Annotated in this window: 57 protein-coding genes and 3 pseudogenes (1 of these 60 cut by a window edge); 26 read left to right on the top strand and 34 right to left on the bottom strand. The window is 68.9% G+C overall.

Annotated features, from left to right (window positions below; all coding sequences use genetic code 11):
* On the bottom strand, positions 1-584 hold the 5' portion of the coding sequence (locus D456_RS0116935) for a C15 family peptidase (protein ID WP_017577370.1). The gene continues 466 nt to the left of window position 1, outside the view; only the first 584 of its 1050 coding nucleotides appear in the window; the start codon lies at positions 582-584; its stop codon lies beyond the left edge, outside the window.
* A 235-nt stretch (positions 585-819) separates the two neighbouring features.
* Here D456_RS0116935 and amaB point away from each other — a divergent pair, with 235 nt between their 5' ends.
* The 3 genes and pseudogenes from amaB (at position 820) to D456_RS0116920 (ending at position 3441) form a co-directional block, all read left to right on the top strand.
* A complete protein-coding gene (gene amaB / locus D456_RS0116930) occupies positions 820-2367 on the top strand; it encodes an L-piperidine-6-carboxylate dehydrogenase (RefSeq protein ID WP_017577369.1) in 1548 nt (515 codons plus the stop codon).
* Positions 2368-2634: 267 nt separating this feature from the next.
* Positions 2635-2757, top strand: a pseudogene (locus tag D456_RS28060) (MarR family transcriptional regulator); the annotation flags it as partial.
* A gap of 258 nt (positions 2758-3015) precedes the next feature.
* On the top strand, positions 3016-3441 hold the full coding sequence (locus tag D456_RS0116920) for an organic hydroperoxide resistance protein (RefSeq protein WP_026115956.1): 426 nt from the start codon (positions 3016-3018) through the stop codon (positions 3439-3441).
* A gap of 191 nt (positions 3442-3632) precedes the next feature.
* On the opposite strand, the gene D456_RS0116915 is transcribed toward D456_RS0116920, so the two are convergent.
* The 4 genes from D456_RS0116915 to D456_RS0116900 form a co-directional block, all read right to left on the bottom strand.
* Positions 3633-4649 (bottom strand): hemolysin family protein, encoded by a 1017-nt coding sequence (locus D456_RS0116915; RefSeq protein WP_017577367.1) that lies wholly within the window; start codon positions 4647-4649, stop codon positions 3633-3635.
* Complete coding sequence (locus D456_RS0116910) at positions 4646-6025, bottom strand: hemolysin family protein (RefSeq protein WP_017577366.1); 1380 nt, start codon at positions 6023-6025, stop codon at positions 4646-4648. The genes D456_RS0116915 and D456_RS0116910 overlap by 4 nt, the downstream gene beginning before the upstream one ends.
* A 244-nt stretch (positions 6026-6269) precedes the next feature.
* Positions 6270-6830 (bottom strand): TrmH family RNA methyltransferase, encoded by a 561-nt coding sequence (locus tag D456_RS0116905; RefSeq protein ID WP_017577365.1) that lies wholly within the window; start codon positions 6828-6830, stop codon positions 6270-6272.
* Positions 6831-6949: 119 nt separating this feature from the next.
* Positions 6950-7612 carry a class I SAM-dependent methyltransferase gene (locus D456_RS0116900; protein ID WP_017577364.1) on the bottom strand — a complete coding sequence of 221 codons (663 nt, stop codon included), beginning with the start codon at positions 7610-7612 and terminating at the stop codon, positions 6950-6952.
* 150 nt (positions 7613-7762) lie between these two features.
* Here D456_RS0116900 and D456_RS0116895 point away from each other — a divergent pair, with 150 nt between their 5' ends.
* Both D456_RS0116895 and D456_RS0116890 read left to right on the top strand, forming a co-directional pair.
* A complete protein-coding gene (locus tag D456_RS0116895) occupies positions 7763-8041 on the top strand; it encodes a DUF1876 domain-containing protein (RefSeq protein ID WP_017577363.1) in 279 nt (92 codons plus the stop codon).
* A 301-nt stretch (positions 8042-8342) separates the two neighbouring features.
* Positions 8343-9614, top strand: a complete 1272-nt coding sequence (locus tag D456_RS0116890) for an APC family permease (protein ID WP_017577362.1) — start codon at positions 8343-8345, stop codon at positions 9612-9614.
* A gap of 16 nt (positions 9615-9630) precedes the next feature.
* Here the strand turns inward: D456_RS0116890 and D456_RS0116885 are convergent, their stop codons facing one another.
* The 6 genes from D456_RS0116885 to D456_RS0116860 form a co-directional block, all read right to left on the bottom strand.
* Positions 9631-10374, bottom strand: a complete 744-nt coding sequence (locus D456_RS0116885; RefSeq protein ID WP_017577361.1) for an NUDIX hydrolase — start codon at positions 10372-10374, stop codon at positions 9631-9633.
* Positions 10375-10408: 34 nt separating this feature from the next.
* Positions 10409-11140: an HAD family hydrolase gene (locus tag D456_RS0116880; protein ID WP_017577360.1), complete on the bottom strand. Its 732-nt coding sequence runs from the start codon at positions 11138-11140 to the stop codon at positions 10409-10411.
* Between the two features lie 267 nt (positions 11141-11407).
* Positions 11408-12217: a thioesterase family protein gene (locus D456_RS0116875; protein WP_017577359.1), complete on the bottom strand. Its 810-nt coding sequence runs from the start codon at positions 12215-12217 to the stop codon at positions 11408-11410.
* Between the two features lie 193 nt (positions 12218-12410).
* Complete coding sequence (locus tag D456_RS0116870) at positions 12411-13358, bottom strand: VWA domain-containing protein (protein WP_017577358.1); 948 nt, start codon at positions 13356-13358, stop codon at positions 12411-12413.
* A 49-nt stretch (positions 13359-13407) separates the two neighbouring features.
* Positions 13408-14376, bottom strand: a complete 969-nt coding sequence (locus tag D456_RS0116865) for a DUF58 domain-containing protein (RefSeq protein WP_017577357.1) — start codon at positions 14374-14376, stop codon at positions 13408-13410.
* 5 nt (positions 14377-14381) lie between these two features.
* On the bottom strand, positions 14382-15443 hold the full coding sequence (locus D456_RS0116860) for an AAA family ATPase (protein ID WP_017577356.1): 1062 nt from the start codon (positions 15441-15443) through the stop codon (positions 14382-14384).
* A gap of 156 nt (positions 15444-15599) precedes the next feature.
* Here D456_RS0116860 and D456_RS26915 point away from each other — a divergent pair, with 156 nt between their 5' ends.
* The 4 genes from D456_RS26915 to D456_RS0116840 all read left to right on the top strand — a co-directional run bounded on the left by D456_RS26915 (position 15600) and on the right by D456_RS0116840 (position 19510).
* The gene (locus D456_RS26915) at positions 15600-16274 is read left to right on the top strand and encodes a hypothetical protein (RefSeq protein ID WP_017577355.1); all 675 of its coding nucleotides are present in this window, start codon (positions 15600-15602) and stop codon (positions 16272-16274) included.
* A 530-nt stretch (positions 16275-16804) separates the two neighbouring features.
* The gene (locus tag D456_RS0116850) at positions 16805-17560 is read left to right on the top strand and encodes a HipA family kinase (RefSeq protein WP_017577354.1); all 756 of its coding nucleotides are present in this window, start codon (positions 16805-16807) and stop codon (positions 17558-17560) included.
* Positions 17557-17994, top strand: a complete 438-nt coding sequence (locus tag D456_RS0116845; protein WP_026115955.1) for a DUF3037 domain-containing protein — start codon at positions 17557-17559, stop codon at positions 17992-17994. The genes D456_RS0116850 and D456_RS0116845 overlap by 4 nt, the downstream gene beginning before the upstream one ends.
* A gap of 235 nt (positions 17995-18229) precedes the next feature.
* Entirely contained in the window at positions 18230-19510 is a 1281-nt protein-coding gene (locus D456_RS0116840) for a multidrug effflux MFS transporter (protein WP_051049484.1), read from the top strand.
* 56 nt (positions 19511-19566) lie between these two features.
* Here D456_RS0116840 and D456_RS0116835 read toward each other — a convergent pair.
* Positions 19567-19999, bottom strand: a pseudogene (locus D456_RS0116835) (MFS transporter); the annotation flags it as partial.
* A gap of 101 nt (positions 20000-20100) precedes the next feature.
* Entirely contained in the window at positions 20101-20658 is a 558-nt protein-coding gene (locus D456_RS0116830) for a TetR/AcrR family transcriptional regulator (protein ID WP_017577351.1), read from the bottom strand.
* A 42-nt stretch (positions 20659-20700) separates the two neighbouring features.
* Here D456_RS0116830 and D456_RS24395 point away from each other — a divergent pair, with 42 nt between their 5' ends.
* From D456_RS24395 to D456_RS0116815, 3 genes are all read left to right on the top strand, one after another.
* Positions 20701-21096, top strand: a complete 396-nt coding sequence (locus D456_RS24395; protein ID WP_239643874.1) for a recombinase family protein — start codon at positions 20701-20703, stop codon at positions 21094-21096.
* Positions 21057-21770, top strand: coding sequence for a helix-turn-helix domain-containing protein (locus tag D456_RS27565; protein ID WP_051049483.1), 714 nt, complete (start codon positions 21057-21059; stop codon positions 21768-21770). The genes D456_RS24395 and D456_RS27565 overlap by 40 nt, the downstream gene beginning before the upstream one ends.
* 254 nt (positions 21771-22024) lie before the next feature.
* Entirely contained in the window at positions 22025-24043 is a 2019-nt protein-coding gene (locus tag D456_RS0116815) for an AMP-binding protein (protein ID WP_026115953.1), read from the top strand.
* Between the two features lie 63 nt (positions 24044-24106).
* On the opposite strand, the gene D456_RS0116810 is transcribed toward D456_RS0116815, so the two are convergent.
* On the bottom strand, positions 24107-24769 hold the full coding sequence (locus D456_RS0116810) for a LuxR C-terminal-related transcriptional regulator (protein ID WP_017577348.1): 663 nt from the start codon (positions 24767-24769) through the stop codon (positions 24107-24109).
* Complete coding sequence (locus tag D456_RS0116805) at positions 24721-25983, bottom strand: sensor histidine kinase (protein ID WP_017577347.1); 1263 nt, start codon at positions 25981-25983, stop codon at positions 24721-24723. The genes D456_RS0116810 and D456_RS0116805 overlap by 49 nt, the downstream gene beginning before the upstream one ends.
* A gap of 319 nt (positions 25984-26302) precedes the next feature.
* Between D456_RS0116805 and D456_RS0116800 the strand changes: the two genes are divergently transcribed.
* The 3 genes from D456_RS0116800 to rnhA all read left to right on the top strand — a co-directional run bounded on the left by D456_RS0116800 (position 26303) and on the right by rnhA (position 28180).
* Positions 26303-26734: an SMI1/KNR4 family protein gene (locus D456_RS0116800; RefSeq protein WP_017577346.1), complete on the top strand. Its 432-nt coding sequence runs from the start codon at positions 26303-26305 to the stop codon at positions 26732-26734.
* A 75-nt stretch (positions 26735-26809) separates the two neighbouring features.
* Positions 26810-27490, top strand: coding sequence for a peptide deformylase (gene def, locus D456_RS0116795; RefSeq protein WP_017577345.1), 681 nt, complete (start codon positions 26810-26812; stop codon positions 27488-27490).
* A 216-nt stretch (positions 27491-27706) separates the two neighbouring features.
* Positions 27707-28180 (top strand): ribonuclease HI, encoded by a 474-nt coding sequence (gene rnhA / locus D456_RS0116790; RefSeq protein WP_017577344.1) that lies wholly within the window; start codon positions 27707-27709, stop codon positions 28178-28180.
* A gap of 81 nt (positions 28181-28261) precedes the next feature.
* Here rnhA and soxR read toward each other — a convergent pair whose 3' ends face one another.
* Positions 28262-28744: a redox-sensitive transcriptional activator SoxR gene (gene soxR / locus D456_RS0116785; protein WP_017577343.1), complete on the bottom strand. Its 483-nt coding sequence runs from the start codon at positions 28742-28744 to the stop codon at positions 28262-28264.
* Between the two features lie 10 nt (positions 28745-28754).
* Positions 28755-29180, bottom strand: a complete 426-nt coding sequence (locus D456_RS27215) for a hypothetical protein (RefSeq protein ID WP_017577342.1) — start codon at positions 29178-29180, stop codon at positions 28755-28757.
* A gap of 217 nt (positions 29181-29397) precedes the next feature.
* Here D456_RS27215 and D456_RS0116775 point away from each other — a divergent pair, with 217 nt between their 5' ends.
* Both D456_RS0116775 and D456_RS0116770 read left to right on the top strand, forming a co-directional pair.
* A complete protein-coding gene (locus tag D456_RS0116775; RefSeq protein ID WP_026115952.1) occupies positions 29398-30381 on the top strand; it encodes a DUF2332 domain-containing protein in 984 nt (327 codons plus the stop codon).
* A gap of 139 nt (positions 30382-30520) precedes the next feature.
* The gene (locus D456_RS0116770) at positions 30521-31705 is read left to right on the top strand and encodes an aminotransferase class V-fold PLP-dependent enzyme (protein ID WP_239643872.1); all 1185 of its coding nucleotides are present in this window, start codon (positions 30521-30523) and stop codon (positions 31703-31705) included.
* A gap of 58 nt (positions 31706-31763) precedes the next feature.
* Here D456_RS0116770 and pip read toward each other — a convergent pair whose 3' ends face one another.
* Positions 31764-32699 (bottom strand): prolyl aminopeptidase, encoded by a 936-nt coding sequence (gene pip / locus D456_RS0116765; RefSeq protein WP_017577339.1) that lies wholly within the window; start codon positions 32697-32699, stop codon positions 31764-31766.
* 59 nt (positions 32700-32758) lie between these two features.
* Entirely contained in the window at positions 32759-32995 is a 237-nt protein-coding gene (locus tag D456_RS25145; protein ID WP_017577338.1) for a hypothetical protein, read from the bottom strand.
* Positions 32996-33028: 33 nt separating this feature from the next.
* Between D456_RS25145 and D456_RS25140 the strand changes: the two genes are divergently transcribed.
* Positions 33029-33316, top strand: a complete 288-nt coding sequence (locus tag D456_RS25140; protein ID WP_152442599.1) for a hypothetical protein — start codon at positions 33029-33031, stop codon at positions 33314-33316.
* Between the two features lie 424 nt (positions 33317-33740).
* Here D456_RS25140 and D456_RS0116750 read toward each other — a convergent pair whose 3' ends face one another.
* Positions 33741-34226, bottom strand: coding sequence for a MarR family winged helix-turn-helix transcriptional regulator (locus tag D456_RS0116750; RefSeq protein ID WP_017577336.1), 486 nt, complete (start codon positions 34224-34226; stop codon positions 33741-33743).
* A gap of 89 nt (positions 34227-34315) precedes the next feature.
* On the opposite strand from D456_RS0116750, the gene D456_RS0116745 reads away from it, so the two are divergent.
* Positions 34316-35917 carry an FUSC family protein gene (locus tag D456_RS0116745; protein WP_152442598.1) on the top strand — a complete coding sequence of 534 codons (1602 nt, stop codon included), beginning with the start codon at positions 34316-34318 and terminating at the stop codon, positions 35915-35917.
* An 18-nt stretch (positions 35918-35935) separates the two neighbouring features.
* On the opposite strand, the gene D456_RS0116740 is transcribed toward D456_RS0116745, so the two are convergent.
* The 4 genes from D456_RS0116740 to D456_RS0116725 all read right to left on the bottom strand — a co-directional run bounded on the left by D456_RS0116740 (position 35936) and on the right by D456_RS0116725 (position 39979).
* Positions 35936-37228, bottom strand: a complete 1293-nt coding sequence (locus tag D456_RS0116740; RefSeq protein WP_017577334.1) for a purple acid phosphatase family protein — start codon at positions 37226-37228, stop codon at positions 35936-35938.
* A gap of 245 nt (positions 37229-37473) precedes the next feature.
* Positions 37474-38115 (bottom strand): DUF1275 family protein, encoded by a 642-nt coding sequence (locus tag D456_RS0116735; RefSeq protein WP_017577333.1) that lies wholly within the window; start codon positions 38113-38115, stop codon positions 37474-37476.
* A gap of 171 nt (positions 38116-38286) precedes the next feature.
* Positions 38287-39213: a ribonuclease Z gene (locus tag D456_RS0116730; protein ID WP_017577332.1), complete on the bottom strand. Its 927-nt coding sequence runs from the start codon at positions 39211-39213 to the stop codon at positions 38287-38289.
* 124 nt (positions 39214-39337) lie between these two features.
* Entirely contained in the window at positions 39338-39979 is a 642-nt protein-coding gene (locus tag D456_RS0116725) for a class I SAM-dependent methyltransferase (RefSeq protein WP_026115951.1), read from the bottom strand.
* Positions 39980-40111: 132 nt separating this feature from the next.
* Between D456_RS0116725 and D456_RS0116720 the strand changes: the two genes are divergently transcribed.
* Complete coding sequence (locus tag D456_RS0116720; protein ID WP_394297283.1) at positions 40112-40486, top strand: DUF2267 domain-containing protein; 375 nt, start codon at positions 40112-40114, stop codon at positions 40484-40486.
* Between the two features lie 57 nt (positions 40487-40543).
* Entirely contained in the window at positions 40544-41788 is a 1245-nt protein-coding gene (locus D456_RS0116715; protein ID WP_040699523.1) for an amidohydrolase, read from the top strand.
* Positions 41789-41877: 89 nt separating this feature from the next.
* On the opposite strand, the gene cynS is transcribed toward D456_RS0116715, so the two are convergent.
* On the bottom strand, positions 41878-42318 hold the full coding sequence (gene cynS / locus D456_RS0116710; protein ID WP_026115950.1) for a cyanase: 441 nt from the start codon (positions 42316-42318) through the stop codon (positions 41878-41880).
* Between the two features lie 394 nt (positions 42319-42712).
* Here cynS and D456_RS0116705 point away from each other — a divergent pair, with 394 nt between their 5' ends.
* Both D456_RS0116705 and D456_RS0116700 read left to right on the top strand, forming a co-directional pair.
* Positions 42713-43549, top strand: coding sequence for an MBL fold metallo-hydrolase (locus tag D456_RS0116705; RefSeq protein WP_051049482.1), 837 nt, complete (start codon positions 42713-42715; stop codon positions 43547-43549).
* A 146-nt stretch (positions 43550-43695) separates the two neighbouring features.
* Complete coding sequence (locus tag D456_RS0116700) at positions 43696-44499, top strand: SGNH/GDSL hydrolase family protein (protein ID WP_051049485.1); 804 nt, start codon at positions 43696-43698, stop codon at positions 44497-44499.
* Between the two features lie 450 nt (positions 44500-44949).
* Here the strand turns inward: D456_RS0116700 and D456_RS28140 are convergent.
* Positions 44950-45450, bottom strand: a pseudogene (locus D456_RS28140) (DUF7691 family protein); the annotation flags it as partial.
* A 208-nt stretch (positions 45451-45658) separates the two neighbouring features.
* Here D456_RS28140 and D456_RS0116690 point away from each other — a divergent pair.
* Complete coding sequence (locus D456_RS0116690; RefSeq protein ID WP_017577324.1) at positions 45659-46147, top strand: pyridoxamine 5'-phosphate oxidase family protein; 489 nt, start codon at positions 45659-45661, stop codon at positions 46145-46147.
* A gap of 6 nt (positions 46148-46153) precedes the next feature.
* On the opposite strand, the gene D456_RS0116685 is transcribed toward D456_RS0116690, so the two are convergent.
* On the bottom strand, positions 46154-46777 hold the full coding sequence (locus tag D456_RS0116685) for a recombinase family protein (RefSeq protein WP_230480111.1): 624 nt from the start codon (positions 46775-46777) through the stop codon (positions 46154-46156).
* A gap of 243 nt (positions 46778-47020) precedes the next feature.
* On the opposite strand from D456_RS0116685, the gene D456_RS0116680 reads away from it, so the two are divergent.
* Positions 47021-47596, top strand: a complete 576-nt coding sequence (locus D456_RS0116680; protein ID WP_017577322.1) for a hypothetical protein — start codon at positions 47021-47023, stop codon at positions 47594-47596.
* Here D456_RS0116680 and D456_RS24375 read toward each other — a convergent pair.
* Both D456_RS24375 and D456_RS24370 read right to left on the bottom strand, forming a co-directional pair.
* Positions 47593-48171 carry a VanZ family protein gene (locus tag D456_RS24375; protein ID WP_017577321.1) on the bottom strand — a complete coding sequence of 193 codons (579 nt, stop codon included), beginning with the start codon at positions 48169-48171 and terminating at the stop codon, positions 47593-47595. The genes D456_RS0116680 and D456_RS24375 overlap by 4 nt on opposite strands.
* Before the next feature lie 111 nt (positions 48172-48282).
* Positions 48283-50472 carry a Tn3 family transposase gene (locus D456_RS24370; RefSeq protein ID WP_160166735.1) on the bottom strand — a complete coding sequence of 730 codons (2190 nt, stop codon included), beginning with the start codon at positions 50470-50472 and terminating at the stop codon, positions 48283-48285.
* Positions 50473-50510: 38 nt separating this feature from the next.
* Between D456_RS24370 and D456_RS26905 the strand changes: the two genes are divergently transcribed.
* Entirely contained in the window at positions 50511-50723 is a 213-nt protein-coding gene (locus tag D456_RS26905) for a hypothetical protein (protein WP_017577319.1), read from the top strand.
* A gap of 271 nt (positions 50724-50994) precedes the next feature.
* Here D456_RS26905 and D456_RS0116655 read toward each other — a convergent pair whose 3' ends face one another.
* From D456_RS0116655 to D456_RS26900, 5 genes are all read right to left on the bottom strand, one after another.
* Complete coding sequence (locus tag D456_RS0116655) at positions 50995-51702, bottom strand: type 1 glutamine amidotransferase domain-containing protein (protein ID WP_017577318.1); 708 nt, start codon at positions 51700-51702, stop codon at positions 50995-50997.
* Positions 51692-52753 (bottom strand): cupin domain-containing protein, encoded by a 1062-nt coding sequence (locus D456_RS0116650; RefSeq protein ID WP_017577317.1) that lies wholly within the window; start codon positions 52751-52753, stop codon positions 51692-51694. Before D456_RS0116650 ends, D456_RS0116655 begins: the two co-directional genes overlap by 11 nt.
* 8 nt (positions 52754-52761) lie before the next feature.
* On the bottom strand, positions 52762-54222 hold the full coding sequence (locus tag D456_RS0116645) for a pyridoxal phosphate-dependent decarboxylase family protein (RefSeq protein ID WP_017577316.1): 1461 nt from the start codon (positions 54220-54222) through the stop codon (positions 52762-52764).
* Positions 54215-54526, bottom strand: a complete 312-nt coding sequence (locus tag D456_RS0116640) for a hypothetical protein (protein ID WP_017577315.1) — start codon at positions 54524-54526, stop codon at positions 54215-54217. The genes D456_RS0116645 and D456_RS0116640 overlap by 8 nt, the downstream gene beginning before the upstream one ends.
* A partial coding sequence (locus D456_RS26900) for a hypothetical protein (protein ID WP_204366784.1) occupies positions 54526-54934 on the bottom strand: 409 nt, incomplete at its 5' end. The genes D456_RS0116640 and D456_RS26900, both read right to left, overlap by 1 nt.

Genomic DNA, 54934 nt, shown 5'->3' with positions numbered 1-54934 from the left:
CGCCCGTACCGGGGGGCCAGGGCCTGCTCCACCAGACCCTCGTCGAAGTCGTCCCAGCGCACCGGGAAGATCGCCGTGCGTACCACAGCGGTACGGCGTCCCACGGGAAAGGTCCATCCGTTCAGGTCCAGGGCCGCGACCCCGGAAGGGTTGGAGCCGGCCGGGTCCTCGTCCAACCGGAAGGGGTCGAAGCCGGTCACGACCACGCGCACCCACCGCTCCCCGGGCGGGAAGTCCAGGTCGGTGATCCCGCGCGACTCCACCTCCAGGACCCGCATGAGCTCAGCGCGCCGGCCGGCCTCCAGGGGGAAGGAGGGCCGCCAGGCGCGTAGCCGCGAGGCCAGAACCAGCCGGGCCCAGTACAGGGGACGGTCGTCGAGTTCGTCCACTCCGGTCCGGGTGGCCTCGGTCCACAGGCGCGACCCGTGCGCAGCCACCACCTCGCGGGCCTGGTTCAAGTCCCGGGCGTCCCCCAGGTCGGCGGTGAACAGGGGCTCGGCCGCGGCGAAACCGGAACGGGCCAACAGCCGACGGGGCTCGGGAAGGCCGGCGCGGGCCTCTTCGGGCGTGGTGTCGTGGTACACGGGTCACAGACTGGTGTCGGGAGCGGGGTCGAGGGGGGGGGTCGGTCGGGGCACGGGCGGCCCTGCATGTCCGGGTAACCAGCCTAACGCCGCCGGGGTCCCGGCGCGCGGCCGGACGCGGCTCCGGGCGGGGCAGAGGGGAGATCCAGGTGTGCGGGCCCAGGTCTGGACCGGCGGCCCCGGACTTGGCAGGGTGTGGTGTGACCGCCGTCCCTCTCAACGGAGAGAGAAACACATGCAGACTGCTGCCCTCCCCGAGACCGAAGTCCTGGCGCAGCGGGCGCGTACTGCCCTGGAGCGGTGCGGCCTGGCCCGGTTGCCCGAACCGGTCGGAGCGGCCGGCACGGCCCGCACCCCCATCACCGGGCAGAACCTGTTCCCCCTCGAGCACGACACCCCCGAGTCCGTCGGTCGCGTCGTGGGCACGGCCCAGGACACCTTCGCCTCCACCTGGCGCGACACCCCCGCACCCGAGCGCGGACAGCTCGTGCGCCGCTTCGGTGAGCTGCTGCGCGAGCACAAGGCCGACCTGGCCGAGCTGGTGACGATCGAGGTCGGCAAGATCCGTTCCGAGGCCCTGGGCGAGGTCCAGGAGATGATCGACATCTGCGAGTTCGCTCTGGGGCTGTCCCGACAGCTGTACGGGCGCACCATGCCTTCGGAACGGCCCGGCCACCGGCTCATGGAGACCTGGCACCCGCTGGGCGTGGTCGGTGTGATCAGCGCCTTCAACTTCCCTGTGGCGGTGTGGTCGTGGAACACCTGTGTGGCGCTGGTGTGCGGCAACACGGTGGTGTGGAAACCCTCGGAACTGACCCCGTTGACGGCGCTGGGCTGCCACGCCCTGCTCCAGCGCGCCGCCGAGGACGTGGGCGCCCCCGCCGACGTGCACCGGCTGGTACTGGGTGATGCACACGTCGGCCAGGCCCTGGTCGAGGACGAGCGGGTGGAGCTGCTGTCCGCGACCGGTTCCACCGCCATGGGCCGCACGGTGGCGCCGAAGGTGGCCGCGCGTATGGGCCGCTGTCTGTTGGAGCTGGGTGGCAACAACGCGGCGGTGGTCACACCCTCGGCCGACCTGGACCTGGCAGCGCGCGGCAGTGTGTTCGCCGCGGCCGGTACGGCAGGACAGCGCTGCACCACGCTCCGGCGGCTCATCGTGCACGAGGACGTCGTCGACCAGTTGGTCGAGCGTGTCGTGGACGCCTACGGGCAACTGCGCGAACGCATCGGAGACCCCTACCAGGAGGAGACGCTGGTGGGGCCGCTGGTGGCCGAGCGCGCACACAGCGCGATGCGGTCGGCCCTGGAGCAGGCCGAGGCCGAGGGCGGCCGGATCCTGGTGGGTGGTGCGCGGTGCCTGGAGAAGGAGGCCGCCGACGCCTACTACGTCGAGCCGGCCGTGGTGCGCATGCCCGAGCAGACCGACGTCGTGCGCCAGGAGACCTTCGCGCCGATCCTGTACGTGCTGACCTACCGCACGTTCGACGAGGCGGTGCGGTTGCACAACGACGTGCCCCAGGGGTTGTCCTCGGCGGTCTTCACCCAGGACCAGGCCGAGGCCGAGCGTTTCCTGGCGGCCTCGGGCTCGGACTGCGGCATCGTCAACGTCAACATCGGCACCTCGGGCGCCGAGATCGGTGGTGCCTTCGGGGGCGAGAAGGACACCGGCGGCGGGCGCGAATCGGGTTCGGACGCCTGGAGGTCCTACATGCGCCGAGCCACCAACACCGTCAACTACGGGGGCGAGCTGCCACTGGCCCAGGGGGTGCGCTTCCTCTGACCGGACCACCGGGCCCTCCGCCGTGGAGGCGGGGGGCCGCCGCGCCCAACAAGGTTGCCCACAACCTTGTTGGGCGCGATCGGGTTTTGTTAACGTGGGAGAGGATCCAGGGAGAGGGGGTAGGCCGTGACCGAGGACACCGGGACCGACCAGCTCGCGCTCGACAACCAGCTGTGCTTCTCCCTCTACACCGCCTCCCGGGCCCTGACCGGGCTCTACCGGGAGCTTCTGGAGGATCTGGGGCTGACCTACCCCCAGTACCTGGTCATGCTCGTGCTCTGGGAACGCGGCTCCCTGACCGTCAAGGAGCTCGGCCGCGCCCTGCACCTGGACTCGGGCACACTCTCGCCCCTGCTGCGCCGCCTGCAGGGGGCCGGGTTGCTCACCCGTGAGCGCGCCGCCGAGGACGAACGGGTGGTCGTGGTCGCCGTGACCGAGGACGGAGCCCGTCTGCGCGAGCACGCACACAGTGTCCCCGACGCCCTGCTGTGCGCCACCGAACTGTCCACCGAACGGGCCCGTGTCCTGAGGGAGAGCCTGGACGCGGTCACCCGCGCGGTGGAGGGCCGGGAAGAACGTACCCGGCCCGGGCAGGATCCCGAACACACCGACGAGACAAGGCCCCGTCGAGGGCCGAGAGAGGCACTGATGGCACAGACCCTGTACACCGCGAACGCCACCGTCACCGGCGAGGGCCGCAAGGGCCACGGCAAGACCGACGACGGCCGTCTCGAGGTCGACCTGTCCGTGCCCCAGGGGCTGGGCGGCGACGACGGTCCCGGCACCAACCCGGAGCAGCTCTTCGCCGTGGGCTACGGCGCCTGCTTCCACGGGGCCCTGCGCAAGGTCGCCCGTGAGTCCAAGACCGAGATCGGTGAGTCCACCGTCGACGCACAGGTCGGCCTGGGCAAGTCCGATGACGGGCTGGACATCGCCGTGGACCTGACCGTGACCATCGGCGGCGTCGACCAGGCCACCGCCGAGAAGCTGGTGGAGGACGCACACCAGAACTGCCCGTACTCCCGCGCCACGCGCGGCAACATCGAGGTGAACCTGACGGCCAAGGCCGCCTAGGAACCCGCACCGGTCGAAGGGCCGGGCACGCCCAGGCGTGCCCGGCCCTTCGCTGTGCTCGGGAGAGCCGGGGCGGAGCCCGCCCGGAGGAACGCTCTCCCCGGCCGACACGGCCCCGACAGGAAGAAGGGGCGGAGGCGGACCACACGGATCCCCTCCACCCCTTCTGCCGGCAACGGGCCGCTCCTACCTCAGACCGCTGTCTCCAGCAGCAACAGGCGGTCGAGGACGTCCTGCAGGGTGACCAGGCCGATGAGGTCGCCGTCGCGCTCCACCAACGACAGGTGGCTGCGGCTGTCACGCATGATGCTCATCGCCGAGTACATCGGTGTGGTCGCCGGCAGCGTCAGCACCGGGCGCATCAGGTCCGCGGCGGTGGTGCCGGCAGGGCTGGTCAGCGCCTCCCGTACGTGCAACACCCCCACCGCCACGTCCTCGTCCTGCTCGGCCACCACCAGACGCAGGTGCGTGGACTCGCGAGAGACCTGCTTGATGCGCTCCACGCCGTCCTCGGGGTGTACCCAGGCGATCTCCTCGCGCGGGGTGACGATCTCGCTCAGTGGCCGGGAGTTGACCTCCAGCGCCGTGGCCAGCTGGTCGCGGCGCTCGGGCTCCAACGCCCCGGCCTTGGCCGAGTGGTCGACCAGCTCGCGCACGTCCTCGGGGTTGTGGCCGCTGGAGAGCTCGTCCACCGCCTGGACCCCGAACCGGTGCAGGCACCAGTTGGCCATGCCGTTCAGCATCACCAGGGCCGGGCGGGTCACCCACATGAAGGCCCGCATCGGGATCGCCAGCAGCGTCGCCGACTTCTCCGGATGCGAGATCGCCCAGGACTTGGGCGCCATCTCACCCACCACCAGGTGCAGGAACGTCACGATGATCAGCGAGAACGTGAACGAGAGCACGTAGCCGACCGCACCGGGCAGCCCGCCGAACAGCGGCTCCAACAGGTTCTGGAAGGCCGGTTTGGAGACCGCGCCCAGGGCCAGCGTGGCCAGGGTGATGCCCAACTGCGAACCGGCCAGCAGCAACGACAGGTCACGGGCGCTCTTGAGCGCCGCCCGGGCCGAGGCGCTGGTGTGCGCGGCCTGTTCCAGCCGGTAGCGGCGGGCCGCCACCAGAGCGAACTCGATCGCCACGAAATAGCCGCTCAGCGCGATGAACAGGACGGTCAGCCCCAGGGCCAGCCAGATGTTCATGTCACTCATGCCCGCACCTCCTGGGAACCGTTCTCGATCTCGTGCAACTGCAGTTCCACAGTGTGGGGGACGTGGCGCTGGACGGTGTTGACCACCATCGTCAGAGCCATGTCCGGGTCGCCCTCGTGGGCGCCGGCCGGACGCGGCAGAACCAGGTCGACACCGTCACCCGGACGGGGCAGCCGGTGCAGCTCGTGGATGACCAGCCCGCCTATGGTCTCGTAGTCGCCCTCGGGCAGGTCGTGGCCGATGAGACGCTCGACCTCGTCGATGTGCAGCGCCCCAGGGATGAGGTAGCTGCCGTCCCCGTCCAGGGGAGCGGGGGACTCCTCCTCAGGGGTGTGCTCGTCGGCGATCTCGCCGACCAGTTCCTCGGCCAGGTCCTCCGTGGTCACGACCCCGGCCAGACCGCCGTACTCGTCCACCACGCAGGCGAACTCCTCACCGGCCTCGCGCAAGCGGTCCAGGAGCGAGGGCAGGGGCAGCGAGGTCGGGACCATGATGGTCTCGCGGGCCACCTCCTGGACCTCGATGCCCGACAGGTCGCGCTCCTCCAGGGTCAGTACGTCGCGCAGGCAGATCACGCCCACGATGTCGTCGACGCCCTCGCCCAGGACCGGGAAACGCGAGTGGTCGGAGGCCATGAGTTCCACGACCCGGCTGACCGGCTCGTTGACCTCGACCGTGGTGACCTCCGGGCGCGGGATCATGGCGTGCCCGGCGGTGGACTCGTGGAAGTCCAGGGTGCGGTCCAGCAGGGTGGACAGCTCGGCGGGCAGGTCGCCGCTCTGGCGGGACTCGGCGATGATGCTCTCCAGGTCACGCGGGGTCGCCGCGTGCTGGACGTCCTCGACCGGGGTGATGCCCACGAGCTTGAGCAACCGGATCGAGGCCTGGTCGAACAGCCAGATGACCGGTCCGAAGGCCTTGAGGTAGAGCTGCGTGGACAGCGACAGCCAGCGTGCGACCGGCTCGGGCCGGGCGATGGCCAGGTTCTTGGCGAAGAGCTCGCCGAAGACCATCTGGATGACGGTGGAGAACAGCATGGCGAGGGCGATACCGATCGCCAGGCCGGTTCCTGGGGGGACCCCGGCCACGCCGAGGAGCTCTCCCACGCCCTCACCGATCATCGGTTCGGCGACGTAACCCACCAGCAGGGTGGTCACGGTGATGCCCAGCTGGGCACCGGAGAGCATGAACGAAGTGCGCTTGGTGATGTTCAGTACACGTCGGGCGCCGGTGTCACCGGCCGAGGCACGGGCGCGGACCCGCGAACGGTCCACGGCCACGTAGCCGAACTCCTGCGCGACGAAGTAGCCGGTCAGGACGGTGATCAGGAAGACCACCAGGGCGCCGAGGACGGTACCCAGGACAGTGCTCGTCATCGGGCACGCACCGCCATGCGGGGGAGGACCCCGTGTCCGGCGGGGTCAGGGTCTCGGTGCGTGCCCTTCCAAGAAGGGGGCTCGTCGGACTCGGGGTCACAGCATCCCGCAGGGATGCTGCTGGTACTTCGAGACGGATCCACTGTTCCTCTCTCTGCGCCGTAGCGCGTCGGGTGTGCGACCGGAGTGGGTCATGTGAAGACAAGGACGCCAGAGACGAACGAAAAGTTCCCGTACGTCCCCTTCAGCTGCCGACGGGGGCGTCGGCGTCGTCGCCGAAGCCGGACCATTCGCGGCGGCGGATCTCGGCGAGGGCGATCGCGGTGGCCACGGCCACGTTGAGCGATCCGACCCGACCGATCTGAGGAATGTAGGTGATGGCGTCGGCCCCCGACAACAGGGCGGGGGAACAGCCGTGGTCCTCAGCGCCCACCGCCAGGCACACATCGCCCTCGAGCGGGGCCGCGTGCAGGGGCACGGCGTTCTTGGCCAGTTCCAGGGCCACGACCTCGAACCCGTCGGCGCGGGCGGCCTCGAGCGCCTGACCGGTGGTGGCCAGGCGGGTGTGGTCGACCTTGGCGGCGGTGCCCAGCGCGGTCTTGCCGACCTTGGGGTCCTCGGGGTCGGCGCTGTTGCCGGTGAGCCAGAGGTGGTCCACGCCCAAAGTGGCACAGGTACGAAGGATGGACCCCAGATTGAAGGGCTGGGTGACGGACTCGACCAGAAGGGCGAGCCGCCCCTCGGTGCGCCTGCGCCATTGGCGGTTCAGGCGTTTGACGTCCGTGGGACGCAGCTGCGAGCTCAACGCTTCCTCGATGGATCAGGTTGTCGGCAGTACCGACGACGAAAATGTGTGGAACAGGTTACCGGGCAGGTGGGCGGCGTGCATCTGTGAAGGCGGACACCAGCACGGCGCCTCCCTGATCAGTGCTTGCCGTGTCGCACGGCCAGTACGCGGTAACCGGCACGGGAGGCGGTGCGCTCCACGCGCCAGCCCTGGCCGGTGAGCCACTTGTGCAAGGAGTCCGCCCCCAGGTGGCGTTGGACGACCAGATGTGCGGTGCCCTCCTCGGACAGGCGGCCCAGCCAGGTGCGCAGCATTCCGTGCAGCACGGCCTTGCCCACGCGGATGGGCGGGTTGGACCACAGGGCTTCGAAAGGACCCCGGAGCTCCTCGGCGGTGGGCTCGGGCACGGACTCGGGCAGCGGGCCCTGGTCGAGGGCGAGCCCTGCCTCGGGGGCCACGACGGCGAAACGGGAGTGGTCCAGGCCGTGCTCGGCGGCGTTGTGGCGGGCCAGTGCCACGGCGCGGGCGTTGACGTCCACACCCAGGACCCGGGCCTGCGGTGCTCGGGAAGCCATGGTCAGGGCGATGGGGCCGTATCCGCATCCCAGGTCGAGCAGGCGCCCGTCCGCGGGAGGGGCGGGCACGCTCTCCAGCAGGACGCGAGTGCCGAGGTCGACCTTGTCGGGGGAGAAGACCCCGCGGTCGGTGTACAGACGCAGGTGCACATCGGGCAGGACCAGGTCGGCGGTCGCGGGCCGGCTGGCGCTGTCGGGATCGGGGTCGAAGTAGTGCTGGGCCACGCAGCGACGCTACCAGCACCTCCACGGTGGCCCACCCGGACAAAAACCTCACAGCGGTGCGGAAACGAACTGCCAACACGGATGGAATGTCCGTGATTATGAGGAAGATGGAGACAGGAGTATTCCGCCACTCGTGAGGGGGCCGATGCCATGCAGACGATGAAGCGCTGGGACGTCGACGTCGTCGTCGCCGAGGAGAGCGAGGGCGAGAGCGCACACACCTGGGCCGAGGTCGGCCTCATCGCCGACGACGGCACCGCACTGCGCGGGCACGGGATGGCACGCAAGCACCCGTACGACTTCGACGCACCCGAGATCGGCGAGGAACTGGCCGTCTCACGTGCGCTGTCCGACCTCTCACGACAACTCAGGCAGGTCGCAGCCGAGGACATCAACGACAACACAGGCAACCCCTGGCGCCCCACCTGAGCGCGCCGGGCGTTCACACAGCACCGGGAGGGTGCCCGCCCCGGAGGGCCGGGCACCCTCCCACCGATGTCCACGGCCCCGACCCGCGCCGTCGGCACCGGCGTCGAACCCCCGACACCTGCAGGACGCGGTGTCCGCACCTGCCGGTCACCCGCATCGGGCACACTCGGAAAGACGGACCCGCCACACCCACCCACGGGCACGAGGCACCACACAGGCCCCGACCGGCCCGGCCGGAACGGGACGAGTGCGGTGCCGCCCCGGAGGAACGCCCCGGGGTTGACCACACAAGGAGACCCCGTTGACCACCTCTTCCGGATCGCAGGCCAGGCCGCACCGGAGCCTGGGCACCATCGACGCCGCCGCCATCGGCACGGGCGCGATGCTCGGTGCCGGGGTGTTCTCGGTGTTCGCCCCGGCAGCGCTCGGGGCCGGGGCCTGGCTCCCGGTCGCCATCGCCATCGCCGGACTCATCGCCTACTGCAACGCCGTCTCCTCGGCACGGCTCGCCGCCCGCCACCCCGAGTGGGGCGGAGCCTACGTCTACGGCACCGAACGCCTGGGCGAACTGTGGGGGTTCCTGGCCGGATGGGCGTTCGTGGTGGGCAAGATCGCCTCCTGCGCCGCCATGGCCCTGACCTTCGCCCACTACGTGCTGCCCGGCTGGGAGAAACCCGCCGCGGCGGCCGCGGTCGTGGCCATGGCCGCGCTCAACTACCGCGGCATCCGGCGCTCCACACTGGTGGTCAAGACCCTGGTGCTGGCAGTACTGGCGACCCTGACGGCGGCCGTGGTCGCCATGCTGCTCAGCGGACGCCTCGCCGCCGTGGCCGAGGTCGAGGGCCTGGGCCCTTGGCCCGGCTCCTTCGGACTGCTGGGCTCGGCCGCGCTCATCTTCTTCGCCTTCGCCGGCTACGCACGCGTGGCCACCCTGGGCGCCGAGGTCCGCGAACCGCGCACCACCATCCCCCGCGCCATCAACATCTCCCTGGCCACCGTGCTCGCGGTCTACATGGTCGTGGGCACCGGACTGCTCATCGTGCTCGGCCGGGAGCGCCTCATCACCAGCGAGGCCCCCCTGGTCGACGCAGTCCTGGTGTCGGACCTGCCCATGCTGGTACCGGTCATGGCCGCCGGCGCCGCCGTGGCCAGCCTGGGCGCGCTGCTGTCCCTGCTGTTGGGCGTCTCGCGCACCACCGCAGCCATGGCGGCCGACGGGCACCTGCCCCGCGCCCTGGGCAGCGTGCACGAACGCTTCGGGGTACCCCACCGCGCCGAGTTCGCCGTGGCAGGGGTGGTCATCGTCCTGATCCTGGTCGGTGACCTGACCTCGGCCATCGCCTTCTCGGCCTTCGGAGTGCTGGTCTACTACGCCATCACCAACGCCTCGGCGTTGCGCCTGGGCCCGGACGAGAACCGGCCGCCCCTACTGGCGCCCCTGGGCGGACTCGTGGGCTGCGTGGTGCTGGTCTGCAGCCTGCCCCTGCCCGTGGTCGGGCTGGGGGCGGTGGTCCTGGGTGCCGGTATGTGCCTGTGGTGGGTGCGCGACCGCCTCGACCACCGCCCGAACTGAAGCTGCACGGCCCCGATCAGGGGTGGTGGCCGACCAAGAACTCCAGCCCGCGCCGAGCGGTCGTGGACAGGTGCAGCCCCGAGACCTCCTCGGGGGTGAACCACCCGCACTCGCAGGTGGAACCGTCGGTCTCCAGCACCTGCGCGGGAACCGGCTCGGGCACGAACACGTGCGAGAACACCCAGACGGCATAGACGTCGGTACCGGTCTGCACGGCCCGCCGGTGGCTCGCCACGGTGATCAGCTCACCGACCACACCCTGTTGACCGGTCTCCTCCAGCACCTCGCGGTGAAGCGCCGTGCGGGCGTCCTCCCCGTCGTCGACCCCCCCGCCGGGCAGGTGCCAGGTGCCGGCTGCGGGAAACCCCTCGGCGATCCGGCTGAGCATGAGGCGCCCGGCCGGGTCGGTGACGATGCCGTAGGAGGCGAACCGGCGCAGACGCGGGCGCTCGCTCCCGTCCGCCTCCACCTCCTCCTCAGCGATCAACTCCGCCGGCCCGGGCAACAGGTCCGCCGACCCGGCCAACTCGGCCCAGGCGTGGCGGTGAGCGGGCTCGGCGAAGACGACCCGGTCGATGTGCAGCCGATGGCCGCCCGGACGCGGCACCACTTCGGTGATCACGTCCACGACGGCCAACGGGGTCCGGGACGCCAGACCGTTGCGCTCACGCAGCAACGCGGCCGGGTCCTGGCCGAACAGCACCCGCTCACCACGCAGCTCGGGCCCGTGCGCGCCCGAGGTGACCAGGTGAGCGGTCACCCGCCGCGTCGTCCCCCCCCAAGGGGACGGGACGTCACAGTGTCCCCGCGGGGGCGGGGCCGACGACCCCGAGCATGGAGGGCAGCTCGTCGAGCGACCCGATGGTGGTCAGCCCCTCGGGCACGGGACGGCGCTGGCGGTCGATGATGACCGGGCGCATCCTCGAGGCCACGGCACCCACGGCGTCGGCCGAGACCTGATCGCCCACGTGCCAGCAGTCGGCGGGGTCCACACCCAGACGCTGGGCGGCGACCTCGAAGATGCGGGGATCGGGCTTCCCGGCGCCCGCGGTGTCGGCACACACCACGGTGTGGAAGTAACCGATCAGTTCCATGCTCTGCAGCTTGGGGTACTGCAGCTGCTCCGGCCCGTTGGTCACCACGCCCAGGCGGAAACCGGATGCTCCCAGGGCCTGCAGAGCGGTGTGGGCGTCGCTGAAGGCCTGCCAGGAGCTCTGGTGTGCCTCCAGGTAGAGACGGTAGAGCTCGTCGCAGTGGTGGTCGGAGATCTCCGAGTGCCCGGCCTGCACGGCCAGGGCCCGGATCCGTTCGCGGCGTTGTTGGTCCAGGCTCAGCTCTCCGCGCAGAAAAGCACCGAAGGAGACCTCGGTCTGGACGTCCCACAGGCTGCGTGCGGCACCGAAGTCGGGGTGACCGATCCGCTCCATGACCGCGCGCAAACCCGCCGAGGACGCGCCTGCGTCATCGATGAGAGTGTCGTCCAGATCGAAGCAGATCGCTGCCGGGGGTGCGGGGTTGTTCGGCATCGTTCCTCTATGGATGGGCAGGACAAAACATTGCAACGCTAGTACACAACGTGTGCCGGGCGCTTTTCGGGTGCCCGCCGGATCAGATGAAAGCCCAGCTCACCGGTGCCCGGACCGCCCTGTTCCCAGAGGTGGCCGGGACGATGGGGGACATGTCCGGGCGGGGCCGGGGTGAGAATCCTCTCCTTGGGCCTTCTCCCTGTTCAGGGCCGGGTCCGGAGCCGCTCCGAGCAGGAGCACCGGAGCCGGTCCGCGTCCGTGCGGTGCTCAGTGCGCCGACGGCATGGGACGGACGGTGAGGATCTGCTCGGCCCGCCCGACCGGACCGAGCACGTCGTGCAGGACACTGCTGGTCAGGCCCTGCCCCTCGGGGCCGAAAGTGGCGGTGGTGTCCAGGCCGGTCCACTCACCCTCGGGACGGCGGTGCAGATGCACGGTCAGGTCCAGGTTGGGAAACATCCATTCGGCGGGTTCCTGCTGCACGGCGATGCCGTTGGCGGTGTCCACCAGAGCCAGGAAGGAAGCCGTAGGGCTGACGGGCTCGCCGGTCAGCAACGGCACGCGGGCCGAGATCCAAGCAGTGGCGCGCCCCGCCTGCGCGGACGCGTTCCTGCGCACGTCGATGGACGAGATGTACCCGCCCGGCCACAGCTCGTGCATCGGCCACCTGGGAAACGACTCGGGAGGGTCGAGCGGCGGCTCGGGGGCGGCGGCCACCGCGCTGGTGTTTGCGGTGGCCAGGAGCCAGGCACGGGCCCTGACCACCGGACGCTCGGCGATGGTGACCACGGCCTCCAGGAGCTCGATGGTGCGGCCCGGACGCAGGGTCCGTACGCTGACCTCGCACTCCTCCAAGGCCAGGCGCCCGAGGATGTCATAGCTGATACGGCCCAGGGTCAGGCCGTGGCCCGGACGCTGGTCCAGGTGGCGGTCGATGGCGTGGGCGATGAGACCGGCCAGTGGACTGAAGTGGTGGTCCTCGGCCTGCCACGCGCCTTGCGCATGGTGGGTGGGCTTGAAGCGGTGCTCGTCGACGCGCTCGAAGAAGCCGGCGGGGGCGGTGGTGTCGGTGCTCACGGATCTTTCCCTGTTTCGGATGCGCACACGTGGGAGGGGGACGGCAACGGCGCCCGAGGCGCGTTCGGCCCGCGTCACGTTCCGCGGGGCAGCTTATCCACGCCGCGGCCGTGGCAGGAAAGCCGACGCCGCACGCGGACACGGACCCCGTTCCGGCCCTGCGGACCGCGCCGGGCCGGGGCACGCCGACCGGTCAGGGTATGCGCTGGAACCACAACAGTGAGGTCACCGCGGTACTCAGGAACAACAGGATCGCGGCCACCACGAAACGTGTGACGACCTCCTCGTGCACGACCTCGGTGCCCAGCGACGAGCCGATGTCCTCATAGACCTGGTCGAGCTCTTTCTCGCTCTCGGCCTCGTAGAAGTGCCCACCGGTGTCATCGGCCAGCCCCTGCAGCGCCTCCTTGTCGATGTCGGCCGGCACCTGGTAGCCGTCGATCTCGATCATCGCCGCCCCCGAACCGAAGGCGATCGTGGAGACCGGAACCTCCTCCTCGGCCGCCACCGTCGAGGCCTGGGCGATGTCGCGGCCGCTGGTGTTCTCACCGTCCGAGAGCAGCACGACCGCCGCCGGCGGAGGGTTCTCCTCCGACTCCTCGTCGAAGCCCCGGATCGACCCCAAGGACGCGAACACCCCCTCACCGATGGCTGTACCCGGCCCCAACTGCAGGTTCTCGATCGAGGACAGCACCGCCTGGTGGTCGTGGGTGGGGGAGGAGACCACCGTCGCTGTGGAGGAGAAGGACACCAGCCCCACGTTGAACCGTTCGGGCAGCGTCTCCACGAACCCCTGTGCCGACTTCTTGGCCGCCGCCAACCGGTCCGGTTCGATGTCGTCGGCCGCCATCGACAACGACACGTCCACAGCCACCATGATCGTGGCCCGCTCCCGCGGCTGTTCCACCGGCATCGCCGGCTGGGCCAGCGCCGTCACCAACACCCCCAGCGCTGCCGCGAACAGCGCCGGTGGAACATGGCGCCGCACGTCGGGCCGCTTCGGTATCACCTGGTCGAGCAGTTCCAGGTTGGTGAAACGCACCGTGTACTGACGCCGTCGGCGCTGGACCAGCACGTAGGCGGCCACCACCGCGACCACGATCAACAGCCACCACAGCCGTTGCGGTTCGAGAAAGGTCATGGCCGGAGCCCCCCGTGCTTCGTTCGGGCCGTGCTCGTTCCACCAGCGCTCACCGCGGCGTCCCCGGGGTGTGCCGGGCCAAGTGGTGGGCGGTGCGTCGCTGGTGGAGAACAAAACGTGCGATGTCCAGGACCCAGTCCTGGTCGGTACGCAACTGCATGTGGTGCACTCCGCAACGCCGCAGCGCACCGCTGACGGCCTCGCGCTGGGCCGCGGCCGCCTCCTGGTAACGCCGACGCACCGTTCGGGTCAGCCGTACGTCGCGCACACGCCCTGTGCGGGGATCGCGCAGCGGTACGTCCCCCACCTCGGGCAGATCCAACTCCCGAGGGTCCAGGACCTCCACGACCAGCACCTGGTGGCGGGAGGACAACTGCCGCAACGGGCGCTCCCACGCCACCTCGCCCCCGAAGGCCGGAGTGTCCAGGAAATCGGAGACCACCACCCGTAGTCCCCGCCGGCGCCGCGTACGCGCCAGGTCGGTGAGCGCGTCGGCCAGCGTGGCCCGATCCGGGTCGGGCTCGTACACGTCACCGGTGGGTGCGGCGGCCACCGTCGCCAACAGCGACAGCAGCGCCTCCTTGCCCGAACGGGCCGGCCAGCGCCGGATCGTGCCCCGGTGCAGAAAATGGGCCCCGAACCGGTCCCCCACACGCTGGGTCAACAGGTTGGCGGCCACCATCGCCCCCACGGCCACTTCGTGCTTGGAACGGGCGCCCGTGCCGAAGTCCATGCTCGGCGACAGGTCCAGCAGGGTCCAGCTCTCCAGCTCCCGATCGGCAACCATGTCGCGTACGTGCGGGACGTCGGTGCGTGCGGTCACCGCCCAGTCCATGTGCCGGACGTCGTCCTCGCCGGGCTGGTACAGGCGTGCCTCGGCCGTCTCCGAACCCGGACCGAGCCGCAACCCCAGGTGTTCACCGTGCAGCAGCCCGTCCAGCCGGTGCACGATCTTCAGGTCCAGGCGGCGCAGCGCCGCGCGCAGCCTGGGGTCGGTACCGATCGCCGGTGGGTTCATGCCGCTCACCTCGAGGGGGCGAAGGAGGCGCTCTCCCCGCTGGGTGGCTCGTCCCAGATCACCCGCGGTGCCAACACGGTCGACAGGATCCGTTCGACCACCTGAGCGGCGGTGATGCCGTCGGCCAGGGCGTCGAAGGTCAGTACCAGACGGTGGGCGATCACATCGCGCGCGAGCGTGCGCACGTCGTCGGGAAGGACGTAGTCGCGCCCGCGCAGCAGTGCCAGCGCCCGTGCGGCGGCCACCAGGCCCAGGCTGGCACGCGGACTGGCACCCACCTCCAGTACTTGGCGCAGGTCCGGCATCTGGTAGTTCTCCGGTTCCCGTGTGGCCATGACCAGGCGGACCACGTAGTCGGAGATGAGCTGGTGCACGTGGACCCTCTGGGCGTCGGCCTGCAGCTCACTCAGGGTCACCGGGTCCAGGACCTGGTGCGCGGTGGGCGGGGTGGCCGACATCCGCCGCAGGATCTCCATCTCCTCGTGTGCGCGCGGGTGGCCCACGTCGACCTTCATGAGGAAGCGGTCGCGCTGTGCCTCGGGCAGGGGGTAGACACCCTCGGACTCCACCGGGTTCTGGGTGGCGATGACGATGAAGGGCGAGGGCAGGGTGTAGGTGGTGCCGCCCAGGGAGACCTGGCGTTCGGCCATGACCTCCAGCAGCGCCGACTGGACCTTGGCCGGGGCCCGGTTGATCTCGTCGGCCAGGACGAAGTTGGCGAAGACGGGCCCCAGCTCCACGTCGAAACGCTCGGTGGAGGGGTGGTAGATGCGGGTCCCCACGATGTCGGAGGGAACCAGGTCCGGGGTGAACTGCACCCGGGCGAAGGAACCTCCGGTGACTTTGGCCAAGGTCGACACGGCCAGAGTCTTGGCGATGCCCGGAACCCCTTCGATGAGACAGTGCCCCTGGGCGACGAGAGCGATCAGTGACCGCTCCACCATGGACTCCTGGCCCACGATGACCGTCGAGACCTCCTGCAGGGCCGCTCGCAGCAGTCTGGTCGGCTCTCCCGGTGCGCTCTCGGCACCCGAGGAGGAAGCGGAGCCGTTGCCGGTATCTGCCATGTTCCACCTTCCCGACTGGGTATCCCATTTGAGGAGGGACACGAATAGGGTGTGGATCACCACCTGTGGTGGCGACACTACCCGTTCGACCCGATGTGCGAAGGGTGGACAACGCCGGGGCGAGAGTGGACGGGTGAGCGCGAGAGGGGGCGCGAGATGACCGGTCCCACGTCGGATCTGCAGGAGACCGACCCGACCCAGTTGGGTGGTTACCGTCTGCACGGGCGTCTGCAGACCTCTTCGCTCGGGGTGGTCTATCTGGGCCGTGACAGCACGGGTGCAGAGGTCGAGGTGGCAGTGCTCAACGCCGGGGCCGGCATCGACCCGGGGGCACGGCAGCGGTTCGTGGACACGGTCGAGGAGGGTGCTGACGTGCTCTCGGCCCGCACGCGCGGGCGCGCGCCCCTGTGGGTGGCGGTGGAGCGCCGGGAGGAGGGCCCGGGGGCGGGGGATTACCTGCGCAGGGCCGGCCAGGGCGGCCCGGTGGTGGATTCGGGCCCGGTGGTGATGCCGCACTGGTCGGGGGAGTCGGTCGGAGCGGTGCGCTGGCCCTTCTGGGGCGGGGGCCGGGGCAGCGGGGCTGGGGCGGGTCCGGGCAACTGGTGGCTCGTCCTCGCACTGGCCGTGCTGCTGTTGGTGCTCCTGCTGAGTATCACCCTGCTCTTCTGGTGGATGCTGCAGTTTCCTCCGCCCGAGGAGATGGGCGGGGCCGACGCGGAGTCGAGCCCGTCACCGGGGGAGGGGCAGTCGCAGGAGCCGGAGACGCCCTCGCACTCGCCCACGCCCGGTGAGGGAGAGGGGTGGGGGGACCGTCCGGAGGACAACCTCTGATGTTTTTCGGGGGCGGCCGGACAGGGGAACAGGGTGCCCCTCGAGCTCGTGGTCCTGGCGACGTGAGCGCGTTGCCCCTGGTCACAGGCTTTTTTGTGCTCTCTTGAAAGGTGGATTGCATCCCCTTGACAGAGTGACCTTCCTGTTGCAGAATTTTGCGCATTCCGGACTGTAGATCTACAGCATAAAGGTGGCCGAACTTTTCTTTCGAAAAGCATCACAGCATCATTCGCGTGCGGCTACGCCGCACACTTCCCTCCTCCCGCTCCGCTGTGTACTACCCGGGGTCTTGAGCCTGTGGGGCTGGAACGCGTTCAGGATTCTCTTGCGGCCCCTGTGGTGGGTCGGGTGGCAGGAACCCAGCCTGCGGTCATGCATTCCGTTCCTGGGGAGAAGAGGAGAGCAGCGCATCGACAGCAAGAACCTGCGGCCGTTCCGGCTCGTGCCGGACCTCCCAGGCCGTTCGCAACCCCGACCTGGGGCGGCCGCGGCCGACAACAGCAGAGGCGGGAGTGCTTAAGCTGGTCGGCGTGCTGAAAAAGGTGATCGCCACGCGGTACGTGTTGCCGCTGCGCGAAGGAGGATCGCTCCCGGGGTTGGTGGAGGCCGACGACCTCGGGATGTACGTGGTCAAGTTCGTCGGCGCCGGCCAGGGACGTAAGACACTCGTCGCCGAGGTCGTCACCGGTGAGTTGGGCCGTGCCCTGGGGCTGCCGGTACCCGAACTGGCGCAGGTGGAGTTCGATGCCGTCATCGCGCGCAGTGAGCCCGACGAGGAGGTCCAGGCTCTGCTCAGGTCCAGTGGGGGGCTGAACCTGGGGATGGACTTCCTGCCCGGTGCTCTGGCTTTCGACCCTCTCCATTTCGACGTCGGTCCGGACCTGGCCGGCCGCATCCTGTGGTTCGACGCCCTGGTCGGCAACGTCGACCGGTCCTGGCGCAACCCGAACATGCTCGTCTGGCACGGGAAGCCCTATCTGATCGACCACGGGGCGACGCTGATCTTCCACCACAGTTGGGCCAACGCCGATCGGTTCGTCACCCGTCCTTATGAGGCCGAGGACCATGTGCTGATCGATTCCTCGCCGGACCTGGCCGCTGCCGACGCCGCCTTGGCTCCGTTGCTGACCGAGGATCTGCTGCGTGATGTGGTGGGGCTGGTGCCTGAGGAGTGGTTGGTGGACGAACCCGGGTTCGACTCCGCGGACCAGGTGCGTGAGGCCTATGTGCGGCATCTGCTCGCGCGGGTCTTCGACCGCCGTTGGTTGCCGGAGGTGGCGCAGTGAGTCGGGTGCAGCGTTACAGCGATGCGGTGGTGACCGGCCGGGTCGGGGAGGACCGTGACCGGGTGGTGTACGAGTACGCCCTGTTGCGTGTGGTGCCCTGCCTGGAGCGGGGTGAGTGTGTCAACGCGGGGGTCATCGTCTATGCGCAGGAGCAGGCGTTCCTGGCGGCTCGGTGGGATCTGGACGAGGCCCGTTTGTCGGCTCTGGCTCCTGGGCTGGACGTGGAGGGTGTACGCCGGTCCCTGGAGTCGGTGGCTGTGATGTGCCGTGGTGGTGTCGAGGCGGGGGCTGCCGGGCGTGAGAAGCCGGGGCAGCGGTTCCGGTGGCTGACGGCTCCGCGGAGCACGATCGTGCAGCCGGGGCCGATCCATGGTGGGTTGACCGAGGATCCGGAGGCCGAGGTGGGTCGGTTGTTGGAGCGGTTGGTGCGCTGAGGCCTTCGTGCGGGTGTTCGTGGCGGCGGGTGTGGCCCGCCGCCACTGTTGTGTCGGGGTGGGGCGTGCGGTCATGGTGTGTTTCGTCCGAGTAATGGAGTTCACACTCTTTCCGTTCGGTATGGGGCAGTCATTCTGGTGTGAGGGTGTTGGTATGGAGTGGTCCCCCGTCGGTGGATGCGCTCCCAGAGGGTGTGTGCCGGCCTTGTCTCATCACATGTGAACTGGAGTGCCTGTGCGGTCCCCGAACTCCCCCGGCTCGGTTGCTGAAGAGCAGGAGGGGCCTGAGTCCTCTGTCGTCCGTCCGAGGTCGCGTCGGTCGGTCGTGCTTCTGGTGTTGGTGCTGGGTCTGCTGACTGCGACCGGTCCGCTGGCCACTGACATGTATCTTCCTGCGTTCCCGCAGATCACCGAGGATCTGGGGACGGTTGAGGCGCAGGTGCAGCTGACGTTGACCTCGATGATGTTGGGGTTGTCGTTGGGGCAGTTGATCATCGGACCGATGAGCGATGCGTTGGGGCGGCGGCGTCCGTTGTTGGTGGGGATCGCCGTGTTCACAGTGGCTTCAGTGCTGTGTGTGTTCGTGCCCAACGTGACGGTGTTCGTGGTATTGCGGTTCGTCCAGGGGATGGCGGGTGCTGCCGGTGCGGTCGTCGCTCGTGCGGTGGTGCGTGACTTGTTCCGTGGGGACGAGGCGGTGCGTTTCTTCTCGCGGTTGGCGTTGGTGATGATGTTGGCGCCGTTGTTGGCTCCGCTGTTGGGTGCGCAGTTGTTGTTGGTGGGGCCCTGGCAGTTGAGTTTTTGGGTGCTGGCGGGCATGGCGTCGCTGAGTTTTGTGGTGACGTTGCTGTGGTTGCCGGAGTCGTTGCCTGTGGTTGAGCGGGTGCGGCGTGGGCCGGGTGAGTTGGCTGTGACGGTGGGGCGGTTGGTGCGTCAGCCGCGGTTCCTGAGTCCGGTGCTGACGTTGGGGTTGAGCTTCGGGATGCTGTTCACGTATGTGTCGGTGTTCTCGTTCGTTTCCCAGCAGGAGTTCGGTGCTTCGCCGCAGACGTATGCGTGGCTGTTCGCGGTGAACTCGTTGGCGATGATGGCGGGTACGCAGCTCAACGGGTTTTTGGTGGGTCGGGTGGAGACCTTGCGGCGGTTGGGTTCGGGGTTGTCTTCGGCGTTGTCGGCGGTGGTGGTGCTGACGGTGTTGTCGTTGGCGGGGGTGTCGACGTTGTGGATGACCGTGGGGTTGTTGGCGGTGATGATGTTCAGCGTCGGTTTCATCATGCCGAATGCGACGGTGACGGCTCTGGACGGTCAGCCGGTTGCGGTGGCGGGTACGGCTTCGGCGTTGATGGGGTCGTTGCAGTTCGCGATGGGTGGTGGTGTGGCCGCGTTGGCCGGTCTGACGTCGACGGGGGAGGCGTCGTTGGTGAGTATGTCCGTGGTGATGGCTGGTGCGGCGATGCTGTCGGCGGCGGCGTTCTTGTGGTTGTTGCGTGCCAAGCGGGTAGCGGTGGCCGGCTGACCTGGGGTGGTTCTCCCGGTGCTACGGCGAGGGGCAAAGTAACCGTGAGGGCGGTCCGCCGAGTGCCAGGAGAAGTAATCCAGCAGCAACCCGCCCACGATCGGGCCCACCACCGCACCCAGAGCCGCGACCGCCGACCACACCCCCAGGGCGCGGGCGCGCTCGCCGGGGTCGGTGAACATGCTGCGGATCATGGACAGGGTCGAGGGGCATGATCATCGCCCCGCCCACACCCAGCAGGGCGCGCACGGCGATCACCGCCTCCGCGGATTCGGCGACCAGGATCAGCAGGGAGGCCCCGCCGAAGATCGCGAAGCCCGCGAGAAGGGTCCTCTTGCGGCCCCATCGGTCGCCGAGCGTGCTCATGGTGACCAGCAGCCCGGCCAGGACCAGGGCGTAGACGTCCACGATCCACAACTGCTGGGCGGAGTTCGGCGCCAGCGCCGCGGTCATCTCGGGCAGGGCCACGTTGAGGATGGTCATGTCCATGACCACCACCAGGAGGCTGGCCGAGAGCACGGCCAGCGCGCTCCAGCGGCGTCGTGCGGACAGGTGGCCCGTGGTGGCGGTGGGGCCCGGGTCCAGAGTGCTCACGTGGCGTCCTTCGGGTCGGTGTTCATCAGCGCGGTGATCGCCGCAGTCAGCTCTGCCCGGTCCAGGGGGGTGTCGTTGAGCAGGGCGTACAGGACAGCGCCGTCCATGTACACCGCCGTTGCCCGGGCCGCTGCCGGTGAGGTGTGGTTCGACAGGATCGTGGTCATGCCGTGGACCCACCGCCGCGACAGCGGCCTCAGGTCGGGCTGGTGCACTCCCGCGAAGTACAGGACGTTCTCCGCCAGCACCCGGTCCCGGTCGGCCAGGTAGAGGCACAACTGCTCGGCGATGCCTTCTGGAGATCCCCCGCAGGCGGTGATGGCCGCCGCGATCTCTTCGAGGTCCTCCTCGTTCTGCGCGGCGATGGACTCCAAGGCGGCCCTTCGCAGGTCGTCCAGGGTGGCGAAGTAGTAGGTGGTGGCCCCCAGCGGAACCTGCGCGCGCTCAGCGACCCGCCGGTGGGTCAAGGTGGCCGGGCCGTGCTCGGTCATCTCCTGCACAGCGGCTCCAACGATCGACCGGCGGCGGCCCTCGGGGTCCTTGCGCGCGCTCATCCGCTGTTCCGGCGTGGCGGGGAGGCTGTGGTCAGGAGCGGCATGATGCGATCACCCTTCATTCAGTACAGATGTACAAGTACAAATGTACACAATGGAGGGGAGCTTCTTCTGTGCAGTGCGCCACGAGGGCGACGGGCTTCCGGGGTCGTCCCGGCCCTGGACCGGCTCGCCCGCTCACTCCAGGACCTCATCACCCTGGTCGGGGACCTGCGCCGTGCAGGGATCGGCTTCCGCTCCCTGCACGAGGCCCTGGACACCACCATCCCGGGCGGGCGCCTGGTCTTCCACGTCTTCGCCGCACTGGCCGAGTTCATCCGCGAACTCATCGTCGAGGGCACCCACGAAGGACTCGACGCCGCCCGCGCCGCCGGGAAACGCTTGGGCCGGCCCCGGCCATGCCCCCCGAGCAGGTCCGTCACGCCCGCGACCTGCTGAGCCGCCCCGACAACTCGGTGTCCTCGATCGCCCGTCTGCTCGGGGTGTCCCGCTCGACCCTGTACAAGCACGTGCCGGAACTGTCTGGCCGCCGCACTGCCACGTCGATCCCGACCTCTGAGGAGACCCCGGTGACGGTCATCCCTCCGCGCTTGGCCGACGCCACCACCACACTGGCCGAGGCAGATCAGTGGTGCGGCTCAGTGCTTAGCGGCGCCACGACACGGATCCTGCTCCTGGGGCCGGTCCGGAGCGGTAAGACCCACCACGCCTACGCCATGCTCAAGCGAATCCTGGACGCCGGATACCCGCCCAACGGCATCAGCGTGCACGAGTCCCACGACCTCGTCCACGGGAACGACTACAAGCCGAGGGACTTCGAGGTCGGCACTCGGGTCACCTTCATGGACGACCTCACCGACCGGGTCGACAACAGGGTCGGAGTCACCACGGAACGCGTCGTGGAGGAGCCCATGATCCAGTCGGTGATGGCCGCGGGCCGGGGCGCGCTGATCGACGCTGTCGACCGGCTCGTCTCTCGGGCCGACGCTTCCTGGATCGCCTGTGCGTCGGGAAAGGAGGTACTGGCCACCTGCCTGGGTGGGGGCATCGCGGAGAAGCTGATCACCAGCGCGCACATGGTGGTCCGACTCCCACCCCGTCCGCTGCCCTGAACCGGTCGCGGCTCTACCGCCACATCCTGTAGCGGTCCTCCAGCTACTCGCTGGTTACTTTGCCCCTGGCCGTAGCTCCGGGAGAACCGGGCCGATCTGTGCGCCTGGGCGGGTTGTGCCTGTATGTGGGCGTTGTGGGCGTTGGGGTCCGGGTTGCCGTGGTGTGGTGGTTGCGGGCACAGTAGGGCCGACTTCCCCGATGCGGGCGGGTTCGGTCCGGGCCCGTCCTCCGACGTGGCAGAGGAATGAGTGGTATGGGCGAGGCTAGGGTCACCCCCGGGACTGGGGCTCGGCGGCTGTCCGGGTTGGGCGAGCTGGTCTATGAGGTGGCGACCGCTGATGCTCATGCGCAGACGTGGTCGGTTCCTTCCGGTGAGGGCGGCGACTGGGAGCGTGTGAGCGCTGGTGCCTTTGCCACGGATGTGAGTGGTGTGGCCAAGGGGTTGGTGGCCGCTGGTGTGGGTGAGGGCGACCGGGTGCTGTTGGTGGCTGACAACCATCACGACTGGGTGCGCTTGGCCTTTGCGGTGTGGACGGTGCGTGCAGTGCTGGTGCCGTTGCCCTCGGTGGCTTCGGTCGAGCGGGTGGCGCACGTGGTGCGTAGTACTCGTCCGGCGGCTGCGGTGGTCGAGGGTGAGCGTGCCCACCGTGCGGTGAGCGGTTTGCAGCGTGAGTTGCCGGATCTGGGGCGTGTGTGGCGGCTGAGTCCGGGGTTGCCGGAGTTGGTGTCGTTGGGGGCGTACATGGACGCTTCTGCGGTGCGGTTCCGGCGTGAGGCGGCCTTGCCGGAGGATGCGGCGGTGATCGCTTTTCCGATGAGTACGGTCTCCAGGAGTATGCGTGGTGTGGTGCTCACGCATGGTGCGTTGTTGGCGGCCGGTGCTGATGTGGTGGACCGGATGTGGCCGCGGTTGTCGGAGTTGGAGCCGGGTGCGGCGAGCACGCTGCTGGACGAGCCTTTGTCGCAGATGTCGGGTCTGGCTTCGTTGGTGGCGTGTGTGGTGGGCCGTGTGCGGGTGGGGTTGGCTGCTCCGGGGTCGTTGCAGGCTTCGTTGGGGGCGTTCCGGCCCACGGTGGTGGTGTGTGGTGCCTCGTTGTTGTGGTCGGTGTACGAGGGACAGCGCAGTGCGGCCAGGGCGACGGGTTGGGACTCCTTGGGGACCTTCAACGCTTCGGTGGATGCGGCGGTGCAGTTCGACCGTTCACCGAAGAAGGGTGCTTGGCGCCGGTTGTCGCGGTCGATGTATGACTGGTCGTTCTCGAAGGTGCGTGAGGTCTTCGGGGGCCGGGTGCATCTGGTGGTGTGCTGGGGTGGTGGCCTGTCGGAGAAGTTGGATGCGTTCTTCTCCGGTGTGGGGATCCCGGTGATGCAGGTGTTGGGGTGTGCGGAGACGGCGGGGGTCTTTGCGGCGAACGGTCCGGGGGACCGGGTGGCCGGTTCGGTGGGTCGTGCTCTGCCCGGGCGTGATGTGTGGGTCTCGCAGGAGGGTGAGGCCTTCGTGCGTGGTGGTGTGGCCTTTTCCGGGTATTGGGGTGACGCTGAGGGGTCGCAGTCGGCTTTCCGTGAGGGTTGGTTGGCCACGGGGGAGTCGGTCGAGGTGGATGCCGAGGGGGTCGTGTGGGCCCGTGGCCGGGTGCGGGCGCAGTCGGCGGTGGCTGAGGTGCCGGGGCGGTTCGTGGCGGGTGCGGGTGTGCGTGGGGCGGCGCAGTTGGGCCCTGTTCCTGCGGGGGGTGAGCAGGGGGGTGGTTCCGATGTTGCGGTGGAGCGTGACCGGGTGGCTCCTGTGCGGGATGGTTCCGAGGGTGATGGTGCGGCGACGTTGGAGTTGCCTGTAGTGGAGGGGCCCCAGGGTGGTGGGGGTCCGGTGGGGCCTTCGGATGCGGAGCTGGTAGCGGGGTTGGAGGCGCGTTTGCGTGCGCATCCGTTGGTCAGTCAGGTGATGGTGATTGTGGAGGGGCGGCCGTTCGCGAGTGCGTTGGTGACGTTGGTGCGTGATCAGTTGGAGTACTGGCGTTTGGTGAATGGGCGTCCGTTGTCGATGTCTGCGGAGGAGATCGCGGGGGACCGGGACCTGTTGCGTGAGGTGCAGGGGTTGGTTTATGAGGCCAATCGGAATGTGCCTCGGCGGTTGGCGGTGCGGTCCTTCCATGTGTTGGCGGAGGAGTTCACGGTGCAGTCGGGGTTGGTGTTGGCTTCGGGTGAGGTGCGGCGTGAGGCGGTGTTGAGGGCTTTCTCGGAGGAGATCGAGGGGTTGTATCGTTCGCGGCCGTAGGGCTGTTGGCGGGTTTTCGGGGTGTCGTCGTCCGGTGGGGCGGCGGCATCTTTTTTGTGGGTTTCAGGTGGGGGTGTTGTCGGTTCCGTTGAGGTAGGCGAGGACGGCCAGGACGCGTCGGCTGTCGTCGGTGGAGGGGGCAAGGTCGAGTTTGGTGAAGATGTTGTTGATGTGTTTGCTGACGGCTTTGTCGGTGATGTAGAGGCGTTGGGCGATGGCGGTGTTGGAGCGGCCCTCGGCCATTTCGGCGAGGACTTCGCGTTCGCGGGGGGTGAGTTGGGCCAGGGGGTCGCTCTGGTCCTGGGGGGCGAGGAGTTGGGAGATGACGGCGGGGTCCATGGCGGTGCCGCCGGCGGCGACGCGGCGGACGGATTCGATGAATTGGCCGATGTCGAAGAGGCGGTCCTTGAGGAGGTAGCCGACGGCGCCTGCGTCGTCGGAGAGGAGTTCGCGGGCGTAGAGCGGTTCGACGTGTTGGGAGAGCACGAGGATGGGCAGGCCGGGGATCTGGGTGCGGGCGGCTATGGCGGCTTGGAGTCCTTCGTCGGTGAAGGTGGGGGGGAGGCGTACGTCGACGACGGCGACGTCGGGGTGGTGGTGCAGGAGGGCTGTGTGGAGGTCGGGGCCGTTGTCGACGGCTGCTACGACGGTGCAGTCGTGGGCTTGGAGGAGGCGGATCAGGCCGTCTTTGAGGAGGGCCAGGTCTTCTGCGATGACAACGCGCACGGGATCTCCAGGGTGATGATGGTGGGTCCGCCGGGTGGGCTGGTGATGTTCATCGTGCCATCGAAGGCGTCGATGCGTCGGGCGATGCCGGTGAGGCCGTTGGCGGGGGTGGTGGCTCCGCCGTGGCCGTTGTCGGTGACGGTGATGACCAGGCGGTTGCGGCCGTGGTTGATGTGGACCCAGGCGTGGGTGGCGTCGGCGTGTTTGGCGGTGTTGGTGAGGAGTTCGGCGATGGCGAAGTAGGCGGCGGATTCGACGGGGTCGGTGGGGCGGCCGTCGAGGTCGATGGTGACGGTGATGGGGAGTTGGTGGGTCAGGGCGAGGGCGTGGACGGCTCCGTGGAGTCCGCGTTCGACGAGGACGGGTGGGTGGATGCCGCGGACGAGGTCGCGGAGTTCGGTGAGGGCTTGGCGGGTGGTTTCGCGTGCTTCGGTGAGCATGGTGCGGGCGGTGTGGGGGTCGTGGGTGATGATTTGTTCGGCCATGCCCAGGTTCATGCCGAGGGCGACGAGGCGGGCTTGGGCGCCGTCGTGGAGGTCGCGTTCGATGCGGCGGATTTCGGCGGCTTGGGTGTCGATGGTGTTGGCGCGGCTGGTGGCCAGGTGTTGGACGCGTGCGGTGAGTCGGGTTTTGGCGGTGGGGATGAGGAGGAGGTGGTTGAGGCGTGTGTAGAGGGTGAGGGTGGGTGGGGTGAGGCGGTAGGTGAGGTAGAGGAGGGTGGTGGCGAGGGTGAGGAGGAGGAGTCGGGTGGGGAGTGTGTGGGGGGTGGTGAGGTCGTAGATGTGGTGGGGGTTGGGGGTGAGGGCGGTGGTGGCTTGGTAGAGGGCGTGGGTGGCGAGGGTGGGTGGGAGGGCGAGGATGAGGAGGTTGAGGGGGGCGGAGGTGAGCCAGAGGAGGTCTTTCCAGGTGGCGGGGTCGGTGAGCAGGGTGCTGGCTCGGCGGTTGATGCCGGTCGGGGGGAGGGGGTGGTAGGTGGGTGTGAGGGGTTGGTGGGTGAGGTGGGTGAGGGTGCGGCGTTGGCTGGTGGCGAGGGTGCGTAGGAGGGTGCCGGTGAGGATGATGAAGGGCAGGCCGATCCAGAGGAGGGTGAGGAGGGCGGAGGCGATGATGAGGGGCAGGAGGAGGAAGGCGGCGATGTGTTGGGTGAGCAGGAGGATGAGGTAGGCGAGGGTGGTGTGTGGGGGGTGGCGGGTGGTGTGGGGTGTGGTGGTCATGGTTCCTGTTCGGGTGGGGTGATGGGTCTTTTCCATTGTGGGGTGTGGTGGTGCTCTGGTCGGTGGGGGCGGGGTGTTGGTGTGGTGTGGGGCCTTGGGTGGGTCCTTTTTTTGTGTGTGGGGCTCGGGTGGTGCCGGCGGTGGTGGAGGGATTTGTGGTGGGTGTGGGTGCTTTGGCCGGTTGAGTTGGTCGGGGGGTCTGGTGGGTGGCTGTGGTCCTTGGTGAGGTCGGGGCGGGGTGGTGTTTTCTTGGGGGTTTCTGGTGCGACTCGCCGTGGTCGATTTCCCGTGTCTTGGTTCGAGCTGTGATGATCGGGGTGTGTGGCGTGAACTGATCTGGGAGATGTATCCGGAGGCCGTGTTGGCCGATCCGGTCGATGAGGTGACCCTGGCCGAGGTGGAGAAGCGGTTGCAGCTGCCTCTGCCTGTGGAGTTGGCGTCGTTGTTGCGCGAGGTCGATGGGGTGGCCAATGAGTACGGGGATGCGGTGGTGTGGAGTGCGCGGCGTTTGGTGGAGGACAACTTGGGGATGCGGCGGGAGCCGGATTACCAGGAGTTGTATGCGCCCTTCGACGAGATGATCTTCTTCGGGGATTCGGACATGGGGCCGCAGTTCGCGTATGTGCACACCGACTACGGTCCGGGGATCGTGGTGTGGGATCATGAGTCGGATCGGCGCCGGTTGGTGGTGGTGTCGTTGCGTGATTACTTGGCGCGGTGTCTGATCCAGGGCAATTCGTGGTTCCGGTGACGGTGGGGGTTGACCTGCCGGTTCGTGCTACTTTTTCGGTGTTGACCGGTGTTGAGCACGTTTGAGAGTGGGACCATGTCGGAGCAGTCCACGGCCTCGCAGGTGGCCGCTGTGGTGCAGGGCCGTGAGGTGTCGGAGTTCGGTGAGTTCGCCCCGGAGGCGCGGCGGGGCCGGGTTCTGGCGATCACGCAGGTGGGCGAGGAGGTCCTGCACCGCCGTTGTGCGGATGTGGGGCCGGAGTTGCTGGGGTCGGCGGAGCTGGCCGGGCTGGTCGATGACATGTTCCGGACGATGTATGCGGCCGAGGGTGTGGGGTTGGCGGCCAATCAGGTGGGGGTGGACCTGCGCCTGTTCGTCTATGACTGCCCTGATGATGAGGGTGTGCGGCACGTGGGTCACGTGGTCAATCCGGTGTTGGACGAGCGTGATCTGGATGTTGCTGTGGAGGTGGAGTCCGAGGGGTGTTTGTCGGTTCCGGGGCCGCATGCGGACCTGGGGCGGGCCGAGCGCGCCACGGTGCGGGGTGTGGATCGGGACGGGCAGCCGGTGGTGGTCTCCGGTAGCGGGTTCTTCGCGCGGTGTCTGCAGCATGAGAGTGACCACACGGTGGGCAAGGTGTATGTGGACCGGTTGTCCAAGCGTGAGCGCAAGCGGGTGCTCAAGCGTATGGAGGAGATGCGCGAGCAGGTGCTGGAGCGGCGTGTGGAGCGTACCGAGGAGCTGGTGGGGGAGCTGGAGGGTTCCGAGGGGGCCTGAGCAGGGCTTTCGCAGGGCTGTTCGGGGGTGTCGACCTGGGGGTCGGGCCCCTTTTTTTGTGTGGGGCCAGAGGGGGCGCGGGGGTGCCTTTGTTGGTGTGTTCGGTCCGCTTGGGGGTGTGTGGGGGGTCCAGTGGTGGTGATTGGCGCGTGAGTTGGCCCGGTTCTGGGGTTGTGTGATCTTTTCGTGATGTGTGGGGGCGGTAGATTGCCCCGCATGCACAACGCGGACACGGGCGGCGAGGAGCCGACACAGCAGGTGGTCATCTACACCGACGGGGCATGCAGCGGTAACCCCGGCCCGGGCGGGTGGGGTGTGTGGTTGCGTTACGGCGGGCACGAGAGGGAGTTGTTCGGTGGGGAGAAGGAGACCACCAACAACCGGATGGAGTTGATGGCGGCCATCCAGGCGTTGGAGGTGTTGCACCGGCCCATGCCGGTGGTGCTGCACACCGACTCCTCCTATGTGCGCAACGGCATCACCAGTTGGGTGGCCGGGTGGAAGAAACGCGGGTGGCAGACCTCGGCCAAGAAGCCGGTCAAGAACGTGGATCTGTGGCAGCGTCTGGACCAGGCGCGTGAGCGCCACGAGGTGCAGTGGCGGTGGGTGCGCGGCCACAGCGGTGATGAGGGCAACGAGCGTGCCGATGAGTTGGCGCGGCGTGGTCGGGACGAGGCCGCTGTGGGTTGAGGGGTTGTTTCTGCGTTTGTCCCGTCGGGCCCGTTCCTGCCGTTGCCGGCGGGGGCGGGCCTTGTTCGTGTGCGGGCGGGTTCAGGTGTGGTCGGTGTGGTCCTGTTCGTTGCGGAAGTGTTCGACCAGGAGGCGGCGGGGGCCGGTGCCGGCCTGGGAGAGCTGGTCCTGGGGGTTGGACAGGGTGCAGGCGCTCAGGGACAGGCAGCCGCAGCCGATGCAGTCGCTGAGGTCGTCGCGTAGGCGGGTGAGTTGGTCGATGCGGGCGTTGAGTTCGTCGTGCCATTGCTGGGACAGGTCGGCCCAGTCGGTGCGGGTGGGGGTGCGGTTGTCGGGGAGTTGGTCCAGGGCTTGGCGGATGCGGGCCAGGGGCAGGCCTACGCGTTGGGATATGCGGATGAAGGAGACCCGGCGCAGGGTGTCGCGGCGGTAGCGGCGTTGGTTGCCGCTGGTGCGGCGGCTGTGGATGAGGCCTTTGCGTTCGTAGAAGTGCAGGGCCGAGACGGCTACTCCGGAGCGTTCGGCGACTTGGCCGACGGTGAGTTCTTTGGTGATGGGTGCCACGGGGTTGATTTTAGGTGGCTGTGCGGTGGGGGCCGGTGAGGGCGTAGGCGCGGGCGTAGCGTCCTCCGTGTAGGAGGAGTTGGCGGTGGGTGCCGGTTTCGGTGAGGTGGCCGTGTTCGAGGTAGAGGATGCGGTCGGCGTGGTGGGTGTGGGTGGGGTGGGTCATGGTGTGGAGGTGGGCGTGGTGGTGGGTGGTGGTGATGTGGAGGGTGGTGGGGTCCAGGGGGTGGATGTGGGTGTGGTGGGTGCGGAGGTGGCTGGTCAGGAGGCGGGTGAGGGTGGTGGGGTCGGTCAGGCCGACCAGGGCCAGGTGTTCTCCGGGGTGCAGTGTCAGGTTCAGGTGGTGCAGGTGTGGGGGCAGGGTGAGGTCGACCAGTTCCACCAGGGGTGGGTCGGGGGGTGGGGTGTGGAGGGTGTGTCGGTGGGTCAGCCTCACGGTGTTCCGTTCTGGTGGTGGTGTTCTTGGCTGCTTGGATCACTGTTTTCGGGTGAGAGTTCTTGTGGTGTGTTCGTGTTGGTGGGGTGGTGCGGCTCACGTCGGGGCTGGTCGGTTGGTGTGGTCCAGGTCTCGTGGGTGGTGGGGTCGGCGGGCGCGGGGGCGGGGTAGGTGGGGGGTGCTGTTTTACCCCCTGTTCGGAAAGTGTGGTGTGTCGGTGGATCACGTGGCTGCTGTGGGTGGTGCCGAGGAGGAGATTGCGGCCCGTTGGGGTGGGTTCGCCGAGCATTTCGATGCGGTGGGTGCCCATGCTTATGCCCGGATCGCTCGGGGGGTGGCCGAGGACGGGCAGGTGGTGGGGCTGCTTGCGCAGTTGCCGGCGGGTAACAAGCGTCAGCCGAACCTGTTGTTGGGTGCGGTGCGGTACCTGGGTGGTCCGGTGGAGAGCTGGCCGGGGTTTCGGGCGTTTGTTCTGGCGCAGTGGGAGCGGGTGCGCGCTGTGGTGCTGGAGCGGTTGACCCAGACCAACGAGGCTCGCCGTTGTGCGGTGTTGTTGCCGGTGTTGGCGCAGTTGCCGGGGCCGTTGGCGTTGCTGGAGGTGGGGTCTTCGGCGGGGTTGTGCTTGTATCCGGATCGCTACCGGTACCGGTTCGGTGGTGGGGGTTGGGTGGGTCCTGACCGGAGCGCGGTGGGGTTGGAGTGTGCGGTTTCGGGGCCGGTTCCGGTGCCGGAGCGGGTGCCGCAGGTGGTGTGGCGGGGCGGGGTGGACCTGAACCCGTTGGATCCGGGCCGGGAGCAGGATGTGCGGTGGTTGGAGTCGTTGATCTGGCCGGGGCCTGAGGAGGAGGCGCGGCGGGAGCGGTTGCGGGGTGCGGCTGCGGTGGCGGCGGCCGAGCCGGCGCAGGTGGTGGCCGGGGATCTGGTGCAGGCGTTGCCGGAGTTGGCGTCGCGGGTTCCGCGGGAGGCGACGTTGGTGGTTTTCCACAGTGCGGTGGCTGCTTATTTGCCGTCGGCGCAGCGGGATGCGTTCGTGCAGGTGGTGCGGTCGCTTCCGGGGCACTGGGTCAGTAACGAGGGGTGGAAGGTGTTTCCGTGGTTGCAGGGTGGCCGGCCGCCGCGGGAGGGGATGTTCACGGTGGCGTTGGATGAGCGTGTGGTGGCCTATGCCGGTGAGCACGGCCAGGAGGTGGTCTGGGCCTGAGAAGGGGGCCGGTCCGTGAGGAAGAGGGGGGTCGCCGTGGGGGCGGTCCCTCTCTTTTTTTGGTGTTTCTTTGGTCGGGGGTGGTCGGGGGTAGGTGGAGGGCTGGAGCTGTGTCGGCCGTGTGGATGCGGGGTGTGGTGTGGGTTTTGATGTTGCGGGTGTGCGTGCGCAGACCGCGGGTGTGGGCGAGCGGGTGCATCTGAACAGTGCGGGGGCGGCGTTGATGCCCGACCCGGTGGTGGAGGAGATGGTGGCTCATCTGCGGTTGGAGGCGCGGGTGGGTGGCTATGAGGCCGCGGAGTCGGCTGCTGCCCGGATGGAGGGGTTCTATTCGTCGGTGGCGCGGTTGTTGGGGGCGCGTCCGCAGGAGGTGGCGTTTGTCGAGAGCGCTACGCGGGCGTGGGAGCTGGCGTTGGGGTCGGTGCCGCTGAAGGCGGGTGATCGGATTCTGACCACGGTCAGTGAGTACTCCAGTAACGGCATGGGGTTGGTCAAGGCGGCCGGGGCTGTGGGGGCGCGGGTGGAGGTGGTGGCTGATGACGGCGAGGGTGTGGTGGATGTGGGGGCGTTGGAGCAGGCCCTGGACGAGGGCGGGGTGGTGTTGGTGGCGCTCAACCACATGCCCACGCACAACGGGTTGGTGAACCCGGTGGAGCGGGTGGGGCGGGCTTGTCGGGCGCATGGGGTGTTGTTCTTGGTGGATGCGTGCCAGTCGGTGGGTCAGGTGCAGGTGGATGTGGAGCGGGTGGGGTGTGATTTTTTGACGGCGACGGGGCGTAAGTTCTTGCGGGGTCCGCGGGGGACGGGGTTGTTGTATGCGCGGGAGGGTGCGGGGGTGGGTGAGCCTGCGGTGGTGGATGTGTCCTCGGCCGAGTGGGTGGGCCCGGATGCTTACCGGGTGCGTGGGGATGCGCGCCGGTTCGAGTCCTTCGAGCGCAGTGTGGCGGGGCAGTTGGGGTTGGCGGTGGCGGCCGATTATGCCTGTGCGTTGGGGATGGGGGCGGTGGCTGAGCGTGTGGGCTGGTTGGGGGAGGTGTTGCGTGAGCGTCTGTCGGTGTTGGAGGGGGTGCGTGTGTGGGATCGGGGGCGTGTGGGTGAGCGGTCGGGGATCGTGACGTTCTCGGTTCGGGGGGTGGGGGCTGAGTGGGTGCGGGCGTTTTTGGCGCGCGAGGGGGTGAATGTGAGTGTGTCGCGGGTGCACAACCAGGTGTGGGAGTACGAGGGGTTGCCTGAGCAGGTGGTGCGTGCGTCGGTGCACTACTACAACACCGAGGAGGAGTTGGCGGTGTTGGTGGATGCGTTGGCCCGGCGTGTGGGTGCCTGAGGGGCGCACGGGGTTGGGGGCGGCGCGGGGCGCCGCCCCCCGTTTTGTGTTCGCAGGCTCAGGCGAAGTGGTCGGTGGCGGCGCGTGCTGCTTCGACCAGGGGGCTGCGTCCGCTGATGTGGCCGGCCTGGGAGCTGATGGTCAGTTGTGCGTGGGGCCAGGCGCGGGCCAGGGCGTGGGCGGTGGAGGTGGGTGAGGAGATGTCCAGGCGTCCGTGGACGAGGGCGCCGGGGGTGTGGCGCAGGCGGTGGGCTTGGTCGATGAGCTGGTTCGGTGCCAGGAAGGCGTGGTGGGACCAGTAGTGGGTGACCAGGCGGGCGAACCTGGCCCGGTAATGGGGGTCATTGAAGCGGGGGTGGGGTTTGTGGCCGGGGTTGGTGGACACGTGGGTGTCTTCCCAGGCGCACCAGGCGCGGGCGGCGTTCTCGCGCACGGTGGGGTCGGGGTCGGCCAGCAGGCGGGCGTAGGCGCTTGCCAGGTCGTGGGGGTCGGCGTCGGCGCCGGCGGAGTCGCGGAAGTCCTGCCAGGCTTCGGGGAAGATGTGGCGCATCTGGTGGGTGGCCCAGTGCACTTCGTGGGGTGAGGTGGTGGTGACCGAGACCAGGGTGAGGGCGTGGACGTGTTCGGGGTGGGCCTGGGCGTAGGCCAGGGCCAGGGTGGAGCCCCAGGAGGCGCCCAGTACGAGCCAGGTGTCGATGCCCAGGTGGGTGCGCAGGGTTTCGATGTCGTGGATGAGGTGGGTGGTGGTGTTGGTGGTCAGGTCGGTGTGGGGGTGGGCGGCGTCGGGGGTGGAGTTGCCGCAGCCGCGTTGGTCGAACTGGATGAGGTGGTAGCGGGTGGTGTCCAGGAAGGCGGCGTAGCCGGGGGCGGCGCCGGATCCGGGGCCGCCGTGCAGGGCCAGGGCGGGGCGGCCGTGGGGGTTGCCGCTGGTGTAGTAGGCCATGGTGTGGCCGTGGGTCAGGGGCAGGTGGCCGGTGGGTGCGGGCATGGGCATGGGGGGCTCCTGGTGGTGTGGTGTCGCGTTTTGTTGTCTCTGGTTCGGGTGGTGGCGGTTCAGCTTGCGGCCAGGGTGTGGGTCAGGTGGGTTTGGGCGATGGCGCGCATCTGTTCGGGGTCGGGGCAGTGGGGTCGGGCGAGCTTTTGCAGGGGGCCGGCGACCAGGGACAGGTGCAAGGCCAGGGTGTACAGGGCGGTGCGGGCCGGGTCCTGGGTCACGGTGGTCAGGCGGGGGTGGTGGGGGCCCAGGCGCATGCGCAGGTAGGCGTGTTCCCATTCGGTGTCGAAGAACATCAGTCCTTCGATGTCGATCAGGTGGGGGATGCCTTGGTCGGTGACGAGGATGTGTTCGGGGCCCAGTTCGCCGTGGATGAGGCCGTGGCGGGTGCGTGGGCGTACGGCGTCGGCGCGGGTGTGCAGGAGTTGGTGGAGGCGTTCTCGGTGCGGGCGCAGGCGTGGGGCCAGGTCGGCGGCTTGGTCCAGGTGGGTCAGGGCTCGTGTGAGAACGGTCTGTTCGCAGGTGGGGTGGGGCGGGGGTGTGTGTTGGGCCAGTTGGGTGGGGCGGCCGAAGTGGGTGTGGGTGTGGGTGTGCAGGGTGTGGAGTTGGTTGCGTAGGTGTTCCAGGACGGGGTCGGTGGTGCAGCAGGTGTTGCAGGTTGGTGGGGCCCAGGTCTTGGAGTAGGGCGATGTGGGATGGGTGGTGGGTGCGGCTGGTGTCCAGGGCGTGCAGGGCAGGTACGGATAGGCCCAGTTGGTGTAGTTGGGTGTGGGCGGCGGCGAACAGGTGGGCGCTGGAGGCGGGGGCGAGGGGGTTGGCGGGGTCGTGGTCGGTGCTGTCGGAGTGGTCTTGGTCGGGGTTCCAGCGGTAGGTGATGAGGGGTTGGTGGCCCAGGCGTAGGCGTAGGACGGTCTTTTTGGTGCCGCCGGTGAGGGGGTGGATGTCGGTGATGGGGGCGTCGGTGTCGGTCAGGGCGTGTACGGCGTGGGTGAGGTCGGTGTGGGGGGCTCATTCGTGGGGGGCTTTCGTGGTGGGTGGGGGTCAGGCGTGGTCGATGGGGGTGAGGACGCGGTGGAGTAGGTGGGCGAGTTGGGCGCGTTCGTCTGGGTTCAGGGGGGTCAGGAGTTGGTTTTCGCGGTGGAGTTGGCCGGTGAAGAGTTCGTCGGCCAGGGCGGTGCCGCGTTCGGTGAGGGTGACGTGGATTTCGCGGCGGTCGCGGTGGTGGGGGGTGCGTTGGATGAGGCCGGCTTGTTCGAGGCGGGTGAGGCGTTTGGTGGTGGAGGCGCCTGAGGAGATGGTTTCGCGGGTGAGTTGGCGGGGGCGCAGGCCGTTGTGGGAGCGGCGGAGGGCGGCCAGGATCTCGAATTCGGGGCGGGTGACTTCGGTGTTGGTCAGGGCGTGGTCGGTGGTGGTGTTCATGAGGGTGGCCAGGCGTAGGACTCGGCCCATGGCTTCCATGCTGGACAGGTCCAGGTCGGGGTGCAGGTGGGCCCAGTTGTCGCGGTAGCGGGAGACGGCGTCGCTCATGGGTTGGTCCTGGTGAGTGGGTTGTTGGTGGTGGAGAAACACCCTACAATAGTTTACTTGTGAACTATTTGTGGTCTTTCTTGGGTGCTGTGTCCCGCCTCCTCTCCGTGCGCGGGGCCCTGGCGCCGCGCCCTGTGCACGGCAACGTCTGGGCCACCGCCGTCCGCGCCGGCCTCAGCGTGGCCCTGGTCCTGGGGGCGCTCTACGCCGCCGGGCACGTGGAGCTGATCCCGTACGCGGCCATGGGCTGTTTCACCTGCCTGTACGCACGCGACGAGACCTACGCGCGCCGCCGCGTCCTGCTGCTGGTGGTCGGTGCGGCCCTGACCCTCTCGGTGGCCCTGGGGGCGCTGACCCAGGTCCTGGTGGGCCACACCCTGGCTGCGGTGGTGGTGGCCTCTCTGGTCGCGGGCGGGGGCAAGTACCTCTCCGACGCCCTGGCCCTGGGGGCGCCGGCCGGTCTGATGTTCGTCTTCGCGGTGGGGGTGGCCGCCTACAACCCTCTGGATGCGGCCCAGGTGCCGCTGGTGGTGGCCACCACCGCCGGGGCGGGGGCCGTGTGCTGGCTGCTGGCCCAGGCCGGGGCGCTGGCCTGGGCCGCGGCTCCCGAACGGCTTGCCACCGCCCGGGCCCTGGCCGCGCTGGCCCGTCACCTGCGCCGTCCCGGCCCGGCCACGCGCGCCGGCGCCGAAGAGGCCCTGGAGCGGGCCTGGTCCACTCTGTTGTCGGTGCGCCGTCCCGGTCCGCTGCACCGCGAGCTGGAACTGCTGACCGCGCGTGCCGAGGACGTGCTCACCGGAGGCCACAGTGAGCTGGCCCGGGCCCGGGCGTGTGCGGAGTTGAGTGAGCTGGCCCGGCGGGTGCGCCGTGAACGCCGCCCCCAGGCGGTCCTGAGCCGGGGTGAGCTGCGCACCTTCAGCGGCTGGGTTCAGCAGATGCGCAGCCACCACCGGCAGGTTCCCTCGGTGTGGGGTGCGTTGGGCGGGGCCTGGCGCCGGCCCTCGCCCACGCCGGTGTCGGTGGTGCGTATCGTGCTGGCTTGCCTGGTGGCCGGGGCCGGGGCCTGGATGCTGGGGATGGGGCACGGGTACTGGGCGGCCGTCTCGGCCGGGTCGGTGCTGCAGGCGGCCAACGTCACCACCACCTGGCACCGTACCCTGCAGCGGGCTGGGGGCACCGTGGTGGGGATGGTGCTGGCCGGGGCGCTGTTTCAGGCCGACTACTCGGTGCTGGGTGTGATCGCTCTGGTGGTGGTGTTGCAGATGGGTGCCGAGCTGGTGGTGGCCCTCAACTACTCCTACGGACTCGTGTTCGTGACCCCGTTGACGCTGGCTCTGTCCAACCTGGCCCAGGCGGGTGGGGGTGCTCAGGAGCTGGCGGGTGAGCGGCTGTGGGCGACCGTGCTGGGGGCCCTGGTGGGGTTGGCGGTGTGTGCGCTGGTGCCCAACCGCAGCCTGGCCCAGTACCTGGAGCAGGCGCGGGCCGAGTGCGAGGCGGCGCTAGAGCTGGTGGCCGGTGGCGGGGGCGCGCACGAGCGGCGCCGGTTGGGCCGGTCCGTGGTTGCGTTGTCGCGGGCTCTGGACCTGGCGGCGGGGGAGCCGGGCTCGGAGGGGGATCGCATCGCTGGGGCGCGGCGGGTTCTGGAGCGGGCCCGGTTCCCGGCCGGGGCACGGGTGCACGCGGGGGTCTGAGGTCGGCGGGGGCGGGGCTCAGTCGGTCTCGACCTGGTCGGTGACCCGTTTGTTGCCGCCTTGGGGGTCCTTGGTGATGGTGAAGGCGTCCACGGTCTGTCCGGAGGCGGTGCGGGCGGTGTAGGACAGGGTGCCTCGGTCCACGTGCACGCTCTGGAAGGTCTGGGTGTTGGCCTGTTGGACGCGTGCTTCGGCGTTGTTGTCGGTCCAGTTCTCGGTGGTGGCCTCGTACATCTTGGGGCCGGTGACGGTCACGGCGTAGACGGGTCCGGTGTGCACGTCCTGGTCGTCGGTGCGGTGCCGGGTGAGGTTGCCGCGGCTGTAGGAGTGGTCGTGGCCCTGGAGGACCAGGTCCACGTCGTGTTCTTCCAGGATGGGCAGCCAGGCGCGGCGCAGGGGGGCTTTGTCGCGGTCGGGCAGGTTGGAGAAGAGCGGGTGGTGGAAGGTGACCACGGTCCAGGGGTGGGGGTTGGTCTCCAGGGTGTGTTCCAGCCATTGGGCCTGTTGGTGCAGCCACTGGTGGGGGGTCAGGGGTGCGGCTTCGCGGTAGTTGGAGTTGAGGGTGATGAAGCGGACCCCTTGGTGGTCGGTGTGGCCGAGTGTGGCGGCCAGGTCGGTGCCGCCGGTGTCGGGGCCGTTGTCGGGTCCGGGGAACTGCAGCGGCCAGTACTGGGACAGGCGTAGGAGGGTGTATTCGTGGTTGCCGGGGGTGGTCAGGTGGTTCATGGTGGCGGTGGAGTCGCCGAAGACCTCGTACCACTGTTCCCACTGGTTCTCGTTGTTGGCGTCGTCGACCAGGTCGCCGGCGTGCACGGCCAGGTCGGCGTCGGGTTCGGCGGCCAGGGCGGCCTCGACGACGGGGCCGGCGCCTTCGGTGATGTGGGTCTGCAGGTCGCCGAAGGACAGGAAGGTGAAGGGTCGGGGTTCTGGGGTGGCGGTGGTGAAGGTGTGCCAGGGGCTGGTGCGTCCGGTGTTGTCGCTGACCCGGTAGCGGTAGGCAGTGTCCGGTTCCAGGTCGGTGGCGGTGGCGGTGTGGAAGGTGCCGTGTGCCTGGCCGGTGCTGGTGGCGGGCACGGTGGTGACCTGCTCGGTGGTGTGGTGGGGGGTGATCTGCAGGTCGGCGGTGGTCGAGGTGGGGGTGCGCCAGGTCACGGTCTGGGAGGTGGCCGGGTCGGCGGTGGGTGAGAGCAGGAGGCGGTCGGGCGGCCCGGCCAGGGCGTAGGGGACGGTCAGGAACAGGGCGGTGGCCACGGCGATGCCGCTCAGGGCGGCGCTGATGCGGCGCAGGGCCGCGGCGGTGGGTGCGTGCATGGGCCGTGGTTGCCTTTCGTGTCCGTGGTCGGGTGTGCCCGGGCCTGCTGGTGTGCTCTGGTCCCTGTGCCGCCGGGGAACCGGTCCGGGTTCGTGTGCTCGTGGATGCCGGCAGGGCGCACACGGCACCTGGCCGGACCGGGAGCGGCCGTAGGGGCCTCTTTGCCGGTGCGGGTGCTTTCTGGAAGGACACTGCCTTCGGCATCCGGGATAACACGCGCGGAGCCGGTTCGTGCGCCCCTTTCTCAGGTCCGGGTGTGTGGGCAGGGCCACCACAGTGCGGCTCCGGCCAGGGCGCATGCGGCCGGCACCAGGGCTGCGGCGGGGGCCCACCACACCAGGACCAGGGTGGTGGTTGTGGCCCCGGCCAGTAGGCAGGCCAGGCGTGTCAGGTCCCACCGGTGGCGGGCCAGGCCCTGGCCGGTGGCGGTGTCGGCCACTGCTGCGGTCAGGGTCCCGGTCAGGTAGGTGGTGGAGGTGCCGTTCTGGCGGGCCCAGGCGCTCTGGGCGCCCATGGCCAGGGCGGCCGTGCCCAGCAGGAGCGGGCTGGTCAGGGTGCCGGGGTTGGCGCGTACCAGGAGCCAGCCTGCGGCGAACAGGGCCACGACGGTGGTTTGCAGGGCCAGTTGCAGGCGCATACGGGCCCGGGTCTGTTCGTGGGAGGGTCCCATGGTGCGGGAGGCCAGGGCCGCTCCGGTGGCGAAGGCGGCCACGGCTCCTGCGGCGGTGGCGGCCAGGGGCCAGTGGGCTGTGCCCGCGCCGTGGCCGGCGTGGACCAGGTTTCCGGTGGTGATGCCGCTGAAGACCCCGCCCAGCGCGGTGACCGAGAGCAGGTCCATGCCTCCGGCGCAGGCGGTCAGTGCTGCCAGGGCGGTGGAGCGCCTCATGGGTGCGGGGTTCTGGTGTGTGCGGCCCGGGGGGTCTTCGGTGGGCCGTGGTGTGGGCTCCGGGCGGGGCCGGTCCGGTGGGTTCGCGCCGCGGCGGTCCTCATCGCTCCCCCTCGCACGTGTGTGTGGGCCGGGATCTACCCGGGCCGGTGCGGGCACATGCCCCCGGGGTCAGTGCCGTGGGGGCAGGTCGATGCGGTCCAGGTCCTGGGCCAGGGTGGTGGGGCCGGGGAAGGCTTGGGCGGCTTGGTCGAGGAAACGTTGGTCCTGGCCGTGTTCGTAGCGTTCGGACAGGTGGGTCAGGACCAGGTGGCGGACCTGGGCGCGGGCGGCGATCGTGGCGGCCTGGCGAGCGGTCAGGTGTTTGTAGGCGCGGGCCAGGTGTTGGTGTTGGTCCAGGTAGGTCGATTCGATCAGGAGCAGGTCGGCTCCTTGGGCCAGTTCCTGGGCCTGGGGGCAGGGTGCGGTGTCCATGACGTGGGCCACGACCTGGCCGCGGCGTCGGCGTGCGACCTGGTGCAGGTGCACGGTGGTGCCGTCGGGGCGGTGCAGGTGGCCTTGGGTTTTGAGGCGGCCGGCGTCGGGGCCGCTGATGTGGTGGCGGGCCAGTTCGTGGGGGTCCAGGTGCCAGGTGGGGGGTTCGGCGATGCGGTAGCCGTAGGTGGGGATCGAGTGGTCCAGGGGCAGGGCGCTGATGTGCAGGTCGTCCTCGCCGGTGGGGCAGCTGCCTTGTCCGCCCACGGGTTGGGCGATGATGCGGTCGGTGTCGAGGAAGGAGGTGGCTCGGCGCAGGTGTTCGAAGTAGGTCTGGCCCTGGGTGGGGTAGGCGATGCGGACGGGGTGGGGGACCTGGTCGCGGGCGATGCGTTGGATGGTGCCGGGCAGGCCCAGGCTGTGGTCGCCGTGGAAGTGGGTGATGAGGATGCGGGTGATGTCGGTGGCCGAGATGCCGGCGGTGCGCATTTGGCGTTGGGTGCCTTCTCCGGGGTCGAGGAGGATGCCGTGGTTGTCGAAGCGTAGGAAGTAGCCGTTGTGGTTGCGGCGGCGGGTGGGCACGGCGCTGGAGGTGCCCAGGACCAGGAGTTGGCGTACCGACATGGGGTGCATCCTGGCACAGGTACGGGCCGGGCGTTGGGTGGGTGTGGCCGGGGTGTTGGAGGGCCCGGGCCCGGCTGGAGGTGCAGGGGGTGTGCGTGCGCGGGAGATGGGGGCGCGGGGTTGGTCAGGTGGGGCGTTGCAGGAGCAGGTGGGTCTGGACCCATCCGCGGCGCGGGTCCTGGGAGGGGTCCAGTTCCAGGCGGGCGGTCTCGGTGAGTCCGGCGGCGCGGGCGGCCCGTAGCAGGTGTGGGGTGCTGTGGCGGTGGGCCGGGGCGACGTCGTGGTCGAAGGGGTGGCTGTCCTGGTCGGGGTTCTGGGTCTGGAAGGAGACCAGTGCGGGTGCGCCCGGGGCCAGGGCCCGGGCCCACTCGGTGAAGGTGGCCTGGACCTGCTCGGGTGGGGTGTGGATGAGGCAGTAGTGGGCCAGGATCGCGCCGAGGCTGTGGGGGGCCAGGGGGAGGCGGGCCATGCTTGCGCGGATGAAGGCCGGGCCGGGGTGGGTGTGGCGGGCGTGGGTGAGCAGGCGGGTGGACAGGTCCAGGCCCAGCACCCTCAGGCCCAGGGTGTGCAGGTGGGCGGCTGCGTGTCCGGGGCCGCACCCCAGGTCGGCGGCCGGGCGGCCTGGAAGGGCCAGTTCGGCCAGGGTGGGGATCAGGGCCCGGTGCAGGGGGTGGCGGGTGTAGTGGTCGGGGGCGAAGTCGGCGTAGCGGTGGGCGAGGTGGTCGTAGGCGGCAGCGGTGGCGCTCTCGTGGGCGGGGGTGTGCATGGTGCTGATCGTAGGGGGCGCGGTGCGGTGTTCGGGGTGGGCGGGAGGTTTGTGGGTGCTGTTGTCCTGGAAGGAGCGTTTGGACGAGGCCGGTTGCATGTGTGAGGGGGGAGTATGCACCAGGGTGAGTTCTTGTCCCAGGTTCGTGAGCGCGGCGAGTACGCCGATCAGGACGAGGCCGAGCGTGTGACGCGTGTGGTGTTGGGGGTTCTGGCGAGCAGGATCCAGCCCAGCAGCATCGAGAACCTGGCGGCTCAGTTGCCCGGGGAGTTGCCGGGTGCGTTGGATCCGGGTGATCAGATCGAGGCGGACAACTTCGGGGTGGAGGAGTTCTGTCGGCGTGTGTCGCAGGGGGTGGGTACAGGTGCGCGTATCGCCGAGTGGGATGCGGCTGCGGTGTTGTCGACCCTGGCCGGCAACATCTCGGGGGGTCTGCTCAACCAGGTGCTGAGCGGGTTGCCTTCGGGGTATGCGTCCTTGTTCGGCCACCCTGAGTTGACTGAGTGAACCCGGGCCCGGTGAGGCTGGGCCGGGCGTGTGCCGGGGTGTTGACGAGGAGGACGGGTGCACGGTGATGCGCGTACGTCGGCTGTGTTCGCCGGCCTGGACCGGGTCCGCAGCTGGCAGGAGGGTTTCTACCGGGATGTGCATGCCCACCCGGAGCTGTCCCATCAGGAGCACCGGACCGCGTCGTTGGTCGCGGCGCGGCTGCGCCAGTGGGGGTATCGCGTCCACGAGGGGGTGGGCGGTACCGGGGTGGTGGGGGTCCTGGCCCGGGGGCAGGGGCCCACGGTGCTGCTGCGGGCCGACATGGACGGGTTGCCCGTGCGTGAGGAGACCGGGTTGTCGTATGCCAGCACGCGGACCGGTGAGGACGGCACACCTGTGATGCATGCGTGCGGGCACGATGTGCACGTGAGTTGTCTGTTGGGGGCGGCGCAGCTGTTGAGCGGGGCCTCCGGGCAGTGGCAGGGCACCGTGGTGGTGCTGTTCCAGCCGGCCGAGGAGGCCTCCGACGGTGCCCAGGCCATGGTCGCCGACGGGTTGGGAGAGCTCGTGGGTCGCCCGGAGGTCGTGTTGGGCCAGCACGTGCTGCCGATGCGGGCGGGCCGGGTGGGTACCAACGCGGGGCCGACGTTGGCTGCGGCCCAGAGTATGCGTGTGGTGGTGCACGGCAGGGGCGCGCACGGGTCGATGCCGCAGTCGGCGGTCGATCCGGTCGTGCTCGCGGCCCTGATCGTGGTGCGGTTGCAGACGGTCGTGGCCCGGGAGATCGCCCCCGACGAGCCGGCGGTGCTCACTGTCGGTAGTGTCCGGGCCGGTACCGGGAGCAACAGCATCCCGGACCGGGCCGAGATCGCGCTGAACATCCGTGCCTTCAGTGAGCAGACCCGCGTTCAGGTGGTGGAGGCGGTCGAACGTGTCGTCCGGGCCGAGTGCTGGGCCTCGAACGCGCCTCGGGAGCCTTCTTTCGAGCTGTTCGGGCGGTTCCCGGTCACCGACAACGATGCTTCGGCCACGCGGCGGGTCGCTGAGGCCTTCACCGGTTTCTTCGGTGAGGGGGCGGGGGCACTGGGCCGGTGGAGTGCCAGTGAGGATTTCAGTCATCTGGCTGAGGCTTTCGGTGCGCCCTACACCTATTGGGGCCTTGGGGGTATCGACCCGCAGTTGTGGGACCGTGCTGAGCGGGAGGGGCGGGTGGAGCAGGAGGTGCCGGTCAACCATTCGGCCGTTTTCGCGCCCGTGGTCCAGCCGACGCTGACCACCGGGACCCAAGCTCTGGTGGTGGCGGCTCTGGCCTGGTTGTGAGCGGACCGGCCCGTGGCGTGCGGTCGGGGCCGTGGTGGCCGGGGGCGGGGCGGGCTGCGGGCCGGTGCGCAGCCCGCCCCACGGGCCGGTCACCACTGGTAGGGCAGGAACTTGCCGTCCAGGGTGATGTGCACGCGGGGTCCTTCCTCGGCGTCGACGCGTTGCACGTTCGCGCGGAAGGTGATGGCGCTCATGATGCCGTCGCCGAAGTCCTCGTGGATGAGTTCCTTCAGGGCGGGCCCGTACACCTGCAGGGCCTCGTAGAGCCGGTACAGGGTCGGGTCCGCCGGGGGGAGCTGCTCGAAGCTGCCGCGGGTGGGGATCTCGCGTAGCACCGCGACGACCTCGTCGGGCAGGTCGAGCAGGGTTTGCAGGTCTTGTGCGGTGTCCTGGTCGAAAGGATGTTGGCCGAGCAGGGCGGCGGTGGTCCACACCCGGTCCGTGCCCAGTTCCTCGGCGATGCCGCTGAAGGTCAGCTGTTTGGTTCGTTTGGCTTCCAGGAGGGCCTCTGTGGCCTCGGAGCGTCGCATCGCTTCCCCCTCTTGGCCGGTGTTGGGCCCGTGCGCGGTGCTGTCGCGCTGCGGGTCTGTGTCCGGTACGGGCTGCCCCGGGCCGGGGGGTGCGACACGGTCCTTTCCCAAGTGTTGCCTCGAACAACGCGGGGGCCGGCCCGGACGTGAAGGCTCCTGTTCGGCGGGCTCTTTGCACGGGGTGGGGTGTCCCCTTTTTTGTGTCTGTGTCGCTGCGGGAAGGTGTGTGAGCTCGCCTCGGCCCGTGGCGGTTTCGGGAACAGGGCCTGGTCCCTTTTGCCGTTCGTGTGCCGCACGCGGTGCGGCTGCGCCGCGTTGACGTGGTGTTTTGTGGCTGATCCGGGCGGGGTAGTGCCCGCAGGAAGAGACCGAGCTCCGCACACGGGGGTGTGAAATGAGCGCACCGTTAGTGCTGCCGGCAGCCGAACCCGGCGATTTCACCGCAGGCAGCGTTTACTTCATCGGCAATGCCACCACGCTCATCCGCTACGGCGGGTTCACGATCCTGACCGATCCCGCGTTCTTGCACGCCGGCGACCACGTGCATCTCGGCCACGGCATGTACGCCCGGCGCGAGGTCGAGCCCGCCTGCGGGGTCGCCGACCTGCCGCCGCTGGATTTCATCGTGCTCTCGCACCACCACGGCGACCATTTCGACGACGTGGCCGCCGAGCAGCTGGACAAGAACGTGCCCATCGTCACGACCGAACACGCGGTGGGGCTGCTGTCCGAGCAGGGTTTCACCCAGGGGTATGCGTTGGACACCTGGCAGTGCCAGACCGTGACCAAGGGCGGGGACGAGGTGCGGGTGAGCGCGATGCCGGCCAAGCACGACCCCGACCCGGTGGCGGGCATGCTGCCGCCGACCATGGGCAGCATGCTGGACTTCAGCCGCAGCGGGGAACGCTCCTTCCGGATCTACATCAGCGGCGACACGCTGTTGCACGACCGGTTGTACGACATTCCCCAGCGCTATCCCGGTATCGACCTGGCGCTGGTGCACGCCGGCGGCACCACCTTGTTGGGCACTGTGGTCACCATGACCGGCGAACAGGCGGTGCGAGCTGTGGAGATCGTGGATCCGCGCACCGCGGTGCCCATCCACTACAACGACTTCTCGGTCTTTCGGTCCGGGCTGGAGGACATCAAGCAGGCTGCGGCTTCTTCGTCCTCCTCGGCGGAGTTCCACTATCTCGACCACGGTGAGACCTACCATTTCCGTCCCCGGTGAGGGGCAAGGCCCGGGCAGCCGGGGCGCGGCCCGTCGGGGTGGACCCGGTTCCTTCCCGGGTGCGTGTGCCTGGCTAGCCTGGTCGGTGACGGGTGTGCCGGCGCCCGTGTGGGGCCTGTACGTGCGGAGAAGGAGTGGGGTCTGTGATGGGTGGGTCGGTGGCCCGGCGGCAGGAGGGGCCGGTCTCTGAGCAGCCCTTCCTTCGGTATGTGGCGCTGGGTGACAGCCAGACCGAGGGTGTGGGTGATGGGGGCGAGTTCACGGGGTTGCGCGGGTTCGCCGACCGGTTCGCCCACCGTCTGGCCGAGCACCACCCGTCGTTGTCCTACGCCAACCTGGCGGTGCGGGGGCGGCGCACGCACCAGATCCGTCAGGAGCAGTTGGCGCCGGCGCTGGCGTTGGAACCGGATGTGGCCACCGTGGTGGCGGGGGTCAACGATCTGCTGCGGCCGGGGTTCGATCCCGAGCAGGTGGCGTCGATGTGGGTGGAGTTGCGCGACCAGGGGGCAAGGGTTTTGACCATGACCTTTCCCGATCTGTCGTTGCCGGCGCCGATGGGTCCTGCGGTCCTGGACCGGGTGCGTGCGCTCAATGCGTGCTTGCGCCGGGCTGCCCGGCGGGAGGGTGTGTTGTGGGCCGAGATGGAGGGCCACCAGGTGGTGGGGGACCAGCGTCTGTGGTGCGCAGACCGCCTGCATGCTTCCGGTGAGGGGCACGAGCGTATGGCCGCGGCCCTGGCGCAGGTGCTGGGTCTTCCCGGAAGTGATGACGCTTGGACCCGTCCTCTGCCCGGACCGGCCCCGGTGGCACCGGCCGGGTGGCAGGCGGTGGCGGCCGAGGCGCGGTGGGCGGCGCATTTTGTGGGCCCGTGGCTGGTGCGGCGTGTGCGCGGGCGTTCGTCGGGGGACGGGCGCAGGGCCAAACGCCCGTTCTTGATGCCGGTGCGTTAGCACCCGTGGTGTGCGGGTGGACACGTCTGCCGGCCGAGGCGAGGATGGGGCCGGCAGTGGTGTCGGCGATGCCGGCGGCCCGCTTCCGGGGTGGTCTGCTTGGCCGGATGATGAGGTCCGAGTAGGAACGGCACGGTGAGTTCCGGCAACTGTCATATCTGTTGAGACCTGTGGCGGGGGCGCGGATGAGTCGGCCGGGAGCGCGGTTCCGGGGTCGCCACCAGCCCGTTTCTCCAGGCCGCTCGCCGAACCCGGCGTACCCGTCTGCGTGTACCGGGCTCTTCGCAGTTCCTCACCGGGCTTGTTCTCGGGCTGTGGCCCAAGGAGCGCACCTCGTTGACGTGGGCCACGGGCGTTCGTGCACGAGAGAAGAAACCAGCAACGCCCCCCAGCCGAAGAGGCGGTCCTGCACCACTCCATGCAGGACTCGACGGCCTCCCGGACGTCGGTGTCGAGGACGGCCTCGCTTTCGTCAGCGGCGGCCTCCCACTGTTCGAGGGCCTTCTGGCATTCCACGACGAGACTCCACTCTCCGTAGGGCGGCGTGAAGTCGTTGGGCCGGGGAATCGGCGAGGGCACGCTCCCGTAGCTGAGGTCCGTGACCCTGACCGCGGTCACACCCAGCTCGGACAGGCCCTCGTCGACCGTCTCCAGCCAACCGGCCTTCATCGGGCAGAAGCGGTCGTTGACCAGGGAGCGACCGTGGAACTCGCAGATCCACTTGTACGCTTAGGAGTACATGAAGCGGTGCTCATCGTCGAAGGGTCCTCCTTCGATGACCGCGCGGATGGCGTCGCGGATGCCGGGCCCACCGGCGCCGACGACGTGGTCGAACTGGGTGTCAAAGGAGGCCAGGTGCTGTTTGAAGCGGCCTCCGTTCATCCGGCGCAGCTTGTCGTTGTCAGAGGCGACGGAGCCGTGCAGAGTGTCGAGATCGACCACATAGGTCATCAAAGCGAAACCCATGCCGGGAGACCATCGGCGGCCTACGACATCGTGAGGCGGTCCGTATCCGGGCGCGGAGGCGGTGGTGGCTTCCTGTTGGTGCCGAAGGCATCCTGACCGGCCCGTTCGCACCTGCGCCCCGCGCAACCGCGGGTTTTCCACAGGCCCGGAGAATCCGCTTTCCCCGCCGCGGAGCCGAACCTAACCTCAAGGGGTGACTGACACCGCCAGCAGTACTCAGCAGGTCCACCCCTTCGACGTCGACGCCTTCCTCACCCGACCCCTGGTCGCCCGGGTGGCCACCACCAACACCGCCGGGGCTCCCACGGTCAGACCGGTCTGGTTCCTGTGGGAGGAGGGAGCCCTGTGGTGGATCACCGGGGAGTACGCGGTGATGGCCAAGCACCTGGAACGCGATGCGCGCACCGCCGTGGTGGTGGACACCTGCGATCTGGAATCCATGGAGTTCCTCCAGGTAATCATGCGGGGAAGGGCCGAGGTGGTGCCCTTCGACCCGGCGCTGGCCAGACGCAAGCTGCGTCGCTACCTGGGTGAGGACGAGACCGCCTGGAACCCGGACTTTCGGTACTTCGCCGATGACGCCCGCCTGGTCCGTTTGGTCCCCGAACGCACCGTGGTCAAGGACCTGTCCAAGATCGGGGGTCGAGGAGGATTACTACAGGATTTGGCGGTAGAGCCGTGACTCGGTCTACCGGCCGGGCTCCTGCGGTTCGGTGCTGTTCTCATCGGCCTTGACCTCGCCGTGCACCACGGCCAGGCTTACCCTGAGGCCGCGGGCGATCTCGCGCAGCGACTGGCCCTCGGCGCGGCGGGCCAGGATCGCCCGTCGTTTGTCGTCGTCGACCACACGGGGGCGCCCGCCCTTGCGTCCGGCCCGGGCAGCCGAGGCCAGGCCGTTGCGGGTCTTGCGGGCGATGTCGCGCCGGCGGTCCTCGGCCAGGGCGAGCGCCAGGTCCAGGATGAGGCTGCGCTCGGTGTGCTCTCCAGCGGCGATGCCGTCCAGGATCTTGACCGCCACTCCCTGCTCGAACAGGTCGTTGAGCACGATCAACCCCTCCAGGAGGTTGCGGCCCAGGCGGTCGGCTTCGCCGACCGTGAGCATGTCGCCGGGGCGCATGTAGTCCAGGGCGGCCCGCAGGGCGGGCCGATCGGCGACCTTGAGCGTGCCGCTGACCTTCTCCTCGAAGACCTTCACGCAGATCGGATCGAGGACCTCGTGCTGGCGGGCGGTCTCCTGCCTGCTCGTGCTGACCCGCACCAGTCCGACCAGCGCCATGGGCTCCTCCAGGTGTTCGCTAAACGTGTTCGACAACCGAGGATAAGCCTACCGGTAAACGAACGGGTTGATGAACACCCCGTGCTGGGAGAACATCCGACCCCCAAGGGCAGGCCCAGGTGTTCGGCAATCGGATGTTTTCCGAACAGGCACGGCTCGACCATGAGGGCAGAGCACCACGGAATAGAGGCTCATCTGGTCGCGCCCGCTGGCGGGTTCGCCGGGCGGGGTTTTCACGCCCACGCGGCAGCTGTGTGTACTGGCATCTGGAGCGGGCCTATGAAGCACCGGTACCAGAAGAGTTCTGCAGGGTTAAGAGCCCTTCATCCCTGCCCACCGCCCTCTGCTTCCCGTCTGGCCGCCTCGATCGGCGCCTTCACGCTGGCCGCAACCCTGGCTCCCTCCCCGGCTGCGGCCGAAGAGGCCCAGAACGCCACTCCGACCGACGTCATCGACACCGCCACCGTCGGAGACTGGACGACCCTGACCTACGAGGACGGATCGGCCTTCTCCTCCACCCCGGCCATAGACGGCAGCTTCAACTGGAACGCTGAGTTCCAGATCGGCATCGAGTCGCGTGAGTACTCCACCCCCACCGACGGCACGCACAGCGTCGAGGTGGACTCGGTCACCAACTGCGACCCGAACTACGACACGGTCACCATCACCCTCTACCGCGACCGCCTGGTCGGCTGGACCAACTTGGGTGAGCAGACGGTGGACTGCTCCGGCGGGACCGCGACCTGGACCGGTGTGGAAGGCGGGACCTTCTACTGGTACATGCGCGCCAACGGGTCCTGGAGCGGCATCGGCGACTACGACCGTGTAGCCAGCGGCACCACCACCTACCCCTAACTCCTGGGCGCAACGGCGCCGGCGGCGGCCCCGGTCCGTTCGCCGGCGCCTTGACCTGTAGGACGCCACCACGGCCACGTGCACGCTGCCCCCACCAGCGCACCGGCGGTGTTGAGCAACACGTCATCGACCGAGACGGCGCGTCCGATCTGCATCAGGTACTGACAGGTCTCGATGGTCACCGACAAACCCATCGCGACCGCGCCCACACGCCACCACGCGGCCAGACGCTGCGCGAACGCCAGGGGGGCTAGGGCGCCCAGGGGAGCGAACAGGGCCATGTTGCCGAGGTTCTGGTAGAGCCAGGTCGTGCTCAAGGCCTGGGAGCCGAACATGTCGGCGAAGGGAACCAGAGAGACTTCGGTGTGCGCGCCTGCGCCGATGGCCAGGGTCACAGCCAAGATCGGCGCGGTTGAGGCCACTGTGGCCACATCGAGCAGACTCTTGCCCACGGCTCGTGCGGGGTTGGCTTTGTTGCGTGCACGGAGCCAGGACAGCAGCCCCACGGCCAGGGCGCACAGCGGTGCTGCCACGAGGACGGCGTCGACCATGGTGGAGATCGCGTGGGTACCCATGGAAGCGATCCAATCAGGAAACTGGGTTCTGTGCTGCTATGCACCCTGCAGGGACACGGTCTCCTTCTCAACCCGGGAAAGGCCGTAGGGAATTGATCCGATCGCGTGGATTCAGCCGTTCTGGCTGGGCTCGCGCAGGGGCCGTAGAGCCCCGGTAGCCGGGTCGGTGGGGAAGGTGTAGGAGCCCAGGAAGTTGATGTGGTCGAACCCGAGCGGTGAGAGCCGGGCGCACATCTGTTCCGTGGCCGGGAACCCCTCGGCCTTGAGCCGGCCCACGGCGGCGTCGATGTAGAGGCTGTTCCACCACACCACGGCGTTGAGCACCAATCCGAGGGCGCCGAGCTGGTCCTCCAGCCCCTGGCGGTAGCGCTGGCGGAGTTCGCCGCGGTTGCCGAAGCAGATCTTGCGGGCCAGCTGGTGGCGGGATTCGGAGACGTTGAGCTGGGCGCCGATCATGCGCCGGTAGGGCTCGTCGTGCAGGAACTGGAGCAGGTGCAGGGTCTTGAAGATGCGCCCATAGTGGGCGAAGGCCTCGCCCAGGCCGGTGGGGCGCCCGTCCCGGGAGAGCATGCGCACCAGATCGTAGCCGCGCACCGCCCCGGTGGTCAGTGAGCCGGCCACCCGCAGCAGGTCCTCCCAGTGGGCGCGGATCTTGTCCAGGCGGACGGTGTGGCGCGACATCTGATCCAGGGGCCCGTAGGAGGCGCGGGTGTTGGTGCGCCACAGGCGGGTGTCGCCCACATCGGCGATGCGCGGGGAGAACTGGTAGCCGCAGATCGCGAACAGGCCGAAGACGATGTCGGAGTAGGAGGCAGTGTCGGTGACCACCATCTCCGGACGCTGACCGCCCTCGCGGGCGTGGATGGCGTCCAGGATGTAGAGGGAATCGCGCATCGTGCCGGGCACCACCAGCCCGCCCAGGCCCATGACCTGGTCGTTGACCACGTTCAGCCAGGTGGCGCCGCGTTTGCGCAGCCCGAAGTACTTGGGGTTGGCGCGCGCGTGCAGGTTCTGCGAGGGCACCACGAAGCGCATGCCGTCGGCCGAGGCGATCAGTCCGCCGCCCCAGGAGGCGGTGATGCCGATCTCGGGTTGGGTCTGCAGCAGGCGGGCGTTGGCCGCGGCCAGGGTCTCGGCGCGCACGTAGGCGTGGTCGACCTGTTGCAGCCGGGCCAGGCTCAGGGCCGGTCCGCTGTCCTTGGCGACCGGGACCAGGCCGATGTTGCAGGCCTCGGCCACCAGCAGCGCGCACACGCTGGTGGCAAAGTCCTCCATGCCCGTCTCGGCGCCGGAGTAGTGGGTGAACGCTTCTGTGAAGCCGGTGCGCGCGTCCACCTCCATGAGCAGGTCGGGCAGGTCCAGGCGGGGCATCATCGCGTCCACCAGGGCGCGGAACTCGCCCATTAGCGGGGGTTCGCCGGCCGCTTCCAGGGGCTGCAGGCGCAGGCGCCCGCCGGTGAACTGGATCGCGGTGTTGGAGCCCAAACCGTCGAGTACGCGGGTGTAGCCGGCCTCCAGAGCCGAGGACAGCTCGGCCAGGTGCCCGGCCGGTTCCTCGGCCAACTCCAGGGCCCTGAGCACCCGCTCACGGGTGTCGTGCCAGTCGGTGCCCGAGAGCAGGCGGGCGCGGGGGTCGCCCCACCGGTCGCCGCTGCGGGCGAACACGTCGCGGCGCTTCAGGGCCCGGTGCAGGTGCTCGATCACGCACATGAGGAAGGCGGCCTTGTCGATGCGGCCCGCCTCCAGGTCGGGGTTGGCGTAGATGGGCCGCTTCCAGGAGCCGCCGGTCAGCTCGGCGTGGGCGGCAATGTCTTCGGCCCGGTAGTGCTTGCGGCTGCGGGCCATGGCCGCAGCGGTGCGCAGCGCCTCCAACACCGGTTGTCCGGCTTCGACGGCGTCGAAGTCGATGACCTCCACCAACAGTTCGATGAAGCCCTGCACGGTGCGGTAGCGCTTGACCAGACGGGCCCGCCAGGCGGCGGCCTCGTCGTCATCGGCGGGCACCTGGTCGGAGACGGTCTTCACCGCCTCCATGAGCTTCTCGCGCGGCACGACCTCTTCGATGGCGTTCCACACCTCGGATAGGGACACCACCCGGGAGGTCGTGGCTTGGGGCGTCTGGATGAGCACATCCACCGCGGCCGCCATCTTCTTGGCCGCGCTCTTCAGATCGGGCAGGGCGGCCAGCTTGTCCTCGTTGCCTTCGCGGCGGGCCCGGCCCAGCAGCTTGGAGACCATCAGCACCTCCAGCACATCCAGGGCGTCATCGACCGAGGCCGTCTCCAGGTGGGGGACGAACAAGATAAGCCGGAAAGGGGCAATGGGGCGAGGATGGGGGCATGGACCACGAGCGCCAGGAGCGCGACGACACACACCCCCGTCCCCGAGGCCGTCAGGGTGGAACCTCTCCCGAGGGCCTTGCCACCGCCATGACCCGTCCCGAGACCGGGGGGCTGCCGCACTGGGGAGGACGGCGCCCGCCCCGCACCATCCCGGTCGATGTGGCCGACGGGCCACTGCCGGGACGGCTGCCGGAGAAGGGCCGGGAGTGAGCGGTCCGGACACGACGAACGAAACCCCGCGCTACCTGGCCTGCTTCTCCCGAAGCTACGGCGAGGGGCAAAGTACGGGGGCGAGGAGGATTACTACAGAGCGGTAGATCCGTGACCTGGACCCGCACCACGATCCGCCCGGGGAAGCCCCCGCCCCCGCGGCCGATGGCTGCGGAGGCATTCTCATGCCCACTCGGACTCCGACTCACACCGGTGCGTCGTCCAGCACGCCCCAACCTCAATCGCGCACCAAGCCGTTAGCGGCTGTCAGTCACATCAGGGCTCCCAGGCGTTTGGCCGCCTCCTCGCTCGACGCCGGATTCTGCCCGGTGATCAGGAAACCGTCCTGGAGGACATGGCAGGACCACGGCGGAGCGGCCGAGTAGTCGAAACCGTGTCTGACGAGTTCGGTCTCAAGGAGGAACGGAACCCATGTGTCGGCGCCGGCAGCCCGTTCCTCCGCGTTGCTGAACCCTGTCACCGAGCGGGGGACCGAAGCGGAACCTGAGGTGTCCAGTGCCAGGAGCGCTGACACGCCATGGCATACCGCTGCGACGGGAGTGGACTCACGCAGACACCGTTCCATGAACGAGCCCACGAGATCGTCAGTGCGCAGCTGCGCGGTGGGTCCGTAGCCCCCGGGAACGAAGACCCCGTCGACGTGACCGCCTTCGAGGAGGTCTCCGAGGGCCACCGGTCTCTCAAGTTCGGGCCGGTGCCGTCCGAGGAAATCGAGTATGTCGGTGAGCTCGACACGGGTCATCAGACACGAATCGGTTTCGACGCTCGCTGGTTGGATGGGTACGGGCTCCCCGTCCGGAGAAACCACCACGACCCGGAACCCGTGGTCGAGGAAGACCCTCCACGGCCGGACCAACTCCTCGGCCCAGACTCCGCAGTCACGCCATCGGCCGTCACGGCCCTCCACGGTGGAGGACGAACTGCAGAGGACGGCGACCGCCCGGGTGTCACGTACCATCCTGCCCTTCTTCCCTGTAAAGGCCCAGCGCCCCGAGCATCGGTGACTCGTCATACTCGAACACGATGCCTTCTTGGTCGCCCGTGTTCCTCATCTGCGCCCACGACCAAGAGGGAACGGCCAAAGTGTCGCCCTGGCGCAGGACGTGGACGGAGTCGTCGATCCTCACCTCGGTGACCCCCTCCGCCGCGATCATGATCCGCGCTCCGGTCTGCCGGGAGGTCTGGGAGACACCGTGGGCTGGGATATGGACGAACCTCGCGCCGATGGTGGGCGTCATCGAGCCGCCGCGGGTGTCCGCGAGTGTGACGGCGGCCGTCCCGTCCCAGCGGGGGCGCGCCGCCTTGAGCGCCTCCTTCGTGCTCCGCCAGGAGTAGTGCAGTTCCTGAGGGCCGACGTGTCCGCCTCCTGGTCTCAGCACGGGCCCGGAACCGCCGAAAGAGGCGGAACGGTGCTCGGTCGGCGGGACGTCCGCCGGACCCGTCTTCGCACCGAGGTGGCTCCTGTTCGGGTGCAGGTCGAAGTAGCTCGCCGCCATGGCCGTAACCAGGGGGTCGTCGGTGCAGTCCTGCCAGATGACGTGGCGGTCGCCGTCGTTGCCGTGTTCGTGCCAGAGCATGGACGGGGTCACGACGACGTCCTTGGGCTCCACGTAGATCTTGTTCCCGTCGACCGCTGTCCAGCCGCCGTCGCTCTGGTGCACGAAGCGCACCGCCGTAGCCGCGTGGCGATGGCTGTGCATGTCCTCGTTCGGAAGGAGGAGCTGGAGTCCCGCGTACAGATGGCCGACCGCGGCCTCCGACTCGGGGTGCCCGGGATTGAGCATCGTGAGCACCCGTAGCGCTCCTGAATCCTCCTTCACCTCCTGGCTCACTTCGACGGCCAGTTCGCGCAGGTCGGAGTAGGACCACTTCTGTGTGCGCGATCTCGGATCGGGCCGCCACGGGAGCACTTCGTTCGCCCGCGACCATCGGCCGACGACCCCCGCTTGGGCCGCGCGTTCAGAGAAGGTGGTCTGCTCGCCCGCCAGGATGTCGTTCTCAGTAGTCATGATGGCTCTCATCCCCTCGACGCCGCGGTGGTGGACGTGGTGATCTGCTGCCACAGGTATTCAAGATCACGCCATTCAGTGTGGATGTTTCCGACTGAAATGCGGATGACGTATCGGCCGTTCACCCTGGCATGTGACACGGCGCTGTGGCCGTTCCGGTTGATCCGGTCGTGGACTGCCTTGCACACGCGGTCGGATTCCTCGTCGGAGCCACCGATGCCGCTCGGTCGTATGCATATCAGCGGCAGCGGCGTCGGCGCCACGACCTCCCATGCCGGGTCCGCCTCCACGCACCGTTCGAGGCGGCGGGTGATCTTGACGGTGTGGTCAAGTCGTGCGGAGATGCCCCGCGTGCCGAAGCAGCGAATGATCCACCAGACCTTGAGCGCACGGAACTGCCTACCCAACTGTGTCGAGTAGTTCATGTAGTCCAGGCGGTCGTCGCCGGTGTCGGTCCGCAGGTACTCCGGGACCAGTGAGAACGTTTTGACGAGTGCCCCCGGATGGCGGCAGTAGAGCGCACTCGCTTCCATGGGACAGAAGAGGACCTTGTGCGGGTTGATGACGACCGAGTCCGCGCCTTCGAGTGAAGGGATCACGGCTGCCAACTCGGAGCTCGCCCGCCAGAGCCCTCCGAACGCGGCGTCGACGTGCAGCCAAGTTCCGAGGCGCGCTGAGACCTCAGCGATTCTGCCGAGGGGATCGATCCCCGCTGTGCTCGTGGTTCCCACGGTCGCCACAACAGCGAGCGGCATCATCCCCTGTGCGCGGTCTGACCGGATCTGCTCCTCCAGCGCCACCGGATCGAGCAGGCCGTCATGGTCGGACACGCGCACGACGTTGGCCAGCCCGATGCCGAGCGTGATCGCCGCCTTGTCGGCCGAACTGTGTGTCTGCTCGGAGCAGTAGACCCGCAACACCGGGCCGGCGGTCGCGCCCAGGGTTCGAAAATCATGCTCACACAGGTGTTCACGGGCCGCTGCCAGTGCGTACAGCGTCGCCTGCGACGCTCCGTCGACGAGCACGGAGTCAGGATCCGGCCAGTCGAGCGCGGCGAGGGAGGCGAGCCACCGTAGAACCTGCCGTTCCACAGCCGCTGCCGCCGGAGCAGCGTCCCAGACCATGACATTGGTGTTCAGCGCCGCCGTGCACGCCTCCGCGAGGATGGCGGGAGCGCTCGAACTGTTGCTGAAGTAGGCATGGTGACGGGGGTGGTTCCACAGGACCGAGCCCTTGAACACGCGATCGATGGTGTCCGTGACGACGTGGTCGAACGGCTCGGGATCCTTCGGGGCCAGCGATCCGAAGTCCTCGAGTACGTCGCGGGCTTCGCGCGGCGGGGGGCGCACGGGCTGGGAGCGGAGATCGACGAACCATCGTTCGAGCTCCTCCAGCAGGAACTCGCCGTGTTCGCGGAACTTCCTCGCCGGCCAGTCGCCGACGTCGACTGGTTCTCCTCGGTTAGACATCGACGGGGAGCTCCTCGGCGAACTCGATCTCCCGGTCCCGGGTGCAACGGGTCCTGATGAAATCGGCGAGAAGGTCCTTCTCGGACTCAAGCATGGCCTCGGCCTCCTCTTTCGAACCCCAGCTGTAGATCATCAGTACGTGGGACGTGTCGTCCTCCAACTGGAAGAAACGTGCATGGCCGTCCCATCCGGGGGCCGCATGTGCGTTGTCCTCGACCAGGTCGTCCATCTCCGGCATGACAGAAAAAGCGTTGCGAGAGGATTCTTCGTTCAGGTGCCAGTGTTCGATCACGGTGACGGGCATCAGTCACTATCCTTTTCGTTGTTGTTGGCGAAGTACTGCTGGAGGATCGAATCACCGCCAGGCACGAACTTCTCGCAGATCTTCCGGTGGTCGCGTCGGTTCTTCGACTGTGCTCGCCACAGCTGTTTCAGTGCCGACCGGCACTCGCCCGTCATGTTCGGGGGCTTTCCGGCTTTCCGCAGTTCTTTGAGGTTGCTTTCGAATACCTGGTGATCCTGGTTGAATATTCCTGAGAACCCAGACGGCATCCAGGGCGGTTCCATGCTGGGCCGAATGATGCCTTCGTAGCTTTCACGCGGAAAGTCTGAGGCGTAGTGCATTGCGGCTGTGGCCGAGTCGAGGAGGGAGGCCAGTACTACAGTCGCGCTTCCGTTTTGCTCTGACCTGATGTTGTCTGGGATGACCTGA

Source organism: Nocardiopsis kunsanensis DSM 44524, assembly GCF_000340965.1.
GTDB lineage: Bacteria > Actinomycetota > Actinomycetes > Streptosporangiales > Streptosporangiaceae > Nocardiopsis > Nocardiopsis kunsanensis.
This window is presented reverse-complemented; position numbering and strand designations above follow the sequence as displayed.

Coding starts and splice junctions, on each gene's coding strand:
- rnhA (WP_017577344.1), top strand. CDS start 27,707: ATGCACAACGCGGACACGGGCGGCGAGGAGCCGACACAGCAGGTGGTC.
- D456_RS24395 (WP_239643874.1), top strand. CDS start 20,701: ATGATGCGATCACCCTTCATTCAGTACAGATGTACAAGTACAAATGTA.
- D456_RS0116650 (WP_017577317.1), bottom strand. CDS start 52,753: ATGACTACTGAGAACGACATCCTGGCGGGCGAGCAGACCACCTTCTCT.
- D456_RS0116750 (WP_017577336.1), bottom strand. CDS start 34,226: ATGAGCGACGCCGTCTCCCGCTACCGCGACAACTGGGCCCACCTGCAC.
- D456_RS27565 (WP_051049483.1), top strand. CDS start 21,057: ATGCCCCCCGAGCAGGTCCGTCACGCCCGCGACCTGCTGAGCCGCCCC.
- D456_RS0116830 (WP_017577351.1), bottom strand. CDS start 20,658: ATGAGCGCGCGCAAGGACCCCGAGGGCCGCCGCCGGTCGATCGTTGGA.
- D456_RS0116655 (WP_017577318.1), bottom strand. CDS start 51,702: ATGGTACGTGACACCCGGGCGGTCGCCGTCCTCTGCAGTTCGTCCTCC.
- D456_RS0116910 (WP_017577366.1), bottom strand. CDS start 6,025: ATGACGAGCACTGTCCTGGGTACCGTCCTCGGCGCCCTGGTGGTCTTC.
- D456_RS0116680 (WP_017577322.1), top strand. CDS start 47,021: ATGAAGCACCGGTACCAGAAGAGTTCTGCAGGGTTAAGAGCCCTTCAT.
- def (WP_017577345.1), top strand. CDS start 26,810: ATGTCGGAGCAGTCCACGGCCTCGCAGGTGGCCGCTGTGGTGCAGGGC.
- D456_RS0116705 (WP_051049482.1), top strand. CDS start 42,713: ATGAGCGCACCGTTAGTGCTGCCGGCAGCCGAACCCGGCGATTTCACC.
- D456_RS0116805 (WP_017577347.1), bottom strand. CDS start 25,983: ATGACCACCACACCCCACACCACCCGCCACCCCCCACACACCACCCTC.
- D456_RS0116865 (WP_017577357.1), bottom strand. CDS start 14,376: ATGAACCCACCGGCGATCGGTACCGACCCCAGGCTGCGCGCGGCGCTG.
- D456_RS0116725 (WP_026115951.1), bottom strand. CDS start 39,979: ATGCACACCCCCGCCCACGAGAGCGCCACCGCTGCCGCCTACGACCAC.
- D456_RS26905 (WP_017577319.1), top strand. CDS start 50,511: ATGGACCACGAGCGCCAGGAGCGCGACGACACACACCCCCGTCCCCGA.
- D456_RS0116815 (WP_026115953.1), top strand. CDS start 22,025: ATGGGCGAGGCTAGGGTCACCCCCGGGACTGGGGCTCGGCGGCTGTCC.
- D456_RS0116640 (WP_017577315.1), bottom strand. CDS start 54,526: ATGCCCGTCACCGTGATCGAACACTGGCACCTGAACGAAGAATCCTCT.
- D456_RS0116700 (WP_051049485.1), top strand. CDS start 43,696: ATGGGTGGGTCGGTGGCCCGGCGGCAGGAGGGGCCGGTCTCTGAGCAG.
- D456_RS0116740 (WP_017577334.1), bottom strand. CDS start 37,228: ATGCACGCACCCACCGCCGCGGCCCTGCGCCGCATCAGCGCCGCCCTG.
- D456_RS0116920 (WP_026115956.1), top strand. CDS start 3,016: ATGGCACAGACCCTGTACACCGCGAACGCCACCGTCACCGGCGAGGGC.
- D456_RS26915 (WP_017577355.1), top strand. CDS start 15,600: ATGACCGGTCCCACGTCGGATCTGCAGGAGACCGACCCGACCCAGTTG.
- D456_RS0116730 (WP_017577332.1), bottom strand. CDS start 39,213: ATGTCGGTACGCCAACTCCTGGTCCTGGGCACCTCCAGCGCCGTGCCC.
- cynS (WP_026115950.1), bottom strand. CDS start 42,318: ATGCGACGCTCCGAGGCCACAGAGGCCCTCCTGGAAGCCAAACGAACC.
- D456_RS24375 (WP_017577321.1), bottom strand. CDS start 48,171: ATGGGTACCCACGCGATCTCCACCATGGTCGACGCCGTCCTCGTGGCA.
- D456_RS25145 (WP_017577338.1), bottom strand. CDS start 32,995: ATGTTCTTCGACACCGAATGGGAACACGCCTACCTGCGCATGCGCCTG.
- D456_RS0116880 (WP_017577360.1), bottom strand. CDS start 11,140: ATGCCGAACAACCCCGCACCCCCGGCAGCGATCTGCTTCGATCTGGAC.
- amaB (WP_017577369.1), top strand. CDS start 820: ATGCAGACTGCTGCCCTCCCCGAGACCGAAGTCCTGGCGCAGCGGGCG.
- pip (WP_017577339.1), bottom strand. CDS start 32,699: ATGCCCATGCCCGCACCCACCGGCCACCTGCCCCTGACCCACGGCCAC.
- D456_RS0116645 (WP_017577316.1), bottom strand. CDS start 54,222: ATGTCTAACCGAGGAGAACCAGTCGACGTCGGCGACTGGCCGGCGAGG.
- D456_RS0116735 (WP_017577333.1), bottom strand. CDS start 38,115: ATGAGGCGCTCCACCGCCCTGGCAGCACTGACCGCCTGCGCCGGAGGC.
- D456_RS0116915 (WP_017577367.1), bottom strand. CDS start 4,649: ATGAGTGACATGAACATCTGGCTGGCCCTGGGGCTGACCGTCCTGTTC.
- D456_RS0116870 (WP_017577358.1), bottom strand. CDS start 13,358: ATGACCTTTCTCGAACCGCAACGGCTGTGGTGGCTGTTGATCGTGGTC.
- D456_RS0116895 (WP_017577363.1), top strand. CDS start 7,763: ATGCAGACGATGAAGCGCTGGGACGTCGACGTCGTCGTCGCCGAGGAG.
- D456_RS0116860 (WP_017577356.1), bottom strand. CDS start 15,443: ATGGCAGATACCGGCAACGGCTCCGCTTCCTCCTCGGGTGCCGAGAGC.